57 protein-coding genes and 1 pseudogene (2 of these 58 only partly in view) are annotated in these 55,993 nt (G+C 70.9%); 36 read left to right on the forward strand and 22 right to left on the reverse strand.

All coding sequences use genetic code 11. The features are described from left to right. The 6 genes from ACN27G_RS35045 to ACN27G_RS35070 form a co-directional block, all read left to right on the forward strand. On the forward strand, positions 1-1,507 hold the 3' portion of the coding sequence (locus ACN27G_RS35045) for an ABC transporter substrate-binding protein (protein WP_421496910.1). The gene continues 107 nt to the left of window position 1, outside the view; 1,507 of the gene's 1,614 nt are visible here — the last part of the coding sequence; its start codon lies off the left edge, out of view; the stop codon is at positions 1,505-1,507. Between the two features lie 85 nt (positions 1,508-1,592). Beyond that, positions 1,593-2,558 carry an ABC transporter permease gene (locus tag ACN27G_RS35050; RefSeq protein WP_421496911.1) on the forward strand — a complete coding sequence of 322 codons (966 nt, stop codon included), beginning with the start codon at positions 1,593-1,595 and terminating at the stop codon, positions 2,556-2,558. Then, the gene (locus ACN27G_RS35055) at positions 2,555-3,529 is read left to right on the forward strand and encodes an ABC transporter permease (RefSeq protein ID WP_421496912.1); all 975 of its coding nucleotides are present in this window, start codon (positions 2,555-2,557) and stop codon (positions 3,527-3,529) included. The genes ACN27G_RS35050 and ACN27G_RS35055 overlap by 4 nt, the downstream gene beginning before the upstream one ends. Positions 3,530-3,537: 8 nt before the next feature. Then, a complete protein-coding gene (locus tag ACN27G_RS35060; protein ID WP_421496913.1) occupies positions 3,538-4,704 on the forward strand; it encodes a M24 family metallopeptidase in 1,167 nt (388 codons plus the stop codon). Beyond that, positions 4,701-5,612, forward strand: a complete 912-nt coding sequence (locus ACN27G_RS35065) for an alpha/beta fold hydrolase (protein ID WP_421496914.1) — start codon at positions 4,701-4,703, stop codon at positions 5,610-5,612. The genes ACN27G_RS35060 and ACN27G_RS35065 overlap by 4 nt, the downstream gene beginning before the upstream one ends. Further along, on the forward strand, positions 5,609-6,706 hold the full coding sequence (locus ACN27G_RS35070) for an Lrp/AsnC family transcriptional regulator (RefSeq protein ID WP_421496915.1): 1,098 nt from the start codon (positions 5,609-5,611) through the stop codon (positions 6,704-6,706). Before ACN27G_RS35065 ends, ACN27G_RS35070 begins: the two co-directional genes overlap by 4 nt. A gap of 79 nt (positions 6,707-6,785) precedes the next feature. On the opposite strand, the gene ACN27G_RS35075 is transcribed toward ACN27G_RS35070, so the two are convergent. Continuing rightward, positions 6,786-7,694, reverse strand: coding sequence for a TatD family hydrolase (locus tag ACN27G_RS35075; RefSeq protein ID WP_421496916.1), 909 nt, complete (start codon positions 7,692-7,694; stop codon positions 6,786-6,788). A gap of 341 nt (positions 7,695-8,035) precedes the next feature. On the opposite strand from ACN27G_RS35075, the gene ACN27G_RS35080 reads away from it, so the two are divergent. The 4 genes from ACN27G_RS35080 (at position 8,036) to ACN27G_RS35095 (ending at position 12,033) form a co-directional block, all read left to right on the forward strand. Continuing rightward, positions 8,036-9,343, forward strand: a complete 1,308-nt coding sequence (locus ACN27G_RS35080) for a hypothetical protein (RefSeq protein ID WP_421496917.1) — start codon at positions 8,036-8,038, stop codon at positions 9,341-9,343. A 220-nt stretch (positions 9,344-9,563) separates the two neighbouring features. Then, complete coding sequence (locus ACN27G_RS35085) at positions 9,564-10,400, forward strand: IS5 family transposase (protein ID WP_421497274.1); 837 nt, start codon at positions 9,564-9,566, stop codon at positions 10,398-10,400. A gap of 139 nt (positions 10,401-10,539) precedes the next feature. Next, positions 10,540-11,856, forward strand: coding sequence for a DUF6236 family protein (locus tag ACN27G_RS35090; protein ID WP_421496918.1), 1,317 nt, complete (start codon positions 10,540-10,542; stop codon positions 11,854-11,856). A 57-nt stretch (positions 11,857-11,913) separates the two neighbouring features. Then, on the forward strand, positions 11,914-12,033 hold the full coding sequence (locus tag ACN27G_RS35095; RefSeq protein ID WP_421496919.1) for a DUF397 domain-containing protein: 120 nt from the start codon (positions 11,914-11,916) through the stop codon (positions 12,031-12,033). Positions 12,034-12,355: 322 nt separating this feature from the next. On the opposite strand, the pseudogene ACN27G_RS35100 reads toward ACN27G_RS35095, so the two are convergent. The 3 genes and pseudogenes from ACN27G_RS35100 to metG form a co-directional block, all read right to left on the reverse strand. Next, a pseudogene (locus ACN27G_RS35100) lies at positions 12,356-12,487 on the reverse strand (RNA polymerase); the annotation flags it as partial. Positions 12,488-12,643: 156 nt separating this feature from the next. Further along, the gene (locus ACN27G_RS35105) at positions 12,644-13,504 is read right to left on the reverse strand and encodes an SAM-dependent methyltransferase (RefSeq protein ID WP_421496920.1); all 861 of its coding nucleotides are present in this window, start codon (positions 13,502-13,504) and stop codon (positions 12,644-12,646) included. Positions 13,505-13,588: 84 nt separating this feature from the next. After that, positions 13,589-15,409 (reverse strand): methionine--tRNA ligase, encoded by a 1,821-nt coding sequence (metG, locus tag ACN27G_RS35110; RefSeq protein WP_421496921.1) that lies wholly within the window; start codon positions 15,407-15,409, stop codon positions 13,589-13,591. Between the two features lie 221 nt (positions 15,410-15,630). Here metG and ACN27G_RS35115 point away from each other — a divergent pair, with 221 nt between their 5' ends. Then, positions 15,631-16,788 carry a hypothetical protein gene (locus ACN27G_RS35115; RefSeq protein WP_421496922.1) on the forward strand — a complete coding sequence of 386 codons (1,158 nt, stop codon included), beginning with the start codon at positions 15,631-15,633 and terminating at the stop codon, positions 16,786-16,788. 72 nt (positions 16,789-16,860) lie between these two features. Here the strand turns inward: ACN27G_RS35115 and rsmI are convergent, their stop codons facing one another. Next, on the reverse strand, positions 16,861-17,709 hold the full coding sequence (gene rsmI / locus ACN27G_RS35120) for a 16S rRNA (cytidine(1402)-2'-O)-methyltransferase (RefSeq protein ID WP_421496923.1): 849 nt from the start codon (positions 17,707-17,709) through the stop codon (positions 16,861-16,863). 27 nt (positions 17,710-17,736) lie between these two features. On the opposite strand from rsmI, the gene ACN27G_RS35125 reads away from it, so the two are divergent. From ACN27G_RS35125 to ACN27G_RS35145, 5 genes are all read left to right on the forward strand, one after another. After that, a complete protein-coding gene (locus tag ACN27G_RS35125) occupies positions 17,737-19,497 on the forward strand; it encodes a dolichyl-phosphate-mannose--protein mannosyltransferase (RefSeq protein WP_421497590.1) in 1,761 nt (586 codons plus the stop codon). A gap of 663 nt (positions 19,498-20,160) precedes the next feature. Beyond that, positions 20,161-21,690 (forward strand): PQQ-binding-like beta-propeller repeat protein, encoded by a 1,530-nt coding sequence (locus ACN27G_RS35130; RefSeq protein WP_421496924.1) that lies wholly within the window; start codon positions 20,161-20,163, stop codon positions 21,688-21,690. Between the two features lie 23 nt (positions 21,691-21,713). Continuing rightward, positions 21,714-21,935, forward strand: coding sequence for a hypothetical protein (locus tag ACN27G_RS35135; protein WP_421496925.1), 222 nt, complete (start codon positions 21,714-21,716; stop codon positions 21,933-21,935). 263 nt (positions 21,936-22,198) lie between these two features. Then, positions 22,199-23,287 (forward strand): hypothetical protein, encoded by a 1,089-nt coding sequence (locus tag ACN27G_RS35140; RefSeq protein ID WP_421496926.1) that lies wholly within the window; start codon positions 22,199-22,201, stop codon positions 23,285-23,287. Continuing rightward, positions 23,284-24,798 (forward strand): hypothetical protein, encoded by a 1,515-nt coding sequence (locus tag ACN27G_RS35145; protein WP_421496927.1) that lies wholly within the window; start codon positions 23,284-23,286, stop codon positions 24,796-24,798. The genes ACN27G_RS35140 and ACN27G_RS35145 overlap by 4 nt, the downstream gene beginning before the upstream one ends. A gap of 397 nt (positions 24,799-25,195) precedes the next feature. On the opposite strand, the gene ACN27G_RS35150 is transcribed toward ACN27G_RS35145, so the two are convergent. After that, positions 25,196-25,342 carry a hypothetical protein gene (locus tag ACN27G_RS35150; protein ID WP_421496928.1) on the reverse strand — a complete coding sequence of 49 codons (147 nt, stop codon included), beginning with the start codon at positions 25,340-25,342 and terminating at the stop codon, positions 25,196-25,198. A gap of 62 nt (positions 25,343-25,404) precedes the next feature. Here ACN27G_RS35150 and ACN27G_RS35155 point away from each other — a divergent pair, with 62 nt between their 5' ends. Then, positions 25,405-25,920, forward strand: a complete 516-nt coding sequence (locus ACN27G_RS35155) for a hypothetical protein (protein ID WP_421496929.1) — start codon at positions 25,405-25,407, stop codon at positions 25,918-25,920. Positions 25,921-25,930: 10 nt separating this feature from the next. Here the strand turns inward: ACN27G_RS35155 and ACN27G_RS35160 are convergent, their stop codons facing one another. The 4 genes from ACN27G_RS35160 to ACN27G_RS35175 are packed head-to-tail and all read right to left on the reverse strand — an operon-like array spanning position 25,931 to position 28,530. After that, positions 25,931-26,152: a hypothetical protein gene (locus ACN27G_RS35160; RefSeq protein ID WP_421496930.1), complete on the reverse strand. Its 222-nt coding sequence runs from the start codon at positions 26,150-26,152 to the stop codon at positions 25,931-25,933. A 21-nt stretch (positions 26,153-26,173) separates the two neighbouring features. Next, positions 26,174-26,887: a hypothetical protein gene (locus tag ACN27G_RS35165; protein ID WP_421496931.1), complete on the reverse strand. Its 714-nt coding sequence runs from the start codon at positions 26,885-26,887 to the stop codon at positions 26,174-26,176. A gap of 14 nt (positions 26,888-26,901) precedes the next feature. Then, entirely contained in the window at positions 26,902-28,014 is a 1,113-nt protein-coding gene (locus ACN27G_RS35170; protein ID WP_421496932.1) for a hypothetical protein, read from the reverse strand. A gap of 21 nt (positions 28,015-28,035) precedes the next feature. Next, positions 28,036-28,530 (reverse strand): hypothetical protein, encoded by a 495-nt coding sequence (locus ACN27G_RS35175; RefSeq protein ID WP_421496933.1) that lies wholly within the window; start codon positions 28,528-28,530, stop codon positions 28,036-28,038. 342 nt (positions 28,531-28,872) lie between these two features. Here ACN27G_RS35175 and ACN27G_RS35180 point away from each other — a divergent pair, with 342 nt between their 5' ends. Then, positions 28,873-29,247 (forward strand): hypothetical protein, encoded by a 375-nt coding sequence (locus tag ACN27G_RS35180; protein ID WP_421496934.1) that lies wholly within the window; start codon positions 28,873-28,875, stop codon positions 29,245-29,247. A gap of 69 nt (positions 29,248-29,316) precedes the next feature. Here the strand turns inward: ACN27G_RS35180 and ACN27G_RS35185 are convergent, their stop codons facing one another. Beyond that, positions 29,317-30,144, reverse strand: a complete 828-nt coding sequence (locus ACN27G_RS35185; RefSeq protein ID WP_421496935.1) for a hypothetical protein — start codon at positions 30,142-30,144, stop codon at positions 29,317-29,319. A gap of 185 nt (positions 30,145-30,329) precedes the next feature. On the opposite strand from ACN27G_RS35185, the gene ACN27G_RS35190 reads away from it, so the two are divergent. The 8 genes from ACN27G_RS35190 (at position 30,330) to ACN27G_RS35225 (ending at position 36,858) form a co-directional block, all read left to right on the forward strand. Beyond that, positions 30,330-31,154: a hypothetical protein gene (locus tag ACN27G_RS35190; RefSeq protein WP_421496936.1), complete on the forward strand. Its 825-nt coding sequence runs from the start codon at positions 30,330-30,332 to the stop codon at positions 31,152-31,154. Between the two features lie 15 nt (positions 31,155-31,169). Next, complete coding sequence (locus ACN27G_RS35195) at positions 31,170-32,996, forward strand: M91 family zinc metallopeptidase (RefSeq protein WP_421496937.1); 1,827 nt, start codon at positions 31,170-31,172, stop codon at positions 32,994-32,996. Further along, a complete protein-coding gene (locus ACN27G_RS35200) occupies positions 32,993-33,592 on the forward strand; it encodes a hypothetical protein (protein WP_421496938.1) in 600 nt (199 codons plus the stop codon). The genes ACN27G_RS35195 and ACN27G_RS35200 overlap by 4 nt, the downstream gene beginning before the upstream one ends. Positions 33,593-33,853: 261 nt before the next feature. After that, the gene (locus ACN27G_RS35205) at positions 33,854-34,066 is read left to right on the forward strand and encodes a hypothetical protein (RefSeq protein ID WP_278092690.1); all 213 of its coding nucleotides are present in this window, start codon (positions 33,854-33,856) and stop codon (positions 34,064-34,066) included. Continuing rightward, positions 34,063-34,458, forward strand: a complete 396-nt coding sequence (locus ACN27G_RS35210) for a type II toxin-antitoxin system HicB family antitoxin (protein ID WP_421496939.1) — start codon at positions 34,063-34,065, stop codon at positions 34,456-34,458. The genes ACN27G_RS35205 and ACN27G_RS35210 overlap by 4 nt, the downstream gene beginning before the upstream one ends. A 173-nt stretch (positions 34,459-34,631) precedes the next feature. Beyond that, positions 34,632-35,300, forward strand: a complete 669-nt coding sequence (locus ACN27G_RS35215; protein ID WP_421496940.1) for a class I SAM-dependent methyltransferase — start codon at positions 34,632-34,634, stop codon at positions 35,298-35,300. A 293-nt stretch (positions 35,301-35,593) separates the two neighbouring features. Further along, entirely contained in the window at positions 35,594-36,049 is a 456-nt protein-coding gene (locus ACN27G_RS35220) for a hypothetical protein (RefSeq protein ID WP_421494837.1), read from the forward strand. A 305-nt stretch (positions 36,050-36,354) separates the two neighbouring features. Then, a complete protein-coding gene (locus ACN27G_RS35225) occupies positions 36,355-36,858 on the forward strand; it encodes a hypothetical protein (protein WP_421494833.1) in 504 nt (167 codons plus the stop codon). Between the two features lie 235 nt (positions 36,859-37,093). Here the strand turns inward: ACN27G_RS35225 and ACN27G_RS35230 are convergent, their stop codons facing one another. Continuing rightward, a complete protein-coding gene (locus ACN27G_RS35230; protein ID WP_421491150.1) occupies positions 37,094-38,320 on the reverse strand; it encodes an ISAs1 family transposase in 1,227 nt (408 codons plus the stop codon). A 145-nt stretch (positions 38,321-38,465) separates the two neighbouring features. Between ACN27G_RS35230 and ACN27G_RS35235 the strand changes: the two genes are divergently transcribed. The 3 genes from ACN27G_RS35235 (at position 38,466) to ACN27G_RS35245 (ending at position 40,686) form a co-directional block, all read left to right on the forward strand. Beyond that, positions 38,466-39,329, forward strand: a complete 864-nt coding sequence (locus ACN27G_RS35235; RefSeq protein WP_421494834.1) for a TIGR02391 family protein — start codon at positions 38,466-38,468, stop codon at positions 39,327-39,329. Between the two features lie 230 nt (positions 39,330-39,559). Continuing rightward, positions 39,560-40,201 (forward strand): SIMPL domain-containing protein, encoded by a 642-nt coding sequence (locus ACN27G_RS35240; RefSeq protein ID WP_421494835.1) that lies wholly within the window; start codon positions 39,560-39,562, stop codon positions 40,199-40,201. Positions 40,202-40,236: 35 nt separating this feature from the next. Then, complete coding sequence (locus tag ACN27G_RS35245) at positions 40,237-40,686, forward strand: SRPBCC family protein (protein WP_421494836.1); 450 nt, start codon at positions 40,237-40,239, stop codon at positions 40,684-40,686. Positions 40,687-40,826: 140 nt separating this feature from the next. Here ACN27G_RS35245 and ACN27G_RS35250 read toward each other — a convergent pair whose 3' ends face one another. The 3 genes from ACN27G_RS35250 to ACN27G_RS35260 all read right to left on the reverse strand — a co-directional run bounded on the left by ACN27G_RS35250 (position 40,827) and on the right by ACN27G_RS35260 (position 43,298). Then, a complete protein-coding gene (locus ACN27G_RS35250; protein ID WP_421496941.1) occupies positions 40,827-41,765 on the reverse strand; it encodes a nucleotidyl transferase AbiEii/AbiGii toxin family protein in 939 nt (312 codons plus the stop codon). Continuing rightward, positions 41,762-42,424: a hypothetical protein gene (locus ACN27G_RS35255; RefSeq protein WP_421496942.1), complete on the reverse strand. Its 663-nt coding sequence runs from the start codon at positions 42,422-42,424 to the stop codon at positions 41,762-41,764. Before ACN27G_RS35255 ends, ACN27G_RS35250 begins: the two co-directional genes overlap by 4 nt. A 364-nt stretch (positions 42,425-42,788) precedes the next feature. Next, positions 42,789-43,298 (reverse strand): O-acetyl-ADP-ribose deacetylase, encoded by a 510-nt coding sequence (locus ACN27G_RS35260; RefSeq protein WP_421496943.1) that lies wholly within the window; start codon positions 43,296-43,298, stop codon positions 42,789-42,791. A 157-nt stretch (positions 43,299-43,455) separates the two neighbouring features. Between ACN27G_RS35260 and ACN27G_RS35265 the strand changes: the two genes are divergently transcribed. Both ACN27G_RS35265 and ACN27G_RS35270 read left to right on the forward strand, forming a co-directional pair. Next, on the forward strand, positions 43,456-43,644 hold the full coding sequence (locus tag ACN27G_RS35265; RefSeq protein WP_421496944.1) for a hypothetical protein: 189 nt from the start codon (positions 43,456-43,458) through the stop codon (positions 43,642-43,644). 172 nt (positions 43,645-43,816) lie between these two features. After that, the gene (locus ACN27G_RS35270; protein ID WP_421496945.1) at positions 43,817-44,029 is read left to right on the forward strand and encodes a DNA-binding protein; all 213 of its coding nucleotides are present in this window, start codon (positions 43,817-43,819) and stop codon (positions 44,027-44,029) included. Between the two features lie 29 nt (positions 44,030-44,058). Here the strand turns inward: ACN27G_RS35270 and ACN27G_RS35275 are convergent, their stop codons facing one another. From ACN27G_RS35275 to galE, 3 genes are all read right to left on the reverse strand, one after another. Further along, positions 44,059-44,361, reverse strand: coding sequence for a DUF5808 domain-containing protein (locus ACN27G_RS35275; protein WP_421496946.1), 303 nt, complete (start codon positions 44,359-44,361; stop codon positions 44,059-44,061). A gap of 340 nt (positions 44,362-44,701) precedes the next feature. Further along, positions 44,702-45,883: a galactokinase gene (gene galK, locus ACN27G_RS35280; protein WP_421496947.1), complete on the reverse strand. Its 1,182-nt coding sequence runs from the start codon at positions 45,881-45,883 to the stop codon at positions 44,702-44,704. Further along, positions 45,880-46,872 (reverse strand): UDP-glucose 4-epimerase GalE, encoded by a 993-nt coding sequence (gene galE, locus ACN27G_RS35285; protein WP_421496948.1) that lies wholly within the window; start codon positions 46,870-46,872, stop codon positions 45,880-45,882. Before galE ends, galK begins: the two co-directional genes overlap by 4 nt. Positions 46,873-47,079: 207 nt before the next feature. On the opposite strand from galE, the gene ACN27G_RS35290 reads away from it, so the two are divergent. Then, entirely contained in the window at positions 47,080-48,171 is a 1,092-nt protein-coding gene (locus ACN27G_RS35290) for a hemolysin family protein (RefSeq protein WP_421496949.1), read from the forward strand. Here ACN27G_RS35290 and ACN27G_RS35295 read toward each other — a convergent pair. After that, complete coding sequence (locus ACN27G_RS35295) at positions 48,126-49,451, reverse strand: hypothetical protein (RefSeq protein ID WP_421496950.1); 1,326 nt, start codon at positions 49,449-49,451, stop codon at positions 48,126-48,128. The two genes, ACN27G_RS35290 and ACN27G_RS35295, sit on opposite strands and share 46 nt — an antisense overlap. Further along, positions 49,444-50,094, reverse strand: a complete 651-nt coding sequence (locus tag ACN27G_RS35300) for an RNA polymerase sigma factor (protein WP_421496951.1) — start codon at positions 50,092-50,094, stop codon at positions 49,444-49,446. Before ACN27G_RS35300 ends, ACN27G_RS35295 begins: the two co-directional genes overlap by 8 nt. A 220-nt stretch (positions 50,095-50,314) precedes the next feature. On the opposite strand from ACN27G_RS35300, the gene trpS reads away from it, so the two are divergent. The 4 genes from trpS (at position 50,315) to ACN27G_RS35320 (ending at position 53,515) form a co-directional block, all read left to right on the forward strand. Further along, positions 50,315-51,340 (forward strand): tryptophan--tRNA ligase, encoded by a 1,026-nt coding sequence (gene trpS, locus ACN27G_RS35305; protein WP_421496952.1) that lies wholly within the window; start codon positions 50,315-50,317, stop codon positions 51,338-51,340. 127 nt (positions 51,341-51,467) lie between these two features. Then, the gene (locus ACN27G_RS35310) at positions 51,468-51,983 is read left to right on the forward strand and encodes a 2'-5' RNA ligase family protein (RefSeq protein WP_421496953.1); all 516 of its coding nucleotides are present in this window, start codon (positions 51,468-51,470) and stop codon (positions 51,981-51,983) included. Positions 51,984-52,063: 80 nt separating this feature from the next. Further along, entirely contained in the window at positions 52,064-52,972 is a 909-nt protein-coding gene (locus ACN27G_RS35315; protein WP_421496954.1) for a YihY/virulence factor BrkB family protein, read from the forward strand. A 96-nt stretch (positions 52,973-53,068) separates the two neighbouring features. Next, positions 53,069-53,515, forward strand: coding sequence for a hypothetical protein (locus ACN27G_RS35320; protein ID WP_421496955.1), 447 nt, complete (start codon positions 53,069-53,071; stop codon positions 53,513-53,515). Positions 53,516-53,669: 154 nt separating this feature from the next. Here the strand turns inward: ACN27G_RS35320 and ACN27G_RS35325 are convergent, their stop codons facing one another. Together ACN27G_RS35325 and ACN27G_RS35330 are read right to left on the reverse strand one after the other, a co-directional pair. Next, the gene (locus ACN27G_RS35325; RefSeq protein ID WP_421496956.1) at positions 53,670-55,358 is read right to left on the reverse strand and encodes a glycoside hydrolase family 13 protein; all 1,689 of its coding nucleotides are present in this window, start codon (positions 55,356-55,358) and stop codon (positions 53,670-53,672) included. Between the two features lie 140 nt (positions 55,359-55,498). Continuing rightward, positions 55,499-55,993: the end of a LacI family DNA-binding transcriptional regulator gene (locus ACN27G_RS35330; RefSeq protein ID WP_421496957.1), read on the reverse strand. The gene runs 579 nt beyond the window's last position; only the last 495 of its 1,074 coding nucleotides appear in the window; its start codon lies off the right edge, out of view — the gene reads right to left on this strand; its stop codon occupies positions 55,499-55,501.

The following is a 55,993-nucleotide window of genomic DNA, read 5'->3' on the forward strand; positions in this document are numbered from 1 at the left end:
CAGCGGCGGCTCGGCGGACCGGATCACGATCGGCACCACCGCCGACGTGCTCAACTACAATCCGCTGGTCGGCAACAGCCGCACCGACACCTGGGTCACCAACCTGATGTATCCCCGGATGATGAGCATGGGGATGGACGGGGTCCGCTCGCCCTACCTGGCCAGCGAGTGGGAGTACCTCGACGGCGGTCGCAAGGCGAAGTTCACGCTGCGGGACGACTTCACCTGGAGCGACGGGGAGAAGGTGACCGCCGAGGACGTGGCGTTCACCATCGACGCCGTCGCCAAGGAGAAGATCGGTGTGGTGGCGGGGCTGATCTCGTCGTACCAGAAGTCCACGGTCATCTCCCCGACGGAGATCGAGTTTCAGCTCTCCCAGCCGGACGGGACCTTCCTGGAGAACGTCGGCTTCTGGATGCCGGTCGTGCCGGAGCACGTCTTCGGCAAGGTCGGCAGCGTGCAGAAGTTCGCCAACGACTCCGACTGGGTGTCGGCCGGGCCGTACAAGCTGACCACCGTGGAGCGGGGCCAGCGGTACGTGCTGGAGCGGATGGAGAACTTCCCGCTGGTGGAGGGGGGTCCGAAGGCCAGGGAGGTGGTCTTCCGGGTCTTCCCCGACGTCAACACCGAGGCACTGGCGCTGCGCAACGGCGACATCGACATGATCGCCAACGCGCTGCCGCCGCCGCTGGCCAAGACCCTGGAGGGCGACAGCAAGATAAAGCTGGTCACGGTGCCGTCGCTGGGCTGGGCGCACATGCAGTACAACACCGCCCGCAAGCCACTGGACAAGCTGGAGGTACGGCAGGCGCTGGCCGCCGCGGTCGACTACGAGGCGATCCGCCGGGTGGCGTTGCAGGGCAAGGCCGTGTCGTCGAACTCCTCGGTGCTCACCCCGACGCTGAAGCAGTGGCAGGACCCGTCCGCCAAGGAGTACGCGCACGACCCGGCCAGGGCGAGGACGCTGCTGACCGGCGCCGGCTTCGCCGACGGCAACGGTGACGGGCTCTTCGACGGGCTCAGCCTGCGGATGATCTACGACCAGGCCGACCCGAACATCTCCAAGTGGGCGCAGCTGGTCCGGGACTCCAGCAAGGAGGCCGGGATCGAGATCAAGCTGGAGGGCCTGGAGCGGAACACGTACGTGGAGAAGTACACCGCGCGGGACTACGACATCTACGCCGGCTCGTGGGCGATCATGGAGAACCCCCCGGCCAACCTGGCGCTGGCCTTCAAGTGCGAGGGCTTCATCAACTACGCCAACGCCTGCGACCCGGAGCTGGACACCCTGATCGACCAGGCCCGGTCGCAACTGGACCAGGCCGCCCAGAAGGCCCCGATCCAGCAGGCCGCAAAGATCATCACCGACAAGGTGTACGACAACGTCCTCTACGTCGAGGAGTTCACCATCGCGCACTCGGCGGAGTGGTCCAACTTCCTGGTCCAGCCGAGTGAGCTGCTCTCCATCGTCAACCCTGTCTCCGTGGCCCAGGCCACGAAGAGCTAACCCGAGGGTTGTTAGGAAGGGCCCCCGCTACAACAGAAAGCGATAACGGGGGGCCCTTCCTTACACCTCAGCTTGAGGAGGAGACGTGTCTGCTGGGGCCCGGTTCGTCACGCGCCGGCTGCTGCGCGGGGTGCTGACGATGTGGTTCGCGGTGACCGTGACGTTCTTCCTGTTGCGGCTGCTGCCCGGCGATCCGGCGCTGGCGGTGGCGGATCCGGGGATGACCGAGGAGCTGCGGGCCGACCTGCTCCGCGACTACGGCCTGGACCGGCCGCTGGCGGTGCAGTACTGGGAGTACCTGACCCAGCTTCTCCAGGGCAACCTCGGGGTGTCGTTCCGGCAGAACCAGCCGGTGCTGGACATCCTGCTGGAACGGCTGCCCTGGACGCTGCTGCTGGCCGGCTCCGCGCTGCTGGTGACCGTCGCGCTCGGCATCCCGCTCGGGGTGGTCGCGGCGACCCGGGCCAGGGGCACCCTGGACCGGCTGATCCAGGTCGGCGGGATCACCGGCCAGTCCCTCTTCATCCCCAGCATCGGGGTGCTGCTGCTCTACGTCTTCGGGGTGCAGCTCGGCGTCCTGCCGATCGGCGGGGCGATGGGCGACGACGTCTACGGGCTGGCCGCGTACGGCAGCATCGCGCTGCACCTGGTCCTGCCCTGCCTCTCGCTGGTGCTGGTGCAGCTCGGCTCGTACGTGCTGACCCTGCGCAGCACGCTCATCGACGCGCTCGGCGAGGACTACTGCACGCTGGCCCGCGCCAAGGGACTGCCGAACCGGAAAGTGGTGTGGCGACACGCGCTGCGCAACGCGCTGCTGCCGACGACCACGCTGGTCGGGCTACAGCTCGGTTTCCTGGTCGGCGGGGCGGTGCTCACCGAGTCGATCTACGCCTACCCGGGGGTGGGCCGGGCCATCTTCGAGGCGGTGGGCCAGCTCGACTTTCCGGTGTTGCAGGGCGCGTTCCTGATGCTCGCCTTCGCGGTGATCGCCGCCAACCTGCTCACCGACCTCGCCTACGGACTGCTCGACCCGAGGGTGCGCACGTCATGACGACGACAGACCTGATCGTGCCGCCGCCCGGCGATACGCCACCGCCCGGCGACCGGCCACCACCCGGCGGGACACCGCCGCCGGGGGACCTGCCGCCGCCGGCCGCGGCTCCCGGCGGGGGCGGCGGGCTGCCGCCGTCCGAGTCGGTCGGGCGGCAGACCTGGCAGGCGTTCCGGCGCAACCCCCTCGGCCTGGCCAGCGCCGGGGTCCTGCTCCTGCTCGGCCTGGTCGCGGTCGCCGCGCCGCTGATCGCCGACTACCCCAGCGGGTACGGCGAGGAGGTGCTCGCCGGCCCCGGCGCCGGGCACTGGTTCGGCACCGACGACCTCGGGCGGGACGTCTTCGCCCAGGTGGTCTGGGGCACCCGGGTCAGCATCGTGGTCGGCCTGGCGGCCAGCCTGCTGGCGATCGTGATCGGCGTGCTGGTCGGGGTCGCGGCGGCGTACTTCCGCCCGGCCGACCTGGTGCTCGGGATGATCGTCGACGTCTCGCTCTCGCTGCCGGTGCTGCCGCTGATGATCCTGGTCGCCGCGCTGGCCGGGCCGAGCGTGCCGACCCTGGTGGTGGTGATCGCGGTCTTCAGCTGGCCGGAGGTGGCCCGGGTGGTCCGCTCGCAGGGGCTGGCCGTGGTGCCGATGCCGTACGTCTCGGCGGCGCACGTGATCGGCGGCTCGCACCTCTGGGTGATCCGCAAGCACGTGCTGCCCGGCGTCGCACCGGTGGTCGCGGTCTCGGTGGTGCTGACCACCTCCCGGGCGGTGCTCTCCGAGGCCGGGCTCTCCTTCCTCGGCCTCGGCGACCCGAACAGCTGGTCGTGGGGGACGATCCTGCACCAGGCGCAGCGCTCCGGCTCGCTCGCCACCGCCTGGTGGACCACGCTCTTTCCGTCGCTGGCCATCCTGCTGCTGGTGGTGGCCACCACCCTGCTCGCCGTGGCGTACAACGACGCCCGCAACCCGAGGACGAGGTGACGAGGCCGGTGCGACTGGCTGCTTCCTTCTACGCCACCCTGCACGAGACCGTCCGGGCCCAACTGGACCGGGCCGGGCTGGACGCGCTGCTGCTGGACGATCCGCTCGACGTGGCGTACCTGACGGGTTTCGCGCACTTCCCGAACGAGCGCCCGGTCGCCGCCTACCTGGCCCGGGACGGCGCCGTGCTGCTGCTCGTCCCGGACCTGGAACGGGAGTACGCGGCCGACCAGCGCGCCGCCGCCGAGCTGGTGGTATATCCGGAGTTCCCCGGTGAGCGGAGCCCGTGGCAGGTGCTCCGGGACGCGGTGCCGGCGCCACCGGTCCGGGCCGGCTACGCCCCCTCCACCTCGGTCGCCCGGGTCGCCGGCATCGGCGCCGCCTTTCCCGGTACGGCGTGGGAGTCGAGCGACCTCGTCGGCACGCTGCGGCTGCGCAAGACCCCGGAGGAGATCGCCCTGCACACCGAGGCGGCCCGGATCGCCGACGCGATGCTGGCCGAGGGGGTCCGGCTGGTCACCGGGGCGGTGGCCGGCGGCGGTGAGCTGCCCACCGAGACCGAGCTGGCCGGCCACGTCACCCGGTACGGCGCCGCGATGATGTACGCCGAGCACGACGACGTCGTGGTGGTGCCGATGCTCACCGGCGGCCTCGTCTACGGCGGCCCGAACTCGGCCCAGCCGCACCGGCTGCCCGGCGGCGACCGGCTGCGCTCCGGCGAGCCGTTCATGCTCTCGCTCGGCTGTGCCGTCGGCGGCCGGTTCGTGGAAAGCGAGCGGACCTTCCTGCTCGGCGGGGCAACGGCGGAGCAGCGCCGCTACTACGAGGTGGTCCGGGAGGCGCAGCAGGTCGGCACCGAGGCGCTGCGCCCGGGGGTGCGGTGCGTGGACGCCAACCGCGCCTGCCTGGAGGTGATCCGCCGGGCCGGGCTCGGGGAATACCTGCGGCACCGGCAGGGGCACGGGATCGGGCTCGGCTTCCACGAGCCGCCCTGGGTGGCCGACGGTGACGAGACGGTGCTGGAGCCCGGGATGGTGCTCTCCAGCGAGCCCGGGGTCTACGTACCCGGGCACGCCGGCTACCGGATCTCGGACACCGTACTGGTGACCGGCGACGGGCCGCGCCGGCTCACCGGCTATCCCCGGGACCTCGACGAGATCACGATCGGAGCATGACCATGACCAGCGGACCGACGATGGTGGAGATCAACGGCAACCGCCTCAACGTGCTGGTGCTCGGCGACGACGCCGAAGGGCCCGGTGGGACGGCCGGCGGACCCGGTGACGCGCCGGGGAAGCCGGTGATGATAGTGCATCATGGCGCGCCGGGGCTGGGTTCGATGGCGGAGCCGAGGGCGGCGTTCGCGCCCTACGCCGACGAGTACCGGGTGGTGGTCTTCGACGCCCGGGGATCGGGGGCGAGCGAGGGGAACGGGCCGTTCACCCACGAGCAGTGGGCCGCCGACGTGGACGGGCTGCGACAGTGGATCGGCGCGGAACGGATCGTGATGGCCGGCGGCTCCTACGGCGGCTTCGTCGCGATGGAGTACGCGATCCGCTATCCGGACCGGGTCGCCGCGCTGGTGCTCCGGGACACCGCCGCCGACAACGCCAACCAGGAGCTGGCGCTCCGCAACGCCCTCGCCTCGGCGCGGGTCGAGATCGACCGGGTGAAGCTGGACCGGATCATGTCCGGGACGGTCCGGGACGACGACGACCTGCGGGACTGCTGGGCGGAGATCCTGCCCCTCTACGACCACGACCTGGACTGGGCGAAGGTGCGGCAGCGGGTGGCCGACACCCCCTACCGGTACGCCACGCACAACTTCGCATTCTCCGTCAACCAGCCGAACTACGACATCAAGCCGTTGCTCCCCCGGATCTCCTGCCCGACCCTGGTCACCGTGGGTAGACACGACTGGATCACGCCGGTGGAGTGCAGCGAGACGATCGCCGGGCTGATCCCCGGCGCGAAGCTGGTGGTCTTCGAGCACTCCGGACACTCCCCGCAGCTCGAGGAGGCGGAGCGGTTCCAGCGGGTGGTCCGGGAGTTCCTGGCGGGCGTAGCGGCGTCGCGGGCATGATCCCCGGCGACGCGTACGACCTCGACCCGACCGACCGGCGCATCGTCGCCGCACTCCAGGTCAACGGCCGGGCGAGCTGGACGGACATCGCCCAGCTCACCGGCACCTCGGTCACCACGGTGGCCCGGCGGGCGCAGCAGTTGCTGGCCGACGGGCTGGTCAAGGTCGCCGCCGCGCCGCAGCCCGGCGGCGGCCCCGCCGACCTGCTGATCGTGCGGATCCGCTGCGCGGCCGGCAGTCAGCTCCCCGCCGCCCAGGCGCTGGCCGCGATGCCGGAGATCCGGTTCGTGGCACTGGTGACCGGCGTCTACGACCTGGTCGCCGAGGTGCTGGTGCCGAAGGGGACCAGCCTGCACAGCGTGCTGCTCAACGGCCTGCAGAAGATCCCCGGGATCCAGGGCAGCGTCGCCGACCTGGAGCTGCACACCTACAAGTCCACCCACGAGTGGTCCCGGCATCTGCTCGGCACGGAGAGCCAGCTCGTCGCCCCGCCGCCGGTGCACGACTGTCCACCGGCGCACCTCGACGAGCTGGACGAGCGGATCATCTCGGCACTGCGCGACGACGGCCGGAACAGCTTCCAGGCCGTCGCGGGCGGGCTCGGAGTCAGCGAGAGTACGGTCCGGCGGCGGTTCGAGTCGCTCTACAACGCCGGCTGCGTACAGGTGATCACGCTGGTGCCGGCGGCGGCGCTCGGCTTCGAGGCGGAGATCCTCTTCTGGCTCTCGGTGGCGCCGTCCCGGCTCGACGCGGTGGCCCGGGAACTGGCCGCGCTGCGCGGCGTCCGCTACGTCGCCGCCACGCTGGGCCAGGAGTCGCTGATGTGCGAGGTGATCCTGCCGAGCCACGCCGATGTCTTCGAGTTCACCACCAAGACCCTCGGCAGCATCGAGGGCATCCAGGCCTGGACGGCGGGGGTGCAGTTGCTCACCGTCAAGCGGGGCTTCGTGATCACCCCCTGGGCGGCCCGGCGGCTCGCCGCCGAGGGGCTGGGCGAGGCTCCGCCGCCGGCCGTGCCGACCGGCGGCGCCGCGACCGGCGGCAGCCCGTCCGGCAACGGCCGCGCCACCCGGGGCCGCCGGACCTCGGCCTGACCCCGGTGGCGGCCGGAGTCCGGCCTGACCGCCTGGGTCGGGGACGGCCGGAGTCCGGCCTGACCGGGACGCCGCGCGGTTACCAGGGGCCGAAGACCCGGTCGCCGGTCGTCGAGATCGCCGCGCAGAGCTCGTCGAGGTCGGCGCCGGTCGTCCCGGCAAGCGACCGGACGGTCAGCGGAATCAGGTACGACGCGTTCGGCTGTCCCCGGTGCGGCATCGGCGTCAGGTAGGGGGCGTCGGTCTCCACCAGGATCTGCTCCAGCGGGGTGACCCGGGCCGCATCGCGCAGCCCGACGGCGTTGCCGAAGGTGACCGTGCCGGCGAAACTCAGCAGGTAGCCGCGCCGGACGCATTCGGCGGCGAACTCGGCGTCACCGGAGAAGCAGTGCAGCACCACCGCCTCCGGGGCACCCTCGGAGTCGAGGATCCGGAGCACGTCGGCGTGCGCGTCCCGATCGTGGATCACCAGGGGCTTGGCGTACCGCTTGGCGATCGCGATGTGCGCCCTGAAGCTGGCCTCCTGGGCCGCCCGGCCCTCGTCACCGGTCCGGAAGAAATCCATGCCGGTCTCGCCGACGCCGCGTACCCGCTCCTCGGCGGCGAGCGACTCGATCTCGCGCAGCGCCTCGTCGAGGTCGGTGAGCCGGGGTGCCTCGTTCGGGTGCAGCGCCACCGTGGCCAGCACCGCCGGTTGCCGCCGGGCCAGTTCGGCACCCCAGCGGGACGAGGCGACGTCCACGCCGACCTGCACCAGCCGGTCTACTCCCACCTGCGCCGCCACCTCGACGGCCGCCGCGACCGGATCGGTGGGCCGGCCGTTGCCGCTCCACGGCGGTGTGCCGGCCTCGGAGAGGGTGATGTCGAGGTGGGTGTGACTGTCGATCACGGGTACCGGCAGCGGCTCGGGTACCGGGGGAAACTCCCGCGCCCGGCGGGCGGCCCGCTGGCGGCGGCTCTCGGCTGGCTGGCTCATCGCCGCCAGCATCACACACCGGCCCGGCCCGCCCTGCACACACCCGGCACGCCTGACCCTTCGGCACCCCCGGCACGGCGGCAGACGCCCGGCACGGCAGGCACACGCCAGGCACGGCGGGCACATCCGGCCCGCCAGCACACGCCGGCAGGGCGCCGGCTCGGGCGTCGGCGGAATGCGCGGCCGGCCGAACCGGCGGGTAGGGGCGAACCGAACCGGCGGGTAGGGGCTAGCCCGAACCGGCGCCGGCCGGCCAGCCGAACCGCCAGTTCGGTGCCGGCGTGCCCGGCGCATTCCCGGCCGGTAACCGGATGTTCACCGGGTCGGTGCCGATCGGTCTTAGCGTCGGCGCGGTGAGCGTGACCCCGCAGACCGGTAACGTGTCCCCGCCCGCCGGTGCGGCGACCGGGACGCCGGCCGGGCTGCGGGTCCGCTATGGCGACACCGGGTACCCGGCCGAGGAACTCGCCCGGGGTGCCGCGTACGAGCTCTTCAGCACCGCCCCGGTGCCGGACTTCACGCCGGACCGCCGCCCCGACGCCCGCTACCCCTGGCACCGGTACGCACACGCCAGCGAGGTGGAGCTGCTTCCCGACCGCCGCGCGACCGGCGCCGGCACCGGAGCGGGTGAGCGGGCGAACGGCCTCGGTGTGCCGGACACCCCGCTGATGGCGCCCCTGCACCGGGCCCGGAGCTGGTCGCAGATCCACACCCTCAGCCAGAGCCCGTCCGCCGCCCAGGACCCGCTGCTGCGTGCGGTGCGCGAGTCGGCGACCGTGCAGCGCGGCAGCCAGATGGTCAAGGCGCTCTCCGCCCAGCAGTTCGCCGGGTTCCTGTTGCGCGGCTGGCTGCCGTACGGCTTCTGCTACCGCGAGTACGACGTCGCGCACCTGCGGACCCCGACCGACCAGATGCTGCTGCGCACCGACGCCGAGGCCGGGCGGGCCGTTCCCGAGGTGGCGTACCTGCTGCGCTGGCGGGCGACCGACCCGATCGACTACGTGACGCCGCTGGCCGAGGGGCACCAGGGCCTGATGACGATGCCGCCGCACGACCGGGTCGGGCCGCCGGTGCTCGGCACCGGGTTCACCCCGAGCGGGCGGCACCTCATCCCCGAGTTCGTCACCCGGGACTTCGCCGACCTGCCGTTGCCGGCGAACGCGGCCCTGCTGGCGCACACCCCCGACGGTGACGAGGTGGTGCTCTACACGTACCAGCCGGAGCAGCGCGGCTGGCTGCGGATGGCCGGGCCGCGCTGGCGGCACCTGCTTGCGGCGGCGCCCGGGGTCCCGCCCGACCAGGAGTACGTCTCGACCGGCGACGCCATCCGGTCCACCCTGCTGATCGGCGGCTACCGCGGTCAGGAGCACGAGGCGGTCGCCGACCCGCCCGGCGAGTTCCGGGTGCTGGCGAGGACCCGGGCCGCCCGCTATCCGGTGGAGACCCTCACCCGCCGGGCCCGCTACGTCACCTGGCGCGACACCCGCTGCCTGGTGCTCCGCGAGGAGGGCGGCTGGTTGCGTGTCCGGCTCTGCCGGCCCGACCCGGACAACGTCGCGGCGCTCGGCGCGCAGTGCTACGAACGCGGCGTCTACGAGGCCTGGGCACCGGGGGTGGAGATCACGGACGACCAACTCGTCGACAACCCGTACACGCTCTGACTGGACGTTTGTTTCGCGTTCGCGTCAGTAGTGCCCGATTCGCATCTCGGCCTCGGTGACACAAATGCCGGACCTGACCTGGAATGAACGCATCCGATCCAGCTCTGCTCTGGCCGGAATCGACGCGTTTCACCCTGCGATCCTGTCTGATTCGCTTACGCCCGCAATCAGCGGACATAACGTCCGCCGAGCCGGCCTCCAGACAGCGTACGACCGCACCATGACCGCACGGCGAGCCTACCCATCCGACCTGTCCGACGCCCGCTGGGCCCTGATCGCACCCCGCCTCACCGCCTGGCGCCAGGCCCGCACCGACGCCGGCATCGGCGGCCGCACGCCCACCCACGACCTACGCGAGATCTTCAACGCCATCCTGTACGTCAACCGCACCGGCATCGCCTGGCGCTACCTGCCCCACGACTTCCCGCCCCACGCCACCGTCTACGGCTACTTCGCCGCCTGGAGCAAGGAAGGCATCCTCACCGAACTGAACTACAACCTCACCGGCCTCGTACGCGACCACCACGGCCGCACCATCCACCCCACCGCATCCATCATGGACAGCCAGAGCGTAAAGACCTCCACCAACGTCCCACTGTCCACACAGGGCACCGACGCCGGAAAGAAGATCGTAGGCCGCAAACGCGGCATCATCACCGACACCCTCGGTCTCCTACTGGCGGTGGTCGTCACCGCCGCCAGCGCCAGCGACAACACCATCGGCATCGACCTACTCGACCAGGCCACCACCGCCTACCCCACCCTGACCAAGACCTGGGTCGACGCCGGCTTCAAGAACCGCGTCGTCGAACACGGCGCCCAACTCGGCATCGACGTCGAGACCGTCACCAAGGACCCACAGGCCAAAGGATTCAGCGTCGTCAAACGGCGTTGGGTCGTCGAACGCACCCTGGGATGGCTCATGCACCACCGCCGGCTCGCACGCGACTACGAAGCACGACCCGACAACTCCGCCAGCATGATCACCCTCGCCATGATCGACAACCTCGCCAAACGCCTCACCGCCGAAACCACCCCAACCTGGCGATACGGCTAAACCCACATAACCGACGAAGTACGTGAATCAGACGTCCTCTGACGGCGCGCGAGCACGGCGTGCCGGACGTGGCGCCGCCGGCCGGCCGCGCGGGCGCGGACACTTCCCCGGCGCGACGCCGCCGGGCATTGTGTCTTCCGTGAGCGACGTCGCCCTCTACTACCCGTACGTCAACCTGCCCGAGGACGCCTGGGTGAAGGCGGCCGCCCTGCACTGGCCCCGGCTCGGCCGGATCCGCCCGTCCGGCTACTACGACCTCCGCGACAGCGACACCGTCAAGCGGCTCAGGGACGAGCTCGGCTTCGTCATCGACGTACGCCCCGGCGGACGTCGCCGGTCCTGGGTGGACGGCGCCGTCCTCGCCAGGGTGGACGGCGACCACGTCGACCGGGGTCGGCCGGAGGAGGTCGAGGACCAGGTCGACGCACTCTTCTTCGACTTCCTCGACCGCTACCGCGCCGACCTGACACCCCGGTACGGTGCCGAGGCGCTCGGGGTGGCGTCCGTGCCCCCGCCGGGCCTCTCCGACGGACTCCCGCCGCTCGATCCCCGGCTGGAGAAGATCCATCCGGGCAAGATGTCCTACCGGCTGGCGCAACGCCTGGCCGACGACGGGTTGCTGGTGCACCGCAGCTACTCCTGGCGCCGCGCCTCCGACGGCAGGGTGCTGCACAACTCCGACCTGGCGATGCACGCGCGCCTGGCGGGCGTCTACCTCTCCCTGCTGGCCGACGTGGTCGCCCGGGAGAACAGCATGACGCCCCTCACCGACCAGCCGCTCGCCTCGGCCGTCACCTCGGGCTGGACGATCGAGGCGATGGCCCGGATCCTGCTCGGTCACGACGCCGAGGACGGCGGTGCCGGGACCGGGGAGGACACCGGGGCGTCGACGGACTACAGCCACGCCTTCGCGGTGCTGGCCCTGGAGACGGTGCTGCCACGCGACCTCGCCGCCGTGCCGGTCGAGCGGATCATCGAGGCGCGGCGCCGGCTGCTGCCGCAACTTCTGCGCTATCGCGAATTCCTCGACTCGCTCACCCCGGACTTCGTGGAAATCAGTGCGGTCCGGGACCCGGAGGTGCGCTCCGCGAAACTGCACCACCACGTGCAGAGCAGGATCGCGCATCCGCTCGAGGAAATGGAACGCACGCTCGGCCGCCTCGGCATGCAACCGGTCCGGGCCGTACTCACGCTCCAGACCCTCGCCCCACCGGCGGCGTTGGGCGTCCTGGCGAACGCCGCTCACCTCCCACCGGTCGTCACCGGCACGGGTGTGGTCGCGGGCTGCATCGTCGGTGCCGTGGGCAGCGCGCTCGACCAGCGCAGGCAGGTCCTCGCCGGCCACCCGGCCGGCTATCTGCTGGAACTGCGGCAGGAGTTGGGCCCCTCCGACACCGTCGCGCGGATCCGCTCCGCCATCCGGCGGGCCACCCCGGAGCGACGACGCGGCCGATAACCACCGCGCCGTGATTGCGCTACCTGCCGGAAATTTTCGCCGATAACATCACTGTCGATGACCGCAGCCGGATTACCGGTGCGCGACAGTCAGGACCCGCACGGCCCGATCCTCACCTTCACCCCGCTGCCCTGGCGCCGTTTCGTCGACGCCGTACAGTCGCAGCTCCGCCGGTAGCCGGTGCCCGGACTGGCGACCTGGACAACAGAGGCGTCATGCGGCATGGATAGCGCCTCTGTTGTCCAGGTGACGACCGTCGGCCCGCGAGGTGGCTCGCCGGGCACGAGCGGGCGGCGTGGCGGATCGGGTGCGTCAGCCTCGGGCCGGTGTGGGCATGTGCTGGCCGAGGATGTCCTGGACGATGACGCCCTCGTCCACCGCCCGCTGGCCGGCGTAGCAGGTCCAGTGCAGGCCGGCGGTGTCCACCCCGACACATCCGCCTGTCGACGAAGCGGTGCCGCGACTGCCACGCCTGGGCGAACGTCTCGGCGGTCAGGTCCAGCGCCGCTTCGTGATCGTTGGTACGCCGGCGGCAGAACCCGTGGATCGCCGCCGCGTACCGGTCGTAGAGCTCGCGGAAGGCGTGTGCGTCGTGGTCCGCGGCCGCGAGCAGCTCGAAATCGCTCCTCATCCGCGTTCCGCCCGGCCGGCCTTCGGAGATGCGTGGTCGCCAACGTGTCCCTCCCAGGTTGTCGGTGCTCTCACACCTTTCCCATGCCGGACACCTGGTCGGTTGTTTCACTCACCACCGGACGGGTGGGTGGGACGGGGGAAACCGGTGGGCGGGTCAGGGCTTGCGGAGCAGGATGCCGCACTCCATGGACCGCTGGTTCTCCGGTGGCGACTCCAGATAGGGCCGCAGCGGCTCGTCGACGTGCTCCAGCGTCGGCTGGTCGGGGTCGGGACGCCAGTCGACGACCTTGACCAGGCCCGGCTCGACCGTCTCCGCCGGCTCCAGCCCGCGCAGCAGGTCGACGACCTCCTGCACCGTACGGTTCCGCCAGGTCAGGCCGAGTCGCCTGGTCATCTCGTTGCCCTCGTCGACGGTCGCCCGGTCCACCCCGCACACCTGTGAGAACGCCAGGTGGCTGCCGGGCGGGAGCACCCCCCACACCTTCTCGAACATGCTCCGCAGCCTGTCGTCGTCGACGATGGAGTGGCCGATGGAGAGGAAGAGCGCCGCCACCGGCCGGGAGAAGTCGATCAACTTCCGTGTCTCCGGGTCGCCGAGGATCCGCTCCGGCTCGGTCATGTCCGCCGCGATCACGGTGGTGGTCCGGTCGTCGGCGAGGAGCGCGCGGCCGTGCGCCAGCACGATCGGGTCGTTGTCGACGTAGACCACGCGGGCGTCCGGCTGGAACTGCTGGGCCACCTGGTGCACGTTGGCCTGGGTCGGCAGCCCGCTGCCCATGTCGAGGAACTGCCGGATCCCGGCGTCGCGGGCGAGGTAACGGACCAGGCGGTAGAGGAAGAGCCGGTTGTTCCGGGCCTCGGTGACGCCCTCCGGGAACTGCTTGTGCACGGCCAGCACCGCCGCCCGGTCCACCGGGAAGTTGTCCTTGCCGCCGAGGCAGTAGTCGTACATCCGAGCCGGGGTCGGCACGTCCTGCCGGATCAGGGGCATGCTTCCGTCATTGGGCGCGGTCACGACATCAGCTCCACACTCGACAGCGCCGCTCGCCGCGACGCCGGGCAGCGGACATGGGGATGGAAAGCGTACCGGCCGGAGGGCTCAACCGCCGAGCCGGGCGAGCTCCTCGTCCACGATCGACGGGTCGAGCTTGCGGAACACCGGCTTCGGCGCGGCCAGGGCCCGGCCCGGCTCGACCGGCACCGACTCCCACCTCGCGCCGACCGTGTAGTCCCCGGTCAGCACCGGGTACGACGGCCCACCGTCGAGGTCGTCGACCGCCACGATCGACGGCATCGGCGCGTGTACGCCGGTGCCGCCCAGCAGCTCGTGCACCTTCTGCGCCGAGTGCGGCAGGAAGGGGGTGAGCAGCGTGTTGGCGTCGCTGACCACCTGGAGCGCGACGTGCAGGACGGTGCCCATCCGGGGCTTGTCGGCCTCGCCCTTGAGCTTCCAGGGAGCCTGCTCGGAGAGGTATTTGTTCGCCTCCGCCACCACCCGCATCGCCTCGCCGATCGCCTGCTTCTGCCGGTGCCGGGCGATCAGGTCGCCGACGGTGGCGAACGCGGAGCGGGCGGTGGCGAGCAGTGCCTCGTCGGCCTCGGTGAGCCCGGCCGGGTCGACCGACGGGATCGCGCCGAAGTTCTTCGCCGCCATCGAGATCGAACGGTTGACCAGGTTGCCCCAGCCGGCGACCAGCTCGTCGTTGTTGCGGCGCAGGAACTCCGCCCAGGTGAAGTCGGTGTCCTGGCTCTCCGGGCCGGCGACGGCGATGAAGTAGCGCAGCGCGTCCGCGTCGTACCGGGCCAGGAAGTCGCGTACGTAGATCACGACCTGGCGGGAGGAGGAGAACTTCTTCCCCTCCATGGTCAGGAACTCGCTGGAGACCACCTCGGTCGGCAGGTTGAGCCGGCCGAGGTCGCCGGGCTCGCCGCCCCGGTCGCCGTCGCCGTCGTAACCGAGCAGCAGCGCCGGCCAGATCACCGAGTGGAAGACGATGTTGTCCTTGCCCATGAAGTAGTAGCCCCGGGCGTCGCCGCCCTCGCCCTCCGCCGAGCCCTGGGCGTCCGCCGCCCACCAGCGCCGCCACGCCTCCGGGGCGCCGGAGCGCCGCGCCCACTCGATCGACGCCGACAGGTAGCCGATCACCGCGTCGAACCAGACGTAGATCCGCTTGTCGCTGCGGTCGCGCCAGCCCTCCAGCGGGATCGGTACGCCCCACTCCAGGTCCCGGGTGATCGCCCGGGGCTGGAGGTCGTCGAGCAGGTTCCGGGAGAAGCGCAGCACGTTCGGCCGCCAGCCCTCCCGGCCGTCCAGCCACTTCCCGAGCGCCTGGGCGAAGGCGGGCAGGTCGAGGAAGAAGTGCTCGGTCTCGACGAACTGTGGCGTCTCGCCGTTGATCTTCGAACGGGGGTTGATCAGGTCGACCGGGTCGAGCTGGTTGCCGCAGTTGTCGCACTGGTCGCCCCGGGCGTGCGGGTAGCCGCAGATCGGGCAGGTGCCCTCGATGTAGCGGTCCGGCAGGGTCCGGCCGGTCGACGGCGAGATCGCCCCCATGGTCACCTTGGGCACGATGTAGCCGTTGCGGTGCAGCGTCTCGAAGAGCTCCTGCACCACGGCGTAGTGGTTGCGGGTGGTGGTGCGGGTGAAGAGGTCGTAGGAGAGGCCGAGCCCGTGCAGGTCCTCGACGATCACCCGGTTGTAGCGGTCGGCCAGCTCGCGCGGGGTGACCCCCTCCTTGTCCGCCTGCACCTGGATCGGGGTGCCGTGCTCGTCGGTGCCGCTGACCATGAGCACGTCGTGGCCGGCCATCCGCATGTACCGGCTGAACACGTCGGAGGGGACGCCGAAGCCGGAGACGTGGCCGATGTGGCGCGGGCCGTTTGCGTACGGCCAGGCAACCGCCGCGAGAACGTGACTCATGGGAAGCAAGCCTAGTGACCGCCGTCGGCGCACCGCGAACCAATGCCGGACCTGGCCCGAGGGCACGGTGCGGGGCCGGTTCCGGGGCGGGACATCGAAGAGTACTGTGGGGGAAAGATCACTCAACCTGCCAATATTCAGACTGATATCCGACTTTCTTATCCTTCGACACGCCTGGTCGGCTGTCCGCCGGAGCCGGGGCAGCGTTGTCCAATGGACGGGTGACGGGCCACGAGGGTGGGCAGCGAGCAGCGGAAACGCGCCCCTGTCCGGCCGACCCCGATCCGTCGGCGGCCGCCACGCCGCCACCGGATCCGGCCACGCCGCCACCGGATCCGGCCGGCCCCTCTCCCGTACCGGTCGAGGAGCCGACGCCCGACGGAGCTGACGCGCCGGCCGGCGAGAGCCCACGCCCCGGCGACGTCGCGCTCTCTGGCGACGACACACTCACCGGCGACGTCGAGCCGGCTCCCCCCGCCGAGGGCGGGCCGGCGCCGCACCAGCGGCCCGCTCCGGGGTACGAGCCCACACCGGCCGGCCCGTTCCGGGGTGCGACTCCGGCGCTCGGTTCCGCCCTGCTCGGCGCCCCCGGCTCGCCCAGCGGGCCGTCCGGCATCGAGCCGACCACCGGCGCCCCGCTCGCGATGCTGCCCCGACGGGCGCCCAGGGCCGCACCGGCCTGGGACCGGCCGACCGGGGTGCTACCCACCCAGCCGGGCGCGGATCCGGAGGCGGCCGACGAGGACGACTTCTGGCTGCCGATCGAGGAGGTCCACTGGGACGGCACGCCCGTGCAACCCACCCCGCGGACCTGGTACGGGCGGCCGAAGAAGGACCCGGCCGCGAAGGCGGCCCTGCAACGGGTGGCCCGGCCGCCGAAGCCGCAGCGGCATCCGGCGCTCGGGCTGGCGGGCGTGATCCTCTGCTCCCTGCTCACCAGCTTCTTCGCCTGGGTCACCGCCGAGCCGTTCTGGCTCGCCGTCGGGCACGGCGAGCCGGGCATCGCGACGGTGCTGGGCTGCACCGGCCGAGGGCTGGGGCAGCACTGCCGGGGCGAGTTCCTCGCCGACAGCGGCCTGTTCCGGGTGCACGACGTCCAACTGATCGGGGTCGACGGGGATCACCGGGATCCCGGCACCCCGCTGGTGGCGCGGATGACCGGCGCGGAGAGCGCGAAGGCGTATGTCGGTGTGGGCACCGGCCAGCTGCACCTGCGCTGGATGCTCGGCCTCGGGATGGTGCTGCTCTGCGCCGCGGGTGCCGGCTGGGTCACCGGCGCGCTGCGGCTGCCCGACCGCCGGACCCGGCACGCCACGATCCTGGTCAGCGTCGCCGGCCCGCTGCTGCTCACCGCCGGCTTCCTCCTCGCCGCCTTCTGAGCCGCTGCCGCTGCCGCTGCCTGAACCGTCACGCTCTGGGCCGCCGCCTTCTGGGCTGCGGGGCGCGTCCCGTCACCCGTGGACGGCGGCGTAGACGTCGCGGCGGCGCAGGCCGTACTCGGTGGCGACGGCGGTGATGGCGTCGCGGCGGGAGCTGCCCCGCGCCTCCCGCTCAGCCACCGCGGCCTTCAGGTCGGCGACGTCCGGGGGCGGCGCGGCTACCGCCGGGGCGCCCGCGACCACCAGGGTGATCTCGCCGCGGGGTTCCCCGGCGGCGGCCCACTCCGCCAGCGCGCCGAGGGGGCGACGGAGCACCTCCTCGTAGGTCTTGGTCAGCTCGCGGCAGAGCGCCGCCGGCCGATCGGCCCCGAAGGTGGCGGCCAGGTCGGCGAGGGCCGCGGCGACCCGGTGCGGCGCCTCGAAGAGGACGAGGGTGCGTTCCTCGGCGGCGAGCGCCCGGAGTCGGGCCCGGCGCGCGCCGCCGGAGCGGGGCAGGAAGCCCTCGAAGCAGAACCGGTCGGTGGGCAGCCCCGACAGGGCGAGTGCGGTGGTGACGGCGCTCGGGCCGGGTGCCGCGGTGACCGGTGCCCCGGCGTCGAGCGCGGCCCGGACCAGCCGGTAGCCGGGGTCGGAGACGCTCGGCATGCCGGCGTCGGTCACCAGCGCGACGAGGGCGCCGTCGCGAAGGGCGTCGACCAGGTCGGGGGTGCGGCGTTCCTCGTTGCCCTCGAAGTACGACACGATCCGGCCGGTGATGGTGACGTCCAGGTCGCGGGCGAGCCGGGTGAGTCGGCGGGTGTCCTCGGCGGCGACGACGTCGGCCTCGGCGAGGGCCTCCCGGAGCCGCGCCGAGGCGTCGCCGGGGTTCCCGAGCGGCGCGCCGAGCAGGATCAACCGGCCGCTACCGGGTGATTTTCCCACGTACCAGCCCTCTCATCGATAGTCGTCATCGCATATAGCGAGCGTCGTGCCCCGTTTCGCACCTTGGCAGCCTACGATCACGGGGTGACTCTGGCGTCGACAGCGCAGACCGAGAGCCCGGGCAGCGCCGGGCCGCCGGCAGCTCCGGTGGTCGAGGTGACCGCGACAACCCCGGGGGCGACAGCCACCGCAGAGCGGTCCGAGCGCTCCGCAGGGGGCGTGCCGGCGATCATCAGGCGCCGGCTGGCGCCGTTCGACGCCCGGCTCGAACCGTGGTCCTGGCTGGCCACCGCCGTCGTGGTGCTGATCGCCGCCATCCTCCGCCTGGTCGGGCTGAGCAGCCCCAAGGGCAAGATCTTCGACGAGATCTACTACGCCACCGACGCGCACAACCTGCTGCAGCGCGGCATCGAGTGGGACGAGAAGAACAATACCGCCGCGTACGTCGTCCATCCGCCGCTCGGCAAGTGGATGATCGCGGTCGGCGAGTGGATCTGGGGCTACAACGAGCTGGGTTGGCGTTTCTCGGCCGCGATCATCGGCACGCTCTCCGTGCTGCTGCTGATCCGGATCGCCCGCCGGATGTTCCACTCGACCGTGCTCGGTTGCACCGCCGGGCTGCTGATGGCGCTGGACGGCTTCCACCTGGTGCTCTCCCGCACGGCCCTGCTCGACATCTTCCTGATGTTCTTCGTGTTGGCCGCCTTCGGCGCCCTGGTGCTGGACCGGGACGCCCGGCGTGCCCGCTGGCTGCGGGCGGTCGAGTCCGGCCTCGACCCGAGCCAGCCGGGCCGCCGGCACCGGCCGGCGTTCCGCTGGTCCGACGGGGTGCCCTGGTGGCGGCTGCTCGCCGGTGTGCTGCTGGGCTGCGCGTTCGCGGTGAAGTGGAGCGCACTCTACTTCGTGCCGGCCTTCGCGCTGCTGGCCGTGCTCTGGGAGGTCGGCGCCCGGCGCTCGGCCGGGGTACGCCGACCGTGGCGGGACACCTTCCTCGACGAGGGGCTCTGGTTCGTCGGCGCCGGGGTGCTGATCGGCGTCGTCTATCTCGCCAGTTGGTCGGGCTGGTTCGCCAGCGACGACGGCTACTTCCGCAACTGGCGGGCCGACACCGGCCAGTCCAGCCTGCCGGTCATCGGCGATCTCCAGAACCTGTGGCACTACCACGCCGAGGCGCTCAAGTTCCACTCCGGCCTGGACGACACGCACGTCTACCAGTCCTGGCCGTGGCAGTGGCTGCTGCTCGGCAGGCCGGTCGCGTTCCACTGGTCCGACCAGGGCGCCTGCGGGGCACCGAGCTGCGCCTCGGAGATCCTGCTGCTCGGCACCCCGCTGCTGTGGTGGTCGTTCCTGCCGGCGCTGGTCGTCCTCGCCTGGCTCGGCCTCGCCCGGCGGGACTGGCGGCCGCTGGCGATCCTGCTGCCGGTCGCCGCCGGCCTGCTGCCGTGGTTCTGGTTCGCGCAGGAGGGCCGGACGATGTTCTTCTTCTACGTCGCGCCGGTGGTGCCGTTCATGATCCTGGCGGTGTCCTACGTGCTGGGCGTGATCACCGGCCCGGCCCGGGCACCGGCGCCCGCGGTCGCGTCGGCGGGCGGTGGCACCGGATCGGCCGGCGACAACGATCCGGCCGGGCGGACGAGTGACCGCCGCATGATCGGCGCGATCGTCGCCGGCACCTACGTGCTGCTGGTCGCGATCTGCTTCGCCTACTTCTATCCGATCTTCGTCGGCCAGCTCCTGCCCTACGCGGAGTGGTCGAGCCGGATGTGGCTCGGCAACCGCTGGATCTGATCTCCGGGGGGACCGCAGGGCCGGTGGGGACTGCGGTCCGTCACGCCCCTGCCGTCCGGCCCGTCTCCACGGTGGACACCGTGCCGCGTCGGCCAGGTGGCGTGCGGCAGGCGCGGGACGCGAAGCTGCGGTATGCGAAGGCGCGGCGCGCAAAGGGGCGTGGCGCACGACGGTGCGGCGGACACAAAGGTGCGCGCCCCGATCGCCTGCCACGGGGGAAGCGGGCGATTGGGGCGCGCACCAAGGAGCTTAACCACCCTGGATCAGTGACACAACGGGTGGTGTTAAGTCAGATTTCCGACCGACGCACCGCCGAGCAGAACGGGCGTTTGGGGCGGAGCGCCCGGACGGGCATCAGCCTTCCGACCTGCGGCGCCACCCCGCCGGCACCGGGGGCGTTTCCCGGCCACCGGGGTGGTTTTTCCGGGGTCGGACCGGCCCGCTTCCGGCGTTGCCCCGCCCGAAGCCATCGACATGGTTACGAAGTCGTTATCGACGCTCGCGACGCGGCGGGGCGGCTCCATAGCCGTCCGGCGGCCCGCCCCAGCCCGGGATGCCGGCTCCCGACCGCCCCGTGACGCTGCCCGACGGGGAAGGAGCTGACACCCAACTGACCTGAAGAGCCCACTGTCGGGCGCGGCACCCGATGGGCACACTGTGGCGGTGACCGGACGACCGCGTTCAGGATCCGCCCCGGCCCGCACCCGGCTGCTCCTGGTCGGCCTGGTGGCCGTGCTCGCCGTCAGCTCCTGCGACACGGCCGGCACCGGAGACCCCGGAGACGCCGCGCCGAGCTGGTCGGGCGGCGCCGCCCCGACCTCCGGGGGTACGGGCAGCACCCGGCCCGCCTTCACCGGCTGGTCCGACCCGGCCCTGGTCGGCAAGCCGTACGGGACGAAGGTGAACGGCCTGCTCACCTTCCGGGGCAACCCGACCCGGACCTTCTACGGCACCGGCCCGATGCCCCGGACGACCCCGGCCAGGCAGTGGCAGTTTCCGCGCAGCGGCGGCCTCTGCGGCGAGTCGACAGACGAGAAGGGCACCCGGGTCTGGTGCGGCACCGGCTGGACCGGGCAGCCGGCGGTCTTCGAACGGGACGACCGGACCTGGGTGGTCTTCGGCGCGTACGACCACAAGGTGCACTTCCTGGACGCGGAGACCGGCGAGCGGATCCTGCCGGACTTTCCGACCGGCGACATCATCAAGGGCTCGGTCACGATCGACCCGGACGGCTTCCCGCTTGTCTACACCGGCTCCCGGGACAACTTCTACCGGGTGATCGCGATCGACCGGGGCCGCCCGACCGAGCTGTGGAAGCTCTCCGCGCGAGCGGTCTCGCCGACGCTGTGGAACGACGACTTCGACGGCGCCGGCCTGGTCATCGACGACTACCTCTTCCTCGGCGGGGAGAACAGCCAGTTCCACATCGTGAAGCTCAACCGGAGGTACGGCAGCGACGGCAAGGTCACGGTCAAGCCGAAGCTGGTCTTCAACGCCCCCGGCTGGGACGCCCAGCTGCTCCGCGACATCGGCGACCGGATGGTCTCCATCGAGAACTCGGTGGTGATCTCCGGCGACGTCGTCTACTTCGCCAACTCGGGCGGCCTGGTGCAGGGCTGGGACGTCAGCGGCCTGAAGAAGGGACAGAAGCCGAAGCGGGTCTTCCGGTTCTGGACCGGCGACGACACCGACGCCTCGATCGCCGTCGACGAGACCGGCGCGCTCTACGTCGGCTCGGAGTACGAGCGCGGCACGGCACGCTCGAAGCAGGTCGGGCAGATGATGAAGCTGGATCCACGGCGGGGCGCGGACCCGAGCGTGTGGCACGTGGACGACCACGCCCGCAAGCCGGCCGGGATCTGGGGCAGCCCGGCGCTGCACCGGGACGTGGCGATCTTCGACACCCAGGGCGGCGAGGTGCTCGGTGTCGACCGGGCCACCGGAGCCGTACGGTGGCGGCTCGCGCTGCCCGGCCCGACCTGGCAGTCGCCGGTGGTGGTCGACGACGTACTCGTGATCGGAGACTGTGCCGGCGTGTTGCACGCCTACGACGTCGCCGACACCTCGGTGGCGCCGAAGCCGCTCTGGAAGGTCAAGCTGGGCGGCTGCATCGAGTCGACCCCGGCGGTGTGGCGGGGCCGGATCTACGTGGGCACCCGGGCGGGGGGTTTCCACGCCATCGCGGCCCGCTGACCCGCTGGCGAACGTCCGGCGAGGTGCTCGACGCCCCGAACGCCCGGGCCGCCGCGCACGGGTTCACCTTCGTCGACGCCCGGGGGCCGTTCACCGGGCACGCGGTCTGCGACGACGTGGAGTGGCTCAACGGCACCTCCAACCCGCTCGGCGAGTCCTACCACCCGAACCGGGCCGGACACGCCGGATACGCCGGCATCGTGGAGAACGCCCTGCGGTCGACCACGGCCGCGGGCAACTCATGACTGGTACGTACACGCCCGGACGATTCGCCCCGGACGCCGGGCTGACCGCAGTCGATACGCTGACAGTTCGGCGAGCGGTCACCGTCCACGTGTGACGATGGCACCGGCTGACCCCCGGCCGGGCGCCCGAGACGTGCACTCTCCGGATCGCTTCCGGAGCACTGTCGTGCTGGCCGCCGCCCTGTTCCCGCAGGGCGGCGCACCAGGTGGCGCGCGGTCAACCACTGCCACTCGCACTGGTCTACCAGGGGGGAAAGGACCGCATGACCGACAATCTGAAGGACCGGCCGGTGTCCCGGCGGGACGTCATCCGTATCTCCGGCGGCGGCACGCTCGCCGCCGTGGCGCTCGGCTCGCTCGGCGTACCGGCGCAGGCCGGCGGGGCGACCACGACGGAGGCCGGCGGGACGGCCACGACGCGAGCCGGCGCGGCGACCACGACACGGGCCGGCGCGGCGGCGGCCGGCGGCAGCGACGGGGTGGGCTCGGCTGCGGCGAGTTCCGGTGCCGGGACGCGGCTGCGGACCGCCGGAGCCGACCTGCTGATCCGGGACGGCTCGCCGCACTGGTGGCTCAGCCCGGACATCTGGGCGGTGCCCGGCACCGACCCCAACGGCCCGCCCGGCACGCCGGCCGCCGGTGACGTCGCCTACGTCTGGGCCCGGGTCGAGAACACCGGACGCGAGGACGCCGTCGGCGTCCAGGTGCGGTTCTACTGGGGCAACCCGTCGGTGCAGATGTTCTACAGCACCCTCAACCTGATCGGCACGGCCTACGCAGACGTCGACGCGGGCGACACCCAGGAGGTGCTCTGCCTGGTGCCGTGGAACGTCGTCACCGTCAACGACGGGCACGAGTGCCTCGTCGCCGTCGCCAGCCTGCCCGGCGACCCCGCGCTGCCGGACGCCGTCGACCCGCCCGGCTATCCGAACGTGGCCCAGCGCAACCTGACACTGGTCGGCGCGGAAAAGGACGACTTCAAGCTCACCCTGACGGTGAGCGCGCCGAAGCGGGCGCCGAAGAAGATCCGGATCAGCGCCGAGATCGGCGGCGGACTGCCGAAGGAGGCACTCTGGACGCTCGGGCTGGCCGAGCGCCGGCCGGTGGAGAAGGCGGTCGTCGAGATCGGCTTCTCGCCGAAGCCGATCACCGACCCTAACGACGGGATCGGCGAGCCGGAACTGGTCGTGGAGGTGCCGGCCGGGCGCAGCGTCCCGGTGCACCTGACCGTACGCGGCGGCACCGGGCTCGGCACCGGCGAGTACCAACTCGTGGAGGTGCGCGAGGACGACGGGGAACGGCTGCTCGGCGGGATCTCCTTCGCCCTGGTCGGCAAGGAGGAGAAGAAGTGAGCCCGACGCCGATGGTCGTGCCGACCCGACCCTTCGCCATCGAACCGCTGACCAACGTCATGCTGCCGGACGGCATCTTCGACAACGCGCTCTACAAGCTCCGGATCGCCTGCCACTACACCAACACCTCCGGCGGCGACCTGACCAACGTCACCCTCTACCTGGAGAGCGTCGGCGACCCGGGAATCGCGGTGACCGGGCAGACATACACCTTTCCGACGATCCCGGCCGGGGCGTCCGTGCTGGTCTCCTGGGCGGCCGACTTCCAGCACGCCACGCCCGGCAAGCCGCTGGTCAGCTTCGTCGCCAGGGCCGACGGGTTCAGCTCGGCCCGGTCGATCCGGCAGATCTTCGTCTCGCAGACCCGCTACGACCAGGCCACCGACACCTACTCGGTCACCGTCCCGGAGGGGCGGCTCGAGCTCTCCAAGCCGACCGTCGTCGCACCGCCCAAGGGCAGCGTCTGGTACCCCGGCGAGAAGCCCGGCGACGACAAGGAACGGCCGCCGTGGACCGGGCCGTACGTCCCGACCGGCTGCACCATGGTCTGGGTGCCGAACCCGGCGTACCCGGGGACGCACGGCGAACTGCCCTTCGACGATCCATGGTGGAAGGTCCTCGGCTGGATCGTCTTCGCCATCGCCGCGCTGGTCGGGATCATCGCCGCGGCGCTCGGCTCCGGCACCTTCAACGTCGGCGTCAAGGGCAAGTTCGAGGAAACCGATCCCGGACTCGGCGTCGAGTGCTGCACACCGGCGCCGGGCGACGGGCTCAAGGGCGGTGTCACGGTCGCCGGAGTGGCCGGGGTGATCGCCTCGGTCGCCCTGGCGGTCGGGCTCGCCGACGACGCCGACCCGCACTGGCGGGGGCAGACCGCCACCCCACCCGCCCCGGGCGAACTCACCACCGGCGAGCGGGTCGAGGCACACTGGCGGCTCCTCGACGAGCCGCACGCCGGGCGGGCGTACCGGACCCAGGTCGAGTGGGCGTACCAGCGGATCACCACCGGTGCGACGTACCAGCACGCGGTCTCCGAGGAACAGACGAACGTGCACGTCACCGAGGACGTCAAGGTGATCATCCCGGACACCGTCGCGTCGCCGGGACTGCTCTGGGTCCGCTCCACCTTCACCCGGCCCGGTGGCGCGCCCTACGCCGGCCCGGAGCTGTACGCGTTCGCCCTGTTCCGGGCGCCGCAGGGGCTCTACTTTCTGGTGCCGTTGACCGACGACGGGGTCGGCTTCGACGCGCGCCCGGGCGACGGCGAGTACACCGCCGGGCTGCACCTGCGGGACGCGCTGAAGGAGTTGGAGAAGGCCGGCCAGCAGCCGTACGGGATCTGGAAGGTCTTCGTCTTCGCCCAGGACGTCAACCGGGTCCCGCCCGGAACGCCGGCGGAGATCGCCGCACAGACCATCGGCGGCTTCTTCGTGGCCAGCGCCATCCAGCTCACCTTCGACCCCAACGCGCCCTGCCCGCTGGAGGCGCACGGCACCATCAAGGTCGTCTGATCCGGCGATCGGACGCGGCGGTGCGGCGGGGGTCGTTCCACTCCTGCCGCACCGCCGCCCGTGTCCGTGTCGGTGCCCGTGGCCGCCGGCCGGCGTGGCGTACCGGCCGGTATGCCGAGCCGGCGGCCAGTCGCAGGTCCAGCGGACGGCGGCGATGGCGGCGGCGTCCGGGGCGACCGAGACCTGCCCGCCGACCACCCGGCCGTCGTCGCTGATGGTCACCGCCGCCGGTCCCTCCCGGCCGGGTACCGCTCCGGCCGGCAACGGCAGCACAAGCGGCCGCGGGCCGGCGAGCACCGCCGGGATCTCGACCCCGGTCGCGTCCCGGACGAAGCCGGCCGTCCAGCCGTGCCGGTTGACCGCCGCTGCCCATGGCAGGCCGGCCAGCGGGGCCGCCTCACCGGTACGCAGGTTCCACCGGGTGGCCACCGCCTTTCCCTCGGTGCCGGGCGGCGGAGCCATCGTTGATGTCCACCACGCCCCGGGCGCTGCCATCCGGGTCGGCCAGGTCGACGAAGCGGCCGTCCCGGTGGACCCAACTCATCCGGGTGGCCGTCCCGTCCCGCACCGCGATGCCGTCGCCGGCGCAGCGCGGCCAGCCCGTGGATGCTCTGGCTCTTCACCGTGCGCACCGACCGCTATCCGGCCGCCCAGCAGGAGCTGGTCAGCCGGTGGAACGCGCGGCCGTGCAACGTGGCGGGGCGGTTCCTGGCGCAGCTTCGTACCCTCGTCGAGGCCCGCCCGAAGCCGACGTGGCAGACGGTGCTTGCCGCCGACGCGGCCGACCCGAACTCCCGGGACGCGTTGAAGCTGGCCGAGTTCGCGGCCCGGACCTGGCAGCAGCTCCGGCCGGAGCTGCTGGCCCTGCCGGATCGCCGGCTGCCGCTGCTGCTCTTCGACGCCGCACCGCTGGCCAGGTATGGCGCGATGGAACTGCTGGAGGAGTTGGCGGACCTGGCCCGGGGTGGGGCGGGGGCGGTGTGGCTGCTCTGCCCGATGGAGGATCCGGGGCAGCTTCCCCGGCTCGACGCCACGGTGGTGCGGGTGGCCCAGGATGAGTGGGTCACCCTGCCGGACGCCTGGGTCGCGAACGAACACCGGAACGGCCGTTCAGCACGGTGACCGCGGGTACTCAGAGGGCGGCCAGGGCGTCCACCTGCACCCGGAAGCTGGGGCCGACGAGCCCGGCGACGAACAGGATGCTCGGGGTCGGTTTCTGGTGGCCGAGCCAGCGGGCGAGCTCAGCTCGCAGCCGATCCATGTCGACGTCACCGACGAGGTAGATGGTCAGCTTCATCAGGTTGTTGGTGCTGAAAACCGGCGATCGGTGGATGGACTCGTTGCGGCCGAGCATTCAGGAATCGTCTCACCGGAATTAGTTCGGTCCGGTACGGGAGAGGTGGGACACCGCCTCCTTTGTGATTGCTTCCGCGAACTCACGAAGGAAGGCGAGAACCTGATCGATCTCCGGAGTCGCTGCCCGGCTGTCAATACGTGTGCTGACGCGCAGGTTGCCGTGGAGCAGTTCGTAAAGAACCTCCACCCCCGCGGCGTCAAGGTTTTCAGCGCGGGGATACTGCCTCGGCTCGATCGGGGCCACCGTCTGGAAATGGACTCCTTCGTCCCACCAGCCGCTGACATCCTGTGTCGATATCTCCGGCTTGGACTCTCCGAACTTCCGCAGTGAGGTCACCTCTGCCTCGTGGGCTTTCTCGGCGTCCTCGTGGCTCGGGTACGTCCGCAAACTGACAGTGCCGGCCGGATCGAACTCCCCAACCTCCGTACGGAAACGTTCACTGTCGTCGTAGGCTCTGATGGCGCAGCTCAGGTAGACGTCCGTACCCCGCGTGTCGAACTGCACCGTCGGATCGTACGAGGGTCTGAGCTTCAGACCGAATCGTGCAGCTACCTCTGCAAGCTTCATACGTTCGCACATGTCCGGCGTCGCCTGCCCGTACATCACACGTGGCTCGGGGGTCTCGGGCGGCTCCGGGCTGGAGTCGCACCCGCCGATGGCAAGGGCGGCAGTTGCGACTAGCACTGTCCAGCGTCGAATGATCGAATAGCGGTTTCGACGGCGCAGATGCATGCCGACAACTCCGTTCATCGGGCCCGCGGGAGATAGAACTCACTGCTGTTCGTGCCGTCGAGCAGCCTGGGCTGCGGAGGTACCAGCCGCCCATCCTCGCCAGCGGGTGTGTCTCGAATTAACTCCATTCGGGCGAGGGTGGCCCGTACCTGCACATCGAGTTCTTCATTCTGCCGGCTCGAGTTCTGATCGATGAGCGTAATGGCATCGGTCAGGGCGTGTAGTAACTCCTCGGCGGTGCCGCCGGTCAGGGCATACTCTTCGAGGGGCTGCGGCGCTGCGGCGCTCGACGCTGCGGAGGCGCCGGCGCTGGCCAGGTCGAGGGCGTTGGCCCAGAGGTCCCCACCTTTCACCAACGGGACGAACGCGCTGACGATAATCATGGCGTGCTTGATCGACTGCTCCTGCTGCTTCGCCGCCGCCTGCTGAGGGCGTCGGTGTAGCTGTTCCAGGAGAGCTTCGCGGGTGGCGTGCAGCACGTTCATCAGGCTCTGCTGGGTGAGGTCGACGGTGGTGTGTGCGGCCTCCAGCCCGGTGACGAGTGCGGCGAGCATCCGGTGATGGCTTGCCAGGGTCTGCTGGAAGGGGTTGTAGAAGTTCGTGGCGAAATCCTCGGCCGCGTCACCGGACCAGTTGCCGAGGGTGTGCCGCAGCTTCCCAAAGTCGTGGGGCACGAAGTCTTCCAGACGTGCCAGTGCGTCCCGGGTCGGTTGGATGATGTCGTGGAGATAGACGGACCCGGTGGGGTGGGCCAGCGGCTTGACCATCGACCTGATCGACTCCATGTTGTCCGATGCCCACCCTGACGCCTTTGCCTTGTATTCCTCGATCTGCTTGTGAATCTCTTCCTCAAGCGAATCCTGCCAGATCAGGCGTGGCGGGAACGGTGTCGGCACGGACCACATGCGGCTGAACGAGACCGTCCCGGCGAAATTCACGTTGATCCAGGACCCGGGGGCGGTCCCGAGGGCGGCGATTTCGAGGAATATGTCGAGGGAGCTGGACTCGATGCCGTCCATGTACGCGAACACCTGGTCGATGTAGCGCAGCTCGGCCAGGTAGGTACCGATCTCGTTGAGGTACTGGTGCATCTGGCGGTAGTCGAAGGGGATCGAAGCGTCGACCATGGCGTCTCCCGTCTGGCCAGGTCAGTCAACGATGTTGCGGGGGATGCGGGTTACCCGCGGCGGATCCCCGGGGGCTGGGGGATCGGGCGCGGCAGGGACGGGGTGCTCGTAGTCCGACGCGTGGTCACCGAGAAGCCGGGTGAACTCCTTCGCCGCCGCCTCGTCCGTGGCTGCGTATCGATCGGCGATGGTGACCAGCGCGGCGCCGACCTCCGACATCCGCAGCGAGGTCAGCCGCAACACGTCCTGCACCTCGGCACGCAACTCCAGCAGACGCTGCTGGGCCGGGCCGATCCCTCGATCGGGTAGGTCGAACTGCCCTTCCATCGCGCCGGCCGTCTGGTGCACCAGGACCGTCACGTCAGCGTAGATCTCGGCGATCTGGGGTAGCTCGTTGCGGCCGGCCCGGTAGAGGTAGTAGAGGTGCGCGCCGAGCTCCCTGCCCGAGCCGACATCGCCGACGCTGGCATCCGCGCCGCGATACTCCGGCCGCCACCCCGGCTCGGTTGTCTCCATGATCCCGTTACCCCCGGTTACAGGTGAAATCGCCTCGGAGGTTATAGCACGAAGCGCGACCGCCTTGTCACCCTACAGTCGGGAACCTGTGGATAACCTCGATGCTCGCACCGCCTCGACCCTCCGATCAGGATTCGCCTTCCTGGACGGATTCCGGGCCGCAGTTCGTGCTGCACCGCGACGGCAGCCCGGCAGTCGGAAGCATGTCCGACCAGGAGGTATGCGTGCCGCCGGGAACAGGTTGAACACACGTTGCGTGGGTGACATTGCCGGCCTACGGTGCCAACCGCACTTGTCGATCATGCGAGTGCTGATCGGGTTCATCGAAGGAGAGCGACAACCGTGCACGTGGAAGCGAAACAGCCTGGCCGGAAGGCCGGCGGGGTGCGGCGGGTCGCCGCGGCCGTGGCGTTGGCGGCCGTGGCCAGCCTGGGCGTGGTCGTCGTCTCGGCCGCACCGGCGGAGGCGATCCCGTCCAACTGCAGCAAAATTGTCAGGACGCGGAGCAACGCCGCGGTGTGCAAGTCCGGCAGCGGGTATTACCGGGCCTGGGCTCGCTGCACGAACCAGTCGAGCAAGAAGGCGACCTACCGGTACGGCTACTGGCGGAGCCCGGGCAGCATCGCATCCAACGCGAGCTGCACCAGCGCCGAGACCATCGTGAGCTCGAGCCGTGATGCCGGCATCACGACGACCGACTACCTTCCGCCGTACTGACAGGCCGTTCCTGACAGGAGGTTCCTAGCGGGACGGATCTCCGGGGCCGTCGAGTCGGACGGCGGCTGATCAGGGGCCGTTCTCCCGGGCTGACTCGTCGGCCGCCAACTCCGCGCCGGTCTCCTGGATGAACTCCTGTTCCAGGCCGGCGAGGGTCGCGGTGCGTTCCCGGAGGAAACCGTCGCGGTCGTCGGCGAGGAGCCGGGCCAGCGCGGCCGGCGGGATGCCGTGGCTGACCGCCACCGTCCGGAGCCGGCTCGGTGGCAGGTCGAGCAGTGCGTCGCGTACGGGGACGCCGGGCGGGGTGGGCAGGACGATCCGGTTGGCGATGCCGGACGCGTCCCGGATACCTGTCACGACCCGGCGATAGGCGGCGGGCCCGGATCGGGCGAGCAGGTCGACCAGCTCGATCGGCTCGCCGTCCAGCCCGTGACGCTGGCCGAAGTGGCTCAGCTCCCAGAGCAGGAAGGCACGCACCCGGCCGTCTTCGGTGTCGAAGCGGTCGGGCAGCGGTTGAGCGTACTGCCCCTGGGAGCTGAGCCCGGCCCGGCCGGTGGCGTGGGCACGCATCTGGTGCAGGGCGCGGCGGAGATGGAAGGCGTTGTTGCCGACGAAGACCGTCGACCACGAGGTGCTCCAGAACCAGCGGACCAGGGCCCGGCTCTGCGCGCCGTCCGGGTCGGGCCGGTGGTGGAAGAAGAGCGCGAGCAGCATGAGCTGTTGCGGGTACGGCACCAGCCAGGCCACCGGCACCCCCGCCTCGTAGCGGAGGAACCGGACCGCCCGGTGCAGGGCCACCTCGGCCTGCGCGACGATCCCGTCGAGGGTCTGCCCGACCCGGTCGGCGAGGGCGGTCCAGCGGGCGCCCTGCACGTCGTCCTCGCCGGTGATCGCCACGATGGTCTGGAAGACCGGTTCCGCGGCAACGTCGCCGAACCCGCTGTCGGCGATGCTCTCCCGGATCGACGCGATCCGGTCGGTGAGGTCTCGCCCTGCTCGGCCCGGTAGGTGAGCGCGGAGACCATCTGGTCCGGGCTGATCTGCCGGCCGCTGCTGTTGACCCGGGAGAACGCCTCGACCGCGTGCTCCAGGTCGCCGCCGAAGAGCCGGATCACCGGAATCTTGTACGCCTTGATCCGCTGCGCGACCTGCTCGGCCTCGTCGACCAGGGCGTCGGAGGTGTCGGCGGTGGTCGGGTCGCGGGCGAGGCGGCGGGCGTGGGCCAGGAAGTCCATGGTGCGCAGTACCGCCTGCATGGGAAGCAGGTTGGCGGGCGGGGCATGCCTGCCCCAGTGCTGGAACAGCAGGTCGCGCTGGTCCGGGGCGCCGAGGGTGCGATAGACCCACCACTGCCGGTCCCGGCCGGTGCCGGCCGGCTCGGGGCGGTGCACGAGGGTGCCGAAGAGGGTGGAGAGCCGCTGGTGCCCGTCGAGCAGGTATGCCACCACCGGACCGTCCGGGGCGGGCGGGACCTCGATGCCGGCGACCCGGTCGAGACTGGGCAGGGCGCGGCGGGTCTCTCGGATACTGTGCCTGAGCATGTCCGGGCTGGCCGCCCGGCGGTAGCGTGGACAGGCATGGGGGAAGAGGTGCGCGCCGATCCGGTGGAGATCGCCAGGGTCGCGCAGTCCTATCTGGACAATTCCACTGAACTCGCTTCCGCGCTGCGTGCGGTGCGTGCCGACGCCGTGCTCTCGCCGGCCGACTTCGGGCAGGTCAACCCGGCCGGCCAGCTCAACGACGCCTACCAGACCGTGACGGGCGGCGCCGGCACTGCGGTCGAACGCGTCATCGGTGTGCTGGAGGTCGACAACGAGAGCCTGCTCCAGGTCGCCTTCGCCTATCGGCAGGCCGACGAGCGGGCGGCCGAGCGGCATCGCCGCGACCATCGCAACATCCCGATCTAGCGAGAGGACGCGCCGATGGGCATCCCGCCGGAGGATCGGGAGATCCGGGTCGACGCCGCCCTCTGGGACCTGCAGGCCAACCCGGGCCGGATCGAGGGTGCCGCGTCCGCGTGGCGGCGATTCGGCAAGGCAAGCGTCGCGGTCGGCGACGACCTGGATGCGGACAGCCGGACGTTGCTCGGCTCGGAGTGGGCGGGAGCGGCGCGCGACTCGTTCGGCCAGCACCAGTCCAAGGTGTTCGGCAGCCTCGACACGATGGGCGGCCAGGCCGACCGGCTCGCCTCGACACAGGAGGGCGTGGCCGAGCTGCTGCGGTGGTATCAGAACGCGCTCGACGGCGAGCGTGAGCAGATCATGGGCGCGGTGCCGAGCTGGCGTTCGGGCGGACAGATCGTCTTCCGGTGGAACCAGCCCGCGCAGGCCACCCAGGTCAGCGAGGCGACCAACCGGGCCGGCAACCTGCGCAGGGAGCTTGACGACGCCCTGAAGGGGAAGCTGAGCGGCTTCTCCACGGCCGAGTGGGACGCCATCTCGACGCAGTGGGACAGTGTCTCCTCCGGCGCGGCCGACCCGTTCACACTGCCGGCGGAGGCGACCGGCGTCTCGGTGCTGATGGTCGACGGCCGGGCCGTGGTCAACACGGGTCCCGGCGACGACAACGTCACGGTGACCCGCGACCCGGAGACCGGACAGGTGGTCGTCGAGGTCAACGGCGTCACGTACCGCTACCCCGAGGGCACGCCGGTGACGGTCCGGGCCGGGGACGGCAACGACCGGGTCGAGGTGCCGAAGGGCGCCGACCTGAGTCTCACCCTGCTCGGCGGCGAGGGCAACGACGAGCTGCGCGGCGGGGACGGCGACGAGCGGATCATCGGCCTGCACGGCGACGACAAGGTGTACGGCGGCGCCGGGAACGACTACGCCTCGGCCGGCTCCGGCCGGGATTACACCGACGGCCAGGGCGGCGATGACCTGCTGGCCGGCGGGCGGGGCAACGACGTCGTCTACGGGCTCTCCGGCAACGACAACATCTCCGGCGGCGAGGGCGAGGACTACCTCGAAGGCGCGACCGGCGATGACACCGTGCACGGCGGCGCGGGCCGGGACATCGTCTCCGGCGGCCGGGACAACGACCGGCTCGACGGCGGCTCCGGCGACGACAGGATCTACGCCGGGCACGGCCGCGACACGGTCACGGGTGGCGGCGGAGCCGACACCGCCTACCGGCAGGACGAGGACCAGGTGACCGGGGTACGCCAGGATGTGCGGGTCGAGGTGAGCGACGCGGCGCAGTACATCCAGATAGAGGGCTCGGCCGAGTTTCAGGAGCGGGTCCGCGCCGACCTCGACATGATGCGGGCTTCCCCGATCGGGCAGCAGATGCTCGCCGAACTCGACGACATCCACAACGACTCCGCCGCGATCGCCGCCGACTGGCCGGTGCTGGGCGGGATCTCGTACCAGGGAAACCCGCTCGTCATCGTCGAAGCCGAATCCAACACCGCCTCGTACACCACGAACTGGCATCTGGGGGAGGACTACGAGGTCACCTACAACCCGAGCCGGCTGTCGTCGTCGGACGAGCGCCCGCCGATCGGGGGGCTGTTTCACGAGTTCGCACACGTCTACGACTACGGGAACGACACGTCCGCCCCGGGCACCCACGAGGGGCCGGACGATGTCGGGGTCGAAAACGACGAGCGGGAGGCCGTCGGCCTGCCGATCGACGAGGACGACGACCCGAACACACCCGGCCAGATCGACCCCGACCACCCCTACAGTTACACCGAAAATGCGTTCCGGGACGAGATGGGCTGGCCGAGAAGGACGTCGTACTCTTGATCAAGCGGTTGCTTCTTGCCGGCGGTGCGGCGGCGCTCGGCGTTGTCGCGCTGGCCGGCTGCGGCGCGGATGCCTACGTTGACTTCGAGCCGGAGTGGAGCCCGACCGGTGCCAGGCCGACGGCGAGCCTCGACGCCGAGATCACTCCTCGGGGAGAGGCCCTGGCCATCCGCTACACGCTACGCAACCAGGGCGCGGAGCCGATCGTCGCCTATGTCGGGGTGGCAGGGGACGCCGCCTCGCACGCCTACGACGTCTATGCGACCGCCCGGAAGGACGGCACGGTCGAGCTGGCCAAGCGCACCTTCGCCATCCCGCCCGGGGTGAACGCGGACGCGGTCGGCACCATCGAAGGCATCGTTGTGCCGCCCGGCGAGGACGTCAGCGAGGAGTTCGCGGTTCCGCTGCCACTGGAAGGTCGCCGTCCCTACGTCGCCACGGTCAAGCTGCCCGAGCCGGTGCGGAAAGTGGTCTTCTGCCTCGGTGTCGTGATGCAGAGCGAGGCCGCCGCGCCGAAGCCCGCCGCCGACGGACGCGGGAAGTATCCGCTGAACGGGCCACAGCATCTCTTCTGTTCGCCGCCCGCGACCTTGTGATCGGCGTCCGTCTGGCGGACGGGTGGTGCACCGGTTGCGGCCGGCGAGGCGTGTTAGCTCTCAGTCACTCGCACTCTGTCACATAGCCAGAGGCGCCACGATCTGCATGGGGCGCAAGATCCTCCGAGGATGGCGGTGGTCATGCGTTTTGGTGCACTCATCTGCCGATGAGAGCATGTCGGTGGACGGATGATCTATCCCGATCAGCTTCGCCGTCTAGTTGGTTTTACTTGATCTATCTAGCGGACTAGGCTACAGTCCATGAAGCGGGTTGACCTCATCAAGAAGATCGGTGCAGCGGCAGCCAAGGCGGGCAAAGAATTCGTGCTGCTTCGGGAGGGCGGCAGTCACTCGATCTTCAGGTGCGGCGGCGAGAAGATCGTCATACCCCGACACAGAGAAATCAACGAGCATACCGCGCGAGGCATCATGAGCGACCTCGATGACCAACTTGGAGAGGACTGGTGGAAATGACGACCTACTCCGTGTCCTGCCGACGGGTCGGCGACTGGTGGGCCATCAGTGTGCCTGAACTCAAAGGCGTCCACACCCAGGCCCGACGGCTCGACCAGGTCGCCGCCATGGCTCGCGAGGCGATCGCGTTGCTGCTAGAGATCGACCCGACCACAATAAGCATCGAGGTACACCCAGAGCTTCCCGGAACAGTCGTGGCAGCGCTGGACGCCAGGCGGACCGCTCGGGACGCTGACGAGAAGGCCGAACAAGCGACCACGACAGCCGTACGGGCACTCCTTGGCGACGGGTACACCGTCCGAGATGCGGGCGCTCTTCTGGGACTATCGCCCCAACGCATCTCACAGATCGCCGCCCAGAACACCACGCGTCCCACCTCAAGCGCGGCGTAGGAACTGCCGGACACGAGCTGCCGGATCCCACTGTTCTGCCGCTGACCGCGCACCATCGACTGGCTGCGGTCGAGCTACCAACGGAGCATCTCCGGCCAGCTTCGCTGCTGGTCAGCAGTGGTTGCGCCAGCATATGATTTGGTGACCCAGTCCGCCTTTCGGAGTTTGGACGTATGGTTGGTCGCGACGATCTGGCGGAGTTGCTCGACGAGCAGGCCGGGTTTTATCGGGCGGTTGCTGCCGAGTACGACGACCATGCGCTGCCGTTGCCCGGCGGCGGTGAGCTGTCCGAAGCGCTGGATGCGTTCCGGCCGACCGGCAGTGTGCTTGAGTTCGCCTGCGGCCCGGGCACCTGGACGGGCCAGTTGCTGCGACATGCCACCGACGTGACGGCCGTGGACGCCTCCGCTGAGATGCTCGGCATCGCCTCGGCCCGGGTGGGCAAGCAGCGGGTCCGGTTTGTGTTGGCTGACTTGTTCGGCTGGCGGCCGGACCGGCGCTACGACGTCGTGTTCTTCGGGTTCTGGTTGTCGCATGTCCCGTCCGAACGCTTCGCGTCGTTCTGGTCGCTGGTGGCCGACTGTTTGCAACCGGATGGAAGGGTGTTCTTCGTCGATGACGGGTACCGCACGGTCGAGGAACTCATCGAGGGCGAGGACTCCCCGGTCGTCCAACGTCGGCTCACCGACGGAACGGCCTACCGCATCGTCAAGGTCCCGTACCAGCCCGAAGACCTCGAGCGAAAGCTCGACCGGATTGGTTGGCGCATCAAGGTTCATTCCACATCCGGGCCGCTCTACTGGGGAGCAGGAAACCGTGCTCGCCCGCCGCAGGTTCCCTGAGTCAGCGACGGCTGCGGGGCGAGCTTCACGAGCGCATTGTGCTCCGCCGCGGTGAGTCGCATCGCCGCAGCCGGCCAGTGCCCGCTCATGCCGCCGAGCGAGCGCGCCGAAAGGCAGGGAATTCCGCCACCCTCCGTTGATGTCCGGCGCAGGCGTCGGCTCGATCCCCGCGCACGCAGGTGCCGATATCCGTGCATTGTCGGCCCTCTACGTCGATAGGTAGTAGGTAGCGATCTGCCCGGTCCGGCGCCGTCGTGATCCTTCGCACGGCCGCCTTGATATGATCGTCCACCATGTCCGATCCGCCATCGCAGTCCGTGCGGAAGAGCAAGGCTCACCGGCTCAGTTGGACCCTGCCGGTAGTGGCTGGCCTGCTTCTCTTCTGCGGGCTGCCGCTTGGGTTCGCTCGGTACTCCGACCGCAACGAATCACGCGAAGCGGACATGGAGATCGGTCGGTATCTGACCCTCGTGCAAGAACGCGATCGCGCTGGCGCCGACGCGATGCTCTGCGGCGGAGACGACACGAGCGCCGCCGATCTGCCCCGCATGAACCAACCGGATTGGCGCCTCCCGCTCGTGGAGTCCTTCGCAATTGTCAGCACATGGGATTGGTCATCGGTGATAGACGGCCACGGCAGGGGCTACCGAGTCCGACTGGTGTTTGCCGGTGGATCGGCCGCGGAGGTAGAGCTGGCGGTGGAGGTGATAGCAGACGACCCGTGCATCGCTACGGAGATTCCTTTCTAAACGAACAGACCTCCACCACCGCCGCTGAGCGGGGCCGCCGACGGCATCCGGACCTGCCGCAGAGCGCGCGCGGCACCAGGCTTCGCACGGGTCACTCAGCGTGGCGGCGTACGCCGTCCGGTCGTGCCGATGAGCGCACGTCTATGACTCGTCGCAGAGCTTGAGTTGGCGGTCTTGGCGGGGGTGCTTCTCGCAGCCTGGCATGCGAGACCGTCGGGCTGGCTGAGCCGTCACCAGTGAGCCTGGGCCTGGCCGGGCTAGACTCTGCGCCGCGAAGGATCCTTCGGTGGAGCGAGGCGGCCAACATGGACTACACCGGTGCAGACGACGTGAGGACGGCGCTGGGCATCGACAACTGGCGCAAGCTCAGCAAAGATCATGTTCTGCAACTGGTGGCCATGATGCCCGACCTGGATAAGGACGTCCGGCTGGCGGTCCTCAAGCAGCTCCCCGAGATTCAAAAGATCCTCGTCAAAGCGATGACCACCGTGCGGAAGGTGCACGAGGCAACCCTCGCGTCCAACGACAAGAGCCAGGAGAACGACTACCAGGGGCGGCGGGAGGCCAGGGCGTCGATCATCGCTCAGCTCGAGCGCGACGACTTGGACCCGGAGACCCGTAGACATCTGAATGATCTGCTCATGCAGCTCAGCGATAAGGACGCTGAGAAGGATTCTGAGAACAAGCGTTACCTGGATCGGTGGATGACAAAGTCGGCGATAAGCGTCACCGCCGGCGTTGTGCTGGTCGGTGTAGCCATCGGCGGCAAAGTAGGACTTCAACAGGGTGGTCCACTGCGCAAGTCATGACTTTTTCGGTCGCTACCCAGGGTTGCCGTTAGGTAGGCATTCCGTAGGCGTGGCACCGAGGAGCGCCAGCGCTGCAGGCCGCCCGTCAACCACTGGGAGGACGTCGAGCAGTCGTGGATGGCCCGTAGGTCGCGGTGTTCGGCATGATGAGTTCCCCGAGGCGTTCGAGTACCGGCAAAGTCTCAGCCAGGTGAAAGAGCGAAGCCTGTAGGGCCCGGACACGGCCGTTTCAACATCATCCGGTGAGGCCGAGGATGGTGAATGGCCTGGTCATGTCGCGGTTGGCCCAGCGGGTGGCTTCGGTGATATCAGTGCGGCCGGCCAGGCGTAGGGCGTTGATGGCGAGGTTGCGTAGCGAGGCGAGGACGCGTGGGCCGGAGCGGGTGCGCACGCGGGAGTGGTCCTCGCGGTAGCAGGTATCGCGGATGAAGTGCAGGGATTCGATGGTCCACTGGCCGCGGTTGAACGCGGCGATCTCGGTCGGGCCGGCGGCCTCGGCGGGGTGGCTGGTGACACCGAGTTGCGCGGCGGCGGACTGCTTGCCGTCGCCGGTGGTGACGTAGCGTTCGATAAGCCAGACCTGGCTGACGTGGGGGAACGGCAGGCCGGGCGGGGCGGGCAGGACCCGGATGGTGCGGCGGGTGGTACGGCCGTGCCCCGTTTCCGTGCTCTCGTAACCGATCGGCGTGTCGGCCCAGGGCAGGACGTTGAGAGCATCGAACAGCGCGGGCCGGTTCTCTTTGACCGGTAGCACGAAGTGGCCGCCTTGCTGGTGGATGAGCTCGGCGGTGGCCTTGACGGTATGCAGGGCGTCGGCGGTGACGGTCGCGTCGCGCAAATCGAGGGTCTCCAGCAAGGCGCGGGCGGTCTCTGGTTCGCGGGTCTTGGCGCCGTCGGTCGGGGCCTGGGCGATGATGACGGCGGCCGGGTCCGGGCCGGGCGATCCGGCCAGGGCGGACAGCAGATGCAGTTGCTCGCCGTCGGCGTCGACGGCGCCGCGTACGGTCTTGCCGTCCAGACGGATCTGTGCCGGTGTATCGCTGCTGGTGGAATCCTGTTCGCCGGTGCCGGTGCCGGTGCCGGTGCGCTGGGCGGTGGTCCATTCGGCGATCACCGCGTCCAGGACATCGCCGTCGGTGTCGGTGCATACCCGCCACAGTGTCGAGCGTGACGGTCGTGCACCGGGGCGGGCTTCGACCCGCGTATACAGGCTGTCGAGGATCTCAGCAGGCACGTCGGCGACCCAGCCGCTGATAGCGGTGTAGCCCTTCAGGCCGGCGACCGTGGCCGCCGCGACCAGCGCGAGCACGACCGCGACCGGATGATCACGGCCCTGGTCGGACCGGCCGTCGCCGACGGCGAGCAGCAGATCGAGCAGACCGTGACACGAAGGCGTGAACGAGACGTCCTCGGGCAGCGGCACGGGCGACGGATCGGCGATGAGGGTGGCAGACTGCGGCACGACGAAGCTCCGTTTGAACCAGATCTGTGGAAAGACCTGGACTCAACGGAGCTTCGTCCATATCCGACACGCCAACGCGGGCATCGTCACTCAACGCCACTATCGATCATGAAACGGCCGTGAGGGCCCGGAGGAGTTGGAAGTGATGGCTGGGTACAGCACCGACTACCTGAAAAGACTCATGGACGCGATCGAGGCGTTTGAGCGGGCTTTCGATAGTTGGATGGTCACTCAGGAAGAGTCGGATCACCTTAGCTCCCGTGGGCTCTTCCCCACTGTATGGACGAAGGAGCGCCAGGATCCGGCTGAGCTGCGAAGGCTCGAGCTGGATGTCGCGGAGACCGCTGGCGCGGCCGCTCGTGCGGTGGCTGTCACCGGTGCGTACATCGCCGTTGCCGGCATCGGAACTATTGACCCAATCGCAAACTGGTCGCTGATGTCAGCTCCCAAGGCGCTGATAGCGCCCAGCGACGTGCGCATGACGGCGGCGACGGTTCGTGGTCGACTAAGGACCATGATCAGTGAGGCCGAAGCTGCAACGGTATCCGGTGCACCGGCCTTCGCTCCGTCTCAACTGCATCCCCTTATCTGGTCAGCGGCCGCTGACCACTGGACTACGCATCAGTATCGAGTCGCAGTGCGTGAGGCCGCGGAGGCATTGACCGTGGAGTGGAAGACTCGGCTTGGTCGCAACGACGTCGACGACACGGTGTTCTGGCAGCAGACGCTCTCGGCGGGCGATCCTGAGCCGCAGAGGCCAAAGCTGGCTTGGCCCGGAGACAAGTCTGATAAAACGAACAAGAGCATGCGTGGCGGGCTGGAACCCTTAGCGAAGGCCCTGAATCAGCTCGCGACGGGACTGAATCTCACGATACGAAACGTCACCACGCACACCCGAGACGAGCTCTCCGAACAGGAAGGCATGGAGCGGCTCGCGGCCTACAGCTACCTCGCACGCCTCCTCGACGAGTGCGAGGTTCGCCGCGCTGAGAACGCGGCCGACGCTTGATGGACTCCTACTGCAGTGATGTCCACACATGCCGCCGATCGAGCGTTACTGTCGGTAGTCGGCTGGTGGGGATCTGAGAATGCCCGGACTTGCCGAGAGCGGATGTCGAATGGGCCCGCTTCGCCGCCGCCTCGGCGGTGTATGCCAGGTGCCGATGGCGGGCGATCACGTCGGGTTCTGCAGGCCGAGCGGGACAACGCTCGGTGGGAGGCCCTCGTAAGATCATCGTCATGCAGCTGATCGAGCGACCGTGGGGCGTCACCGCGTACGGCGCGGCGAGCGTAAAGTCCATGCCGGACATGGTCCGAGCGAGATTCCGGGTCGTGCGGGTGGAACAGAAGCCGTCAGATGCATTCAATACGGCAGCCGAGGCGGTGCGTGCGGTGCGTCAGGCGCTGCGAAACTATGGCATTCCTGACAGTGCGGTGGAGCGATCACGGCTGGATCTCAAGAGTTCGTGGAGCGGCTATGGCGCAGACCGGGTGTTCCTCGGCTATCAGTGCCAGGCGTCGTTTGCCATGGAGTCGGGCCGTCTGGACGTCGTTCAGCAGCTGCTCGATGACGTTGTAGCCGCCGGCGCGAACGAGATCGAGGCCGTTGACTTCGACGTTACGACGAAGGCTGAGATGCGCGCGGATGCTCGGCGTCAGGCGGTAGCGGCTGCTCGACGGAAGGCCGAGTTGTACGCCGAGGCGGCCGGGGTTCGGCTCGGTGCTGTCGTGCACATCGATGACGTCGATCCAGAAAACGTGGGCCACGAACGTTACCGTGGCCATGGTTCGGGCAGTGAGGCTTCCGCTCAGGATCTCGCACCCGGACATGTAGTGGTTTCCGCTGCGGTGATCCTTGGTTTCTCGATCACCCACGACTGATACCGCGTGCCGACGTGCCAACGCTGATTGAGATAGTGTCCGTCATCGACGCTGCCCCGAACGTGGTGTTCGACCTAGAACTTGATGTGAACGTTCACGCCGCGTCTCTGCACGGCAGTCAAGAAACGGCCACAACCAGCACAGGTCGACGGCGGCTCACGCTCGGGGACGACGTCACCTTCCACGCTCGGCATTTCGGTCTGTGGTGGTGCATGACCAGCCGTATCACCGCCTATGAGCGCCCATCACGCTTTGTCGACGAGCAGACACGGGGTCCCTTCAGCGCACTCCATCATGAGCATCTCTTCCAAGTCCTCGATGGCGGCGAAACGCAGATGACTGACCGCTTGACCATCAGCGCGCCCTTAGGGCCGTTGGGAGCGGTGGCGACCCGGGTTTTGGTCGCGCCGTATCTGCGACGGCTACTGAAGCAGCGGGCAGCCCACATCAAGTATTTGGCGGAAGCCAGCGACCGCAGGGCGTGACGATCGCGGGTGGCATGCTCATCTGCCGCGATTCGATCGCTACGCGGAGTCATCGGGAGCCGCGACGGCGGCGGGTGCTCCTGCTGGGTGGCGCCGGCTTGCGGTTGGTGCGTATCGAGTCCGGTCAGGTTGTCGTCAGGTCAGCCGCTCCACGACACCGAAGTCGGGTCCCATACCCCTACGGCGGTTCCAGTGAGGACCGGATCCAGCAACGCGGCGACAAGTTCGACGGCCTCGGCGAAGTCCGGGACCACGCCGGTGGCTTCGCGGGCCTTGGCGGGATACCCGGCACGCCACACCGCGACGTCGGGTACAGCGAACCGCTCGGGCAGCGGCAACCCGCGATGGGCACAGCCACCGACGACCGCATGCCGCAGCGCCTTCGCCTGCGGGCACTGGGTCGAGGCGATCAGCGCGAGATCCACGAGATCCTTGATCCTGGTACTGGGGCGAGCCACACCACCCTGATCGTGAACCTCGACGATCGCGCAGAGCTTGTCCGCGATGTGATCGGTCAGGGGAAACAGCCGGTAGGTCGGGCGCACGAGACCAGGGATGTCCACCGACGTCAACGGCTGAGCAGGCTCCGGGACGCCGGTCATCGCCGTACCGACAACCACGTCGACGTGGAACGCGGCATACCGTGCGCCGAGATAGGCGACCAGGTGCAACCGGCGCCCCTTGGCCGCCTCCTGCAGCGGGCTGACCCGCACGACTTCGAACCGGAAGTGATCGCCGAGATCACGGTCCGCGGCCTCCAGCAACGACCCGACGGCCTCATCCAGCTCGTCGTCCACCCGCCCGTCATCGAACACGAGAAATGCCAGGTCGAGATCACGGCTGTGGCGCGCCTGCGGCAGCCTGGCCAGCAACGCCCCGGCTCCTTTCAGGACCCACCGTCGACTGTCGGGTCCGGTGAAGGCCCGGGCTAACAACCGGTCGTAGGCGAACTGCCGCTGCAGCTCGTCCAACCCATGACTGCCGCTCGCCTTCGCGGCAGCGGACAGCCGGGCGCGCAGCGCCGCCCGGAACGCCGCCGCGCTGGCGTACGGCACACCCGGTGACGACAGGCCACTCACGTCCACTCCCCCTCACCGGCGTGCTCTCCGAGCAGGTCAGCGACGAACTCGGCCGGCGATGCCGCCCCGTACCTTGCGGCGTGGTCGGCCACGACCGCCTCCAACACCGCAGCGTCGGTCAGCCTCCGCCGCACCGCGTCCTGGCACACCCGGGCCACCGCCGAGCCGTCCTCGTTGGCCGACAGGAGATCGGCCACGATCCGCGCCACCGTGGCGACCGGCAGGCCGTTGACGACCGCCCAGTCCCCCCGCGGCAGCTGTGCCCGAACCCGCAGCAGCACATCGGCACGCCGCAGCTGCCGGCGGCGATCGACGATGAACTCGAACGACGACGGCAGGAGATCGCCCAACTCCAGGACCACGGTCGCTGAGCGGCCGGCCACCACGGCGTCCGGCGCCCGCAGCCGGGACGACCCCGGCCGGGCGTCGCCAAGCTGCAGCCAGACCGCCCGGATCCCATCAAGATCAGGATTTGGGGGTGCGCCCACCAGCCGGTACACCCGGGCGACCCCATCGACCGGCTCCAGCGCCCCATCGGCGATCAGCCTCGCCACGTCCACCCGGGAAACCCCGACCGACCTGGCTTGGGCGGCGGACACCATGCCCCACTGCTCGGCGGTGAAGCCGCTGAGCAGACCGACCGACACACCACGCGACATACTGCAAGCGTATCACAATAGATACGGTCACAGCAGCCATCGAGGCCACCGCCCTGGCCACGGTACGACGTCAACTGCTGGGGACCAACGCTGCCGTGCCGAACACCGGGGTCGGTACGCCCGCACCCCCTGCAGGGCTCTGCGGGCCTCCACTCCTCTGGTCCAGCGGTCGGACGTGCCGTATCGCGCGTTTCTTGAGCGGTGGATCCCACGATGGCGTCCTCGCCCGCGCCCCGACCCTCGCACCAGCGATCGGACCGGGGCGATCGTCGCCGACATCGAGGTAGCCCTCCACCACGCCCGGCACGTTATTGGTGGCCGGCCACCGCCGATCTGCCGCGCCCAGTCCACCGCCTGGCGAGGGTCACGCTGCGGCTGCGAGCGCCGCGCTCAAGAGCCGCTGTGTGGCGGCGTCGAAGGCGACCAGCCGTACCAGCTCCACACGGGTCGGTGTCGCCGTGATGGTAGTTGCGGCGATTCGCGCGGCCTGGTCGGGCGGGAACCCGTAGACGCCGGTGGCGATCGCCGGGAACGCCACGGTGCGGGCCCCGAGCTGGTCGGCGACCTGCAGGCTGCGGCGGTAGCAGGAGGCCAATACCTCGGCCTCGCCGAAGCCGCCGCCCTCCCACACCGGGCCGACGGTGTGGATGACGTGGCGTACCGGTGGATCCAGGTTGAACGCCGGGGTGGCGACCGCGTCACCGGGATCACACGGGGCCAGTACCGCACCGGCCTCGGCCAGGCGGGGTCCGGCGGCGCGGTGGATCGCCCCGTCCACCCCACCCCCGCCGAGTAGCGACTCGTTGGCGGCGGTCACGATCGCGTCCATCCGTTCGGCGGTGATGTCGCCGAGCACGACTTCGATGGCAGGCATAGCCGATGATGGCATCCCCGGCCCATCGGGTGGGGCCGGGACATGTTGGCCGCCGGTCGGGCTCACAGTTGCGCGGTGTCGAGCACCTGCCGCATCCACCCGACCGGCGCGCCTGGATGAGCGGCGGCAGCCTCGGCCACCTCGGAATCGCCTGGCCGTGCTGCGCGACAACGACGACAACTGGATCCACGCCAGCCTCTCCTACGCCTGCCGGGACCGCTGGGGCCGCGCCTACGGCACCACCGCCGAACCGACCCCGCCGGCCCTGGTCCGGACCGCCGTGACCGGGCGTCCCGGACCCGAGTCCGGGTCGCTGGCCCGGGCTGACGGCTCCGATCCGGAGTAACCCGCGCCGAAGCAGGCGCCACCGCTGCTGCGAGACGTGATCGTGATCCCAGAATCGTCCACTGCGAAACGGCTGCTGGCGCCCGGCACGACGCGTGGCGGGACGTCCGGTGATTCCTGCAAGAGCCGGGAGCGCTTCGAGGTCGGCCACGCTGTCGGGCTAACGTGACCGCATGACCACCCGGGACGTGCCCGCCCAGATCGGCGACCTGCCGCCGATCGGGCGACCGGCCAACAGTGCCCTGCTCGGTGCCGGCATCACGACGCTCGCGCAGGTGGCCACGCACCGCCGCCGGGATCTGCTGGCCCTGCACGGCGTCGGGCCGAAGGCGATGCGCATCCTGGACGCCGCGCTCGCGGAGCAGGGCCTCGCCTTCGCCGAGTGACGGCACACGGCGGTCCGGCGGGCTCGTTGTCAGCGGCGGTCGTCGGCCGTGTCGACCTCCTGACGCGCCTGCGCGGCCAGGGCGGCGACGGCGGCGAAGTTGATGCTCCAGCCCATGCCGAAGGCGTGCGGCACCAGCAGTCGTGAGTCGTCGGGGTTCCACATCGACCGGCGCAGTTTTTCCGCCGTGGGCGGGCGGAAGTCGTAGGGTACGCCGACGACGTCGCCGTGCCAGGTGCGTTGCTCCGGCGGCTTGTCCAGTTCCTTGGCGACCGCGGCGCCCACCAGCGCACCCGCTGCCGCCGCGATCAGTTTGCTCGCGGTATGGCCCATGGCCCAAGGCTACGACCACCAGCGCATCCACGCCGACCGGCAGAGGCGCGCACTCATCACACCCGGGCTGTCGGACCCTAGCGGGTGCTGCCCGACAGAACGCGTGGTGCCCGACAGAATCGGTGACCTGGACATCAGAGGCGTTATCGATGCCACATAACGCCTCTGATGTCCAGGTGACGGTCTCCACCGTCCAGCGACGGACTCCACTGGGCGGCTCCACGGGGACGGGCGGCTGGGCCGGAGGCACAGCCGGGGCAGCTCGACAGTCTCTGCGGAGACAGACCACCTGCCGGCGCCGTGACCGTGCGCCGCCACCGTCGAGCCGCTCGCGGCACAGTCAGCGCAGCCGCTGGGCTCCCGCCCCCGGAGTCACGGTGAAGGGGGTCGGGGCGCGGAAACCGCGTCCGGCGTACGCCTCGGTCACCGCCGAGGCCACCGTGTCGGCCGCCGCCGCGTCGACCAGGGCGAGTACGCAGCCGCCGAAGCCGCCACCGGTCATCCGGGCACCGTACGCGCCGGTGGCGAGGGCCACCTCGACGGCGGTGTCCACCTCCGGGACGGTGATCTCGAAGTCGTCCCGCATCGAGGCGTGCGAGGCGGTCAGCAGCGGCCCGATCTCGGCGATCCGGCCCGCCCGGAGCAGCTCGACGGTGTCCAGCACCCGCTGGTTCTCCGTCACCACGTGCCGCACCCGGCGACGTACCGTCTTGTCGTCGAGCCGGGCCAGGGTGGCGTCGAGCTGGTCGGCGGCGACGTCCCGCAGCGCCGGTACGCCGAGTGCGGCGGCGGCGGACTCGCAGGCGGCGCGGCGGGCGGCGTACTCGCCGCCGGCGTGCCGGTGCGGCGCGTTGCTGTCGATCACCAGGATGGCGAGCCCGGCGGCGTCGAGGTCGAACGGCACCTGCTCGACGGCGAGGCTCCGGCAGTCCAGGAAGAGCGCGTGTCCTGGCTGGCAGCGCAGCGACGCCGACTGGTCCATGATGCCGCAGGGCACCCCGGCGTAGTCGTTCTCGGCCCGCTGGGCCAGCGCCGGCCGGTCGGCGAGCGGCAGGTCCAGCTCGCCGAGGTCGACCAGCGCGGTGAGTACGGCGGACTCCAGCGCCGCCGAGGAGGAGAGCCCGGCCCCGAGCGGTACGTCGGAGGTGATCGCCAGCCGGGCGACCGGCACGTCGTGACCGGCCTCGCGCAGTGCCCAGACGACCCCGGCGACGTACGCCGCCCAGCCGGAGACCCGGCCCGGTTCGGCCGCGTCGGCCCGGCCGAACGAGATCCGTTCACCGGCCTGCTCGGACCAGACCGTCCAGCGTCGTCCCCGCTCCGGTGCGGCGGCGACGACGGTGCGCTGCGGCAGCGCGAAGGGCAGCACGAAGCCGTCGTTGTAGTCGGTGTGTTCGCCGATCAGGTTGACCCGGCCGGGTGCCGCCCACACCCCGGCGGGCGGATCGGCGTACTCGCTGGTGAAGCCGGCGGTGGCGCGGTCGGCGACCGGCCCCGCCGGTCCGTCGGGGTGGCTGGTCACGACGCCGCACCGCCGCCGAGGATCTGCTCCTGGTAGAAGGTCCACGCGTCGGCGACGATCTCCGGCAGGCCCGGCCTGGCCGGGATCCAGCCGAGGTCGGCGCGGGCCCGCGCGGCGGAGGCGACAAGCGCGGCCGGGTCGCCGGAGCGGCGCGGTGCCATCTCCACCGGCAGCGGGTGCCCGGTCACCCCGCGGACCGCCTCCACCACCTGCCGGTTGGAGAAGCCGTTGCCGTTGCCGAGGTTGTAGACGCGGTGGTTGCCGGGCTGGGCGGCGGCCAGGGCGAGCAGGTGGGCCCGGGCCAGGTCCTCGACGTGGATGTAGTCGCGGACGCAGGTGCCGTCCGACGTCGGGTAGTCGTCGCCGAAGAGTTGCAGCTTGTCGCGGCGGCCGGCGGCGACCTGGAGCGCGATCGGGATCAGGTGCGTCTCCGGGTCGTGGCGTTCGCCCAGCGCCACCCCGGGCCGCAGGTACGCCCCGGCGACGTTGAAGTAGCGCAGCGAGACCGCCGCCAGGCCGTGCGCGGTGGCCATCGAGGTGAGCGCCAGGTCGACGGCGAGCTTGGTGGCGCCGTACGTGTTGGTCGGCAGCGGAGCGGCGGTCTCCTCGATCGGCAGCTCGGTCGGGTTGCCGTAGACGGCGGCGGTGGAGGAGAAGACGAACCGGGGCACCCGGGCGATCCGGGCGGCGTCGAGCAGCGCCAGCGAGCCGACGGTGTTGACCGCCCAGTAGCGCTCCGGCTCGACCATCGACTCACCGGCGGCGATCAGTGCGGCGAAGTGCAGCACGCCGTCGAACCCGGCGTCCGGGGTGAGCACGGTGGCGGCCTCGGCGACGTCCGCCCGCACGAAGGTGGCCTCCGGAGCCAGTGCCTCGGCGTGCCCCGTGCGCAGGTCGTCCAGGACCACCACCTCGTGCCCGGCGTCCAGCAGCAGCCGGGTGACGACGCTGCCGACGTAGCCGGCACCTCCGGTGACGAGCAGTTTCACGCCTGTGGCTCCTTCTGGCCTCGGTAAATCTTCAACGTCGGGTGCGGCGGGCCCTGCCGGGTTCGTGTGGCCGCGCGCCGCCCTCGGCATTCAGCATCCAGCATTCCACCATGTTCTGCCAATTCTGCACAGAGTCGAACATCCGCCGGGGATGAAGCGGTCGGCAGATGCCGACGGTGCGCACCTGTGGTGTCTACCATCTCTGACATGCGGGACGGTGGCAGTACCGGGCCCCGGCGACGATCGCCGGGGCGTACCCGACGGCGACCGGGTCCGCTGGCGCGGGCCCTGGCCCGGCTCGTCGTACGGGCGGCGGACGGCTCGACCCGGCTGGTCACCGCGCTGCTCGGGGCCAGCCCGACGGCGGGTCGCGAGCAGATCAGCGAGGCGGAGCTGCGCGACCTGGTCGCCGCGAACACCCGGCTCGACCCGGTGGAACGGCGGATCATCGACGAGGTACTGGTCGCCGGTGCCAGCCTGGTCCGGGAGGTGATGATGCCCCGGACCGAGGTGGTCTTCCTGGCCGCCGGGCTGCCCCTGACGGAGGCGGCCCAACTCGTCCGGGTCGAGACGCACACCCGGTATCCGGTGGTCGACGGCACCTCCGACGACGTGATCGGCTTCGTGCACCTGCGCGACGTGCTGCTCCGCCCCGACGGCGACGCCTGCACCACCATCGGCGACCTCACCCGGGAGGTGAAGAAGATCCCGGCCAGCCTGCGGGTGCTGGCCGCGCTGACCGAGATGCGCCGGGAGCGCCACCACCTCGCCGTCGTCATCGACGAGTACGGCGGCACGGCCGGGATCGTCACCCTGGAGGACCTGATCGAGGAGCTGGTCGGCGAGATACACGACGAGTACGACACGGCACCCGACCCGGTGCCGGTCGGTGGGCCGACGGAGGTGGACGGCCGGCTCAACCTCGCCGACTTCGCCGAGCGGGTCGGCTTCGCGCTGCCACCGGGGCCGTACGAGACGGTCGGTGGGTTCGTGATGGCCGCCCTCGGGCGGCTGCCGGTCCTCGGGGACGAGGTACGGATATCGGGTGGGGAGGCGGCCGGCGGCAGCGGCGGCACCGGGCGGTCGGCGGGCGGGTTCCGCAACGGCGGCGATCCGGAGGGCGGCTCCGGCGGCGACGGCGACGACGGAGGCGACGGTGGCGGCTGGCTGCTGCGGGTGCTGGCGGTGGAGGGCCGGCGGGTGGCCCGGGTCGGCATCTCGGCGGCCCGGACGTCGGAGCAGCAGGTGCCGGATCAGTTGACCTGGAGCTTGCGCCAGGTGGCGCCGTCCGCCGAGTAGGCGGCCCAGCCGGAGCCGAAGAGGTCGTACGCGACGTATCCGGCGGCGGTCCGGTCCAGCCGGCCGACGACGGGCAGGTTGCCGCCGGCCCGGCGGAAGGTCGCACCGTCGTCGTCGCTGACGTGGAGGTGCCGGTCGGTGCCGGTGACCAGTAGCCGCCCGTCCAGCAGCGGCACCACGGTTCCGGCGAAGCCGGCCGGTGCACCGGCCCCGGCGGAGCGGGTCGGTGTGAAGGTGGCACCGCCGTCGCCGGAGTGCAGGAGCGCCAGCACCGTCGAGTCGGCGCCGAGCACCGTCGCGTACGCCTGGCTGCCCAGGCTGGTCACCTCGACCGTACGGGCCGCCGGGGCGGCTCCGGGCAGCCGCACCGTACGCCAGTGCGCTCCCCGGTCCCGGGTCACCGCCACCGCCGGCACGCCGTCCCGGAAGCCGCCGACCCACCAGGCGCCGTCGGCGGTGGGAGCCGGGGCGACCCAGCAGACGTCGAGACCGGGCCGGGCCGCCGGGGCGTACGGTCCGGTCGGCCCCGCTCCCGGCCCGCCGGAGACGCCGGTGGTGGGGGGCGTCGGCAGCCACACCCGCACGTCCAGGCCGCACCGGCCGCCGCCCGGACCGGCCCGGAGCAGGGCGTCACCGCTCGCCGCCGGAGCTCCCGTCGTGTCGGCGGTGCCGCTGGTCCCGGTCCCGGCCGCCCGCCAGCTCCGCCCGCCGTCGGTGGAGGCGAACGCCGCACCGGGCGCGGTGATCAGCAGCCGGCCGCCGGGAAAGGCGGCCAGGTCCAGCGGCTGCTGTCCGGCGATCTCCGCCGGCAGCTCGGTGTGGTGCCAGCTCAGGCCCCCATCCGAGGTACGGGCGACGCTCGCCGGGCACCCGTCGGCGGTCGGGCAGCGGGCCAGCAGGTAGCCGTGGTCCGGATCGGCGAACTCGACGTCGGCGATCGTGCCGGGCACGTGTGCGACCGCCGCCTCGGTGAGGCCGTTGACGGTGATGCCGGCTCCGGTGTAGACGGGACCGCCGGGGGGCGCGTCGGCGACCGGCGGCGGCAACCGGTCGGTGTCGGCCGGCGCCCAGGGCTGGATCGCCAGGACCGCCGTGAGCGTCACGCCGAGCAGGGCGGCGCCACCGGCCGCTCCCGCCGTGCGGCGACGCCGCCGCCGGGCCGCCGCCCGGTCCCTGATCCGGGCCAGCGGTGGCTGGTCGATGTCGTCCAGCAGGGCAGCCCGGCCGGTTGCCAGCCGTACGTCGAGGGTCGGGTCGGAAAACGTCCGGTCGTCAGGCATGTCTCACCCCGGTCGAACCGCCCGGTCGCACCCGGGCCGGTGGATCCCCTCCGGTGACCGCCGCCGGGTCGCCGGGGCCGGTCGGCTCGTCGCCGGTCTGCTGGTGGTCGCCGGTCTGCTGGTAGTCGCCGAGCCGCTCGGCGAGCGCCGCCCGACCCCGGTACAGCCGGGACTTCACCGTGCCGGTCGCCACGCCGAGCAGCCTGGCGACCTCGTCGACGGGCAGGTCGGCGAAGTAGTGCAGCACGATCACCTCCCGATAGCTGACCGGCAGGTCGGCCAGGGCCTGCCGCAGGTCGGTCCGCTCCGGTCCGGGTGCGGGCTCGACCAGCCGGGTCACCGGACGGTCCCGCAGCAGGATCCTGTCCAGCAGGTGGCGCCGCCGCCAGCGCCGCCGGACCACGTTGACCGCGACCGTACGCAGCCACGCCTCCGGGTTGTCCACGTCGGTCAACCCGCGCGGCCGGGCGACCGCCCGGGCGAACGCCTCCTGCACCACGTCCTGTGCCTCGGCCAGGTCCGTGGTGAAGGCGTAGACCTGGGCGACCAGGCGCCGGTAGCAGGCGTGGTACAGCTCGCCCAACGCCTCGTCCGGCGCGCCCTGCCCGCGGCCGGCGCCGTGCCCGCCCCGATTGCGTACCAAGCGCTGTCCTCCCCGGCCCGGCGGTACGGCGCAGACGGCTGCGACGAAGCCGCCGGCCGACTCCGGTGTCGAGGGTACGAGTCACCGAGGTGGCGGCCGGTTCCCCGGGTTCGCACACCGTTCGCACACCGCATGCCCACTGCCCGCCAGGCGGTGGCGGGGGCGGAATGGCACGGGGGCGTCGGGACACGTTCCCAGGGTTGCTGTCAGAATTGCCGGCATGTCCGACGTTCCTGCCCGGCCCCGGGTCCTCTCCGGGATCCAGCCGACCGCCGACTCGTTCCACGTGGGCAACTACCTGGGCGCGGTGCGCAACTGGGTGACCATGCAGGACACGCACGACACCTTCTACAGCGTGGTCGACCTGCACGCGATCACCGCCGGGCACGACCCGGTCGCACTGCGGCACTCGACCCGGGTCGCGGCGGCGCAACTCTTCGCGGTCGGGCTCGACCCCGAGCGGACCACCCTCTTCGTCCAGTCCCAGGTGCCGGAGCACGCCCAGCTCAGCTGGGTGTTGAGCTGCATCACCGGGTTCGGCGAGGCGAGCCGGATGACCCAGTTCAAGGACAAGTCGGTGAAGCAGGGCGCCGACCGCTCCAGTGTCGGCCTCTTCACGTACCCGATCCTGCAGGCCGCCGACATCCTGCTCTACCAGGCGGACGCGGTGCCGGTCGGCGAGGACCAGCGGCAGCACCTGGAGCTGACCCGCGACCTGGCGCAGCGCTTCAACACCCGGTTCGGCCGGACCTTCACCGTGCCGGCCCCGTACATCCTGCGGGACACCGCGAAGATCACCGACCTGCAGGACCCGACCGCCAAGATGTCGAAGTCGTCCTCGTCGCCGGCCGGGATCATCATGCTGCTCGACGACCCGGCCCGGTCGGCCAAGAAGATCAGGTCGGCGGTGACCGACACCGGGCGGGAGATCGTCTTCGATCCGGAGGGGAAGCCGGGGATCTCGAACCTGCTGACCATCTACGCCGCGCTGACCGACCGCGGCATCGACGATCTCGTCGCGGCGTACGCGGGCAAGGGCTACGGCGACCTGAAGAAGGACCTGGCCGAGGTGGTGGCGGAGTTCGTCCGGCCGATCCAGCAGCGTACCCAGGGCTACCTCGACGATCCGGCGCAGCTCGACAAGCTGCTGGCGGTCGGCGCCGAGAAGGCCCGCGCGGTCGCCTCGGTCACGCTGCGCGAGGCGTACGACCGGGTCGGGTTCCTTCCCGGCATGCGGGCCGGCTGACGGCCGGGTCCCGGTGGTGCCAGCCACCGGACGCCGGCAGCGAGTCGCCGGTCGGCGCGGTGCCGGCCCCGGGTGAGTGGAGCGGAGTGTGGTTGTCGCGGACGGGTCGCAGGATTCCGAAACGCCGATGACCCGGGTCGGGGTCGCCGTGGACGTACCCGAGCCGTGGTGCGAGTTCCTGACACAACGGCGGGCGGAGGCCGGCGATCCGCAGGCCGCGTACGTGCCGGCCCATCTGACGCTGCTCGGGCCGACCGACGTGCCGGTGGCGAGCCTGCCGGCGGTGGAGCGGCACCTGACCGAGGTCGCCGCCGCGCACCGGCCCTACCCGCTGCATCTGCGCGGCACCGGCACCTTCCGGCCGATCACCGAGGTGGTCTTCGTGGCGGTCGCGGCCGGGATCGGCGAGTGCGAGCTGCTCGCCGCGGCGATCGGGCGGGCGCCCGAGCTGCGCCGGGAGAGCCGGTTTCCGTACCATCCGCACGTCACCGTCGCCCAGGACGTCGCGCCGGAGGAACTGGACCGGGTGTACGAGGACCTGGCCGACTTCTCCGCACTATTCAAGGTCGAGCAGTTCACCCTCTTCTCGCACAGCGGCGAGGCACGCTGGCAGCCCCGCCGGGACTTCCCGCTCGGCGGCTGAGCCGCGCGGCCGGCCCGCACTCGTGGCGTGCCGGGGGCGTTGCGGCGCCCACACCGGTGGCGATGGGCAAGGATGTCGGCGTGAACGCGTTCGAGCGGGTGGTGCTGCGGATCGACGCCCGGCTGACGGCGTACCGGGAGCGGTCGCCGTCGTTCGATCATCTCGCCCGGGCCGTGGGCCGCTACACGGACGTGCTCGGTACCCGGCTCGCGGCGGCCATCGCCTACTACGGCTTCTTCGCGGTCTTCGCCCTCGGCCTGGTGGCGTACGCGGTGCTGGCCGCGCTGCTCGGCGACAGCGCGGAGAGCGGCGAGGTGATCGTCGGGTTTCTCCAGCGGAATCTTCCGTTCGTCGACCCCGAACAGATCCGGCAGAGCAGCGGTCGTCCCGGCATCGTCGGGCTGATCCTGCTGGCGATCACCGGGATCGGCTGGGTGGAGTCGATCCGCTCCTCGCAGCGGTTGATCCACGGGCTGTCGCAGCATCCGGGCTACATCGTGCTGCGCCAGCTGGTCGACCTGGCGGTGCTGCTGGTGATCTTCGTGCTGCTGGGGCTCTCGGTCGGTGCCGTGGACGCGCTGGAGTCGCTGCTGAGCTGGCTGCTGGGAGCGCGGTCGATCATCCTCACCATCTGTAGCTGGTTCCTGGCGTTCATGGTCAACATGCTGCTGGCCTCGGCGTTGCTGCTCGCCGTGCCGAGGCTGCGGATGAGTCTGCGGCGCTGGCTGCCGGCGGTGCTCCTGGTGGCGCTGGGCGTGACGCTGCTGAACACGGTCGGCCGCTACTACGTGGTGCGCTGGGAGCGGAACCCGGCGTACACGGTGGTGGCCGGCGCGGTGGGCCTGCTGATCTATCTCTATCTGCTCAACCAGTTGCTGCTCTTCGGGGCGGCGCTCGCGGCAACCAGTCACCAGGGGCGGGTCCTGGACCTCACCCGCGCGCCCCGGGTGCCGGACCCGGCCCGCCCGGAACCGCCGTCGACCGACTGAGCCGGCCGGAGCGCCCGGGGTGAGGGGAAAGAGACCAGGGCTGCCATTCGGGCAATAGCCACTAATGACGCGTGGATCACCGCGATGATGAGTCGCGTGGGCGCACTAGTGACGTTGGAACTGCCGGACGACTCGCCGATCCTCGCCCTGCCCTGGATCATCACCTTCGGACCGCTCGACGACGACGAGGAGTGGGAGCCGGTGGTCTGCGGCCCGTACGAGCGCGCCCACGCGCTGGCGCTGGCCCAGTCGGTCGTCGCCGACGAGGAGCTGATGGCGGTGGTCGAACCGCTGCTGCCCCGGGTCTCCGCCGAGGAGATCCGCGCGGAGATCGCCGCCGCGCAGCTCGCGGCCGAGGCCGAGGACGAGGCGGCGGATCTCGCCGACACCAGCATCTACGGCGACTACGAGGACCTCGGTGCGGAGGAGGTGATCGGCGAGAGCAGCCGCCGGCCGGTCCAGGCCGGGCAGCCGCCGGACGCGACCGAGGTCCGCGCCGGCATCGCCCGGATCGCCGCGATGCTCACCCGGCCGAGCCGCTGACCCGGCCCGGGACGCCAGGACCGCGAAAGCGCCGGTGCCCCGGGGCGCGCGCTCCCCGGGACACCGGCCCCACCATCCCCTCCACCACAAAGGGGTCGTAGCCCCGGTCGCCCGCCGGCGCGGAGCGCGACGGACGACCAGGTCGCTGGAGGAATTACCCGGTTACCGGCCGGACGAACCACCCGGCCGTGTCGGTCGGCAGCGTCGTACCGTCGGCACCGCCCGCCAGGGGTTCGCTGGTCAGGACCGGCGTGCCGTGATCGCGTACCGTCACCGGCTCGCCGCCGAAGTTGACCACGCAGGTCAACTCCGGTGCGCCGGCCGGCGCCGCCCGGCTGAAGGCGAGCACTCCCGGCTCGCTCTCCCGCCACCGCACCCCGCCCGCAGCGGCCGGGCCGCCCGCGTCACCTGGGTCGCCCGCGCCGGCCGGGCCGTCGGGCAGCGCGGGGTGGTCGCGGCGCAGTCGCAGCGCCGCCCGGTAGAGCTCCAGGGTCGAGTCCGGGACGCCGGTCTGGGCGGCGACCGAGCGGGCCCGCCAGGTCGGCGGGGCCGGCAGCCAGGCCGGGGCGGCACCGGCCGGACCGAAGCCGTACGGCGGGACGTCGCCGCTCCACGGCAGCGGCACCCGGCAGCCGTCCCGGCTCTCCCCGGTGCGGCGGAACGCGGGATCCTGCCGCAACTCGTCCGGGAGGTCGAGCACCTCCGGCAGGCCCAGTTCCTCGCCCTGGTAGAGGTAGACGCTGCCGGGCAGGGCGAGCATCATCAGCGCGGCGGCGCGGGCCCGGCGCAGCCCGAGGGCGCCGTCACCGTACCGGGTGACGTGCCGTTGCTTGTCGTGGTTGGAGAGCACCCACGTGGTGGGCGCGCCGACGATCGTCGCCTCGGCCAGCGCGGTGTCGATGACCTTGCGGAACGAGTCGGCCGACCAGGTGGCGTCGAGGAAGTCGAAGTTGAACGCCTGGTGCAGCTCGTCCGGGCCGATGTAGCGGGCCAGCCGCTGCGGTGTCTCGGCCCACGCCTCGGCGACCGCCATCCGGCCACCCGGATAGCTGTCCAGGATGGGGCGCCAGGCCCGGTAGATGTCGTGCACCTCGTCCTGGTCGAAATAGGGCAGCCGGGCCCGGCCGAGCAGTTCGACCTGACGCTGACCGGCCGGGACGCCGTCGCCGACGTCCGGCAGCCCGTCCGCCTTGATCATCCCGTGTGCCACGTCGATCCGGAAACCGTCCACGCCCCGGTCGAGCCAGAACCGGAGTACGTCCTCGAACTCGGCGCGGACCTCGGGGTGCCGCCAGTCGAGGTCGGGCTGGGCCGGGTCGAAGAGGTGCAGGTACCACTGGCCGTCCGGGACCCGGGTCCAGGCCGGGCCGCCGAAGATCGACTCCCAGTCGTTCGGCGGCAGGTCACCGCCCGGCCCGCGGCCGTCCCGGAACAGGTAGCGGTCGCGTTCGGCGGAGCCGGGCGGGCTGGCCAGGGCGGCGGTGAACCACGGGTGCGCGTCCGAGGTGTGGTTCGGCACGATGTCGACGATGATCCGCAGGCCCAGTGCGTGCGCGTCGGTGATCATGTCGTCGAAGTCGGCGAGGGTGCCGAAGATCGGGTCGACGTCCCGGTAGTCGGCGACGTCGTAGCCGCCGTCCACCATCGGCGACCGGTAGAACGGAGTCAGCCAGAGCGCGTCCACGCCGAGGTCCCGCAGGTAGGGCAGGCGACTCCGGACTCCGGCGAGGTCGCCGACGCCGTCACCGTCGGCGTCGGCGAAGCTGCGGACGTACACCTGGTAGACCACCGCGGACTTCCACCAGTCCTCGGCGGGCCGGCCGGGTGCGGGGGAGACGCTCATGGGAGGGCTTCCGTTCGTCGGGGCGTGCGGTCAGGGGGCGTGCCGGGGGCGAGGTGTCAGAGCAGGATGCCCGGCCAGCTGTGCAAGAGTCAAGCATTTCTTGCGCAAGGGGGACCGTCCTCCGTGCGGCTGGACACCGGTCAGACCGGCAGCGGCAGTTCCGGCGACGGCCGCGCTTCCGGCGCGGGCCGCCCGGCCACCCCGGGCACGACCGCGGTCGAGCCGCGCACCACCAGCTCCGGCCGGAAGACGTACTCGGAGTGCGGTGCGGCGTGCCCGTGGATCTCGTCGACCAGGGCGCGTACCGCCGCGACCGCCATCGCGGTCACCGGCTGTCGCATGGTGGTCAGCGGCGGGTCGGTGAAGGCCATCAGCGGCGAGTCGTCGTAGCCGACGACGGAGAGGTCGGCCGGGACCGAGAGGCCGCGCTGCCGGGCGGCCCGGACCGCGCCCAGCGCCATCAGGTCGGAGCCGCAGACCAGCCCGGTCACCCCCCGGTCCAGCAGCCGGCCGGCGGCGGCCTCGCCACCCTCGACACCGAAGAGCGACAGCTCGGCCAGCTCGTCCAGCTCCCGGTCGGCGAGGCCGACCAGCCGCCTCATCGCGGCCTTGAAGCCGGCGACCTTCCGCTGCAC

Source organism: Plantactinospora sp. WMMB334, assembly GCF_049179095.1.
GTDB lineage: Bacteria > Actinomycetota > Actinomycetes > Mycobacteriales > Micromonosporaceae > Plantactinospora.

What these genes read in the sequence shown, in the direction of transcription:
- ACN27G_RS35055 (WP_421496912.1), top strand. Translation starts at nt 2,555, where the DNA reads ATGACGACGACAGACCTGATCGTGCCGCCGCCCGGCGATACGCCACCG.
- ACN27G_RS35065 (WP_421496914.1), top strand. Translation starts at nt 4,701, where the DNA reads ATGACCATGACCAGCGGACCGACGATGGTGGAGATCAACGGCAACCGC.
- ACN27G_RS35070 (WP_421496915.1), top strand. Translation starts at nt 5,609, where the DNA reads ATGATCCCCGGCGACGCGTACGACCTCGACCCGACCGACCGGCGCATC.
- ACN27G_RS35075 (WP_421496916.1), bottom strand. Translation starts at nt 7,694, where the DNA reads ATGCTGGCGGCGATGAGCCAGCCAGCCGAGAGCCGCCGCCAGCGGGCC.
- ACN27G_RS35085 (WP_421497274.1), top strand. Translation starts at nt 9,564, where the DNA reads ATGACCGCACGGCGAGCCTACCCATCCGACCTGTCCGACGCCCGCTGG.
- ACN27G_RS35095 (WP_421496919.1), top strand. Translation starts at nt 11,914, where the DNA reads ATGACCGCAGCCGGATTACCGGTGCGCGACAGTCAGGACCCGCACGGC.
- metG (WP_421496921.1), bottom strand. Translation starts at nt 15,409, where the DNA reads ATGAGTCACGTTCTCGCGGCGGTTGCCTGGCCGTACGCAAACGGCCCG.
- ACN27G_RS35140 (WP_421496926.1), top strand. Translation starts at nt 22,199, where the DNA reads ATGACCGACAATCTGAAGGACCGGCCGGTGTCCCGGCGGGACGTCATC.
- ACN27G_RS35150 (WP_421496928.1), bottom strand. Translation starts at nt 25,342, where the DNA reads ATGAGTTGGGTCCACCGGGACGGCCGCTTCGTCGACCTGGCCGACCCG.
- ACN27G_RS35155 (WP_421496929.1), top strand. Translation starts at nt 25,405, where the DNA reads ATGCTCTGGCTCTTCACCGTGCGCACCGACCGCTATCCGGCCGCCCAG.
- ACN27G_RS35160 (WP_421496930.1), bottom strand. Translation starts at nt 26,152, where the DNA reads ATGCTCGGCCGCAACGAGTCCATCCACCGATCGCCGGTTTTCAGCACC.
- ACN27G_RS35165 (WP_421496931.1), bottom strand. Translation starts at nt 26,887, where the DNA reads ATGCATCTGCGCCGTCGAAACCGCTATTCGATCATTCGACGCTGGACA.
- ACN27G_RS35170 (WP_421496932.1), bottom strand. Translation starts at nt 28,014, where the DNA reads ATGGTCGACGCTTCGATCCCCTTCGACTACCGCCAGATGCACCAGTAC.
- ACN27G_RS35175 (WP_421496933.1), bottom strand. Translation starts at nt 28,530, where the DNA reads ATGGAGACAACCGAGCCGGGGTGGCGGCCGGAGTATCGCGGCGCGGAT.
- ACN27G_RS35195 (WP_421496937.1), top strand. Translation starts at nt 31,170, where the DNA reads ATGGGCATCCCGCCGGAGGATCGGGAGATCCGGGTCGACGCCGCCCTC.
- ACN27G_RS35205 (WP_278092690.1), top strand. Translation starts at nt 33,854, where the DNA reads ATGAAGCGGGTTGACCTCATCAAGAAGATCGGTGCAGCGGCAGCCAAG.
- ACN27G_RS35210 (WP_421496939.1), top strand. Translation starts at nt 34,063, where the DNA reads ATGACGACCTACTCCGTGTCCTGCCGACGGGTCGGCGACTGGTGGGCC.
- ACN27G_RS35215 (WP_421496940.1), top strand. Translation starts at nt 34,632, where the DNA reads ATGGTTGGTCGCGACGATCTGGCGGAGTTGCTCGACGAGCAGGCCGGG.
- ACN27G_RS35220 (WP_421494837.1), top strand. Translation starts at nt 35,594, where the DNA reads ATGTCCGATCCGCCATCGCAGTCCGTGCGGAAGAGCAAGGCTCACCGG.
- ACN27G_RS35225 (WP_421494833.1), top strand. Translation starts at nt 36,355, where the DNA reads ATGGACTACACCGGTGCAGACGACGTGAGGACGGCGCTGGGCATCGAC.
- ACN27G_RS35235 (WP_421494834.1), top strand. Translation starts at nt 38,466, where the DNA reads ATGGCTGGGTACAGCACCGACTACCTGAAAAGACTCATGGACGCGATC.
- ACN27G_RS35240 (WP_421494835.1), top strand. Translation starts at nt 39,560, where the DNA reads ATGCAGCTGATCGAGCGACCGTGGGGCGTCACCGCGTACGGCGCGGCG.
- ACN27G_RS35255 (WP_421496942.1), bottom strand. Translation starts at nt 42,424, where the DNA reads ATGTCGCGTGGTGTGTCGGTCGGTCTGCTCAGCGGCTTCACCGCCGAG.
- ACN27G_RS35260 (WP_421496943.1), bottom strand. Translation starts at nt 43,298, where the DNA reads ATGCCTGCCATCGAAGTCGTGCTCGGCGACATCACCGCCGAACGGATG.
- ACN27G_RS35270 (WP_421496945.1), top strand. Translation starts at nt 43,817, where the DNA reads ATGACCACCCGGGACGTGCCCGCCCAGATCGGCGACCTGCCGCCGATC.
- ACN27G_RS35275 (WP_421496946.1), bottom strand. Translation starts at nt 44,361, where the DNA reads ATGGGCCATACCGCGAGCAAACTGATCGCGGCGGCAGCGGGTGCGCTG.
- ACN27G_RS35290 (WP_421496949.1), top strand. Translation starts at nt 47,080, where the DNA reads ATGCGGGACGGTGGCAGTACCGGGCCCCGGCGACGATCGCCGGGGCGT.
- ACN27G_RS35295 (WP_421496950.1), bottom strand. Translation starts at nt 49,451, where the DNA reads ATGCCTGACGACCGGACGTTTTCCGACCCGACCCTCGACGTACGGCTG.
- trpS (WP_421496952.1), top strand. Translation starts at nt 50,315, where the DNA reads ATGTCCGACGTTCCTGCCCGGCCCCGGGTCCTCTCCGGGATCCAGCCG.
- ACN27G_RS35310 (WP_421496953.1), top strand. Translation starts at nt 51,468, where the DNA reads ATGACCCGGGTCGGGGTCGCCGTGGACGTACCCGAGCCGTGGTGCGAG.
- ACN27G_RS35325 (WP_421496956.1), bottom strand. Translation starts at nt 55,358, where the DNA reads ATGAGCGTCTCCCCCGCACCCGGCCGGCCCGCCGAGGACTGGTGGAAG.